Annotated in this window: 49 protein-coding genes and 14 pseudogenes (1 of these 63 running past the window's edge); 34 read left to right on the forward strand and 29 right to left on the reverse strand. The window is 66.8% G+C overall.

What is annotated here, in order from left to right:
• Positions 1 to 1,117: 1,117 nt before the first annotated feature.
• The 4 genes from KPF47_RS34125 to KPF47_RS34140 all read right to left on the reverse strand — a co-directional run bounded on the left by KPF47_RS34125 (position 1,118) and on the right by KPF47_RS34140 (position 3,967).
• The gene (locus KPF47_RS34125; protein WP_224389088.1) at positions 1,118 to 1,759 is read right to left on the reverse strand and encodes a plasmid pRiA4b ORF-3 family protein; all 642 of its coding nucleotides are present in this window, start codon (positions 1,757 to 1,759) and stop codon (positions 1,118 to 1,120) included.
• Between the two features lie 86 nt (positions 1,760 to 1,845).
• Entirely contained in the window at positions 1,846 to 2,838 is a 993-nt protein-coding gene (locus KPF47_RS34130; protein ID WP_224392784.1) for a hypothetical protein, read from the reverse strand.
• Positions 2,835 to 3,407, reverse strand: a complete 573-nt coding sequence (locus KPF47_RS34135) for a hypothetical protein (protein ID WP_224392785.1) — start codon at positions 3,405 to 3,407, stop codon at positions 2,835 to 2,837. Before KPF47_RS34135 ends, KPF47_RS34130 begins: the two co-directional genes overlap by 4 nt.
• A 5-nt stretch (positions 3,408 to 3,412) precedes the next feature.
• A complete protein-coding gene (locus tag KPF47_RS34140) occupies positions 3,413 to 3,967 on the reverse strand; it encodes a hypothetical protein (protein WP_224392786.1) in 555 nt (184 codons plus the stop codon).
• A 361-nt stretch (positions 3,968 to 4,328) separates the two neighbouring features.
• Here KPF47_RS34140 and KPF47_RS34145 point away from each other — a divergent pair, with 361 nt between their 5' ends.
• The 8 genes and pseudogenes from KPF47_RS34145 (at position 4,329) to KPF47_RS34180 (ending at position 9,106) form a co-directional block, all read left to right on the forward strand.
• Positions 4,329 to 4,622: a transposase gene (locus tag KPF47_RS34145; RefSeq protein ID WP_224392787.1), complete on the forward strand. Its 294-nt coding sequence runs from the start codon at positions 4,329 to 4,331 to the stop codon at positions 4,620 to 4,622.
• Between the two features lie 47 nt (positions 4,623 to 4,669).
• Positions 4,670 to 5,503 carry an IS3 family transposase gene (locus KPF47_RS34150; RefSeq protein ID WP_308015375.1) on the forward strand — a complete coding sequence of 278 codons (834 nt, stop codon included), beginning with the start codon at positions 4,670 to 4,672 and terminating at the stop codon, positions 5,501 to 5,503.
• A gap of 59 nt (positions 5,504 to 5,562) precedes the next feature.
• Positions 5,563 to 5,907: pseudogene (locus KPF47_RS34155) on the forward strand (transposase); the annotation flags it as partial.
• A gap of 91 nt (positions 5,908 to 5,998) precedes the next feature.
• Positions 5,999 to 6,733, forward strand: a pseudogene (locus tag KPF47_RS34160) (IS5 family transposase); the annotation flags it as partial.
• Positions 6,714 to 7,226 (forward strand): annotated as a pseudogene (locus tag KPF47_RS34165) (transposase); the annotation flags it as partial. The pseudogenes KPF47_RS34160 and KPF47_RS34165, both read left to right, overlap by 20 nt.
• Before the next feature lie 69 nt (positions 7,227 to 7,295).
• Positions 7,296 to 7,832: pseudogene (locus KPF47_RS34170) on the forward strand (IS1634 family transposase); the annotation flags it as partial.
• A 69-nt stretch (positions 7,833 to 7,901) separates the two neighbouring features.
• Positions 7,902 to 8,213 (forward strand): transposase, encoded by a 312-nt coding sequence (locus KPF47_RS34175; RefSeq protein WP_224388530.1) that lies wholly within the window; start codon positions 7,902 to 7,904, stop codon positions 8,211 to 8,213.
• Positions 8,210 to 9,106 carry an IS3 family transposase gene (locus tag KPF47_RS34180; protein ID WP_224388528.1) on the forward strand — a complete coding sequence of 299 codons (897 nt, stop codon included), beginning with the start codon at positions 8,210 to 8,212 and terminating at the stop codon, positions 9,104 to 9,106. Before KPF47_RS34175 ends, KPF47_RS34180 begins: the two co-directional genes overlap by 4 nt.
• 30 nt (positions 9,107 to 9,136) lie before the next feature.
• Here the strand turns inward: KPF47_RS34180 and KPF47_RS34185 are convergent.
• A pseudogene (locus tag KPF47_RS34185) lies at positions 9,137 to 9,721 on the reverse strand (IS5/IS1182 family transposase); the annotation flags it as partial.
• 170 nt (positions 9,722 to 9,891) lie between these two features.
• On the opposite strand from KPF47_RS34185, the pseudogene KPF47_RS34190 reads away from it, so the two are divergent.
• Positions 9,892 to 10,484: pseudogene (locus KPF47_RS34190) on the forward strand (plasmid pRiA4b ORF-3 family protein).
• Positions 10,485 to 10,515: 31 nt separating this feature from the next.
• Here KPF47_RS34190 and KPF47_RS34195 read toward each other — a convergent pair.
• From KPF47_RS34195 to KPF47_RS34205, 3 genes and pseudogenes are all read right to left on the reverse strand, one after another.
• A complete protein-coding gene (locus KPF47_RS34195; RefSeq protein WP_224386569.1) occupies positions 10,516 to 11,355 on the reverse strand; it encodes an IS5 family transposase in 840 nt (279 codons plus the stop codon).
• 12 nt (positions 11,356 to 11,367) lie between these two features.
• Positions 11,368 to 11,859 carry a hypothetical protein gene (locus tag KPF47_RS34200; protein WP_224392789.1) on the reverse strand — a complete coding sequence of 164 codons (492 nt, stop codon included), beginning with the start codon at positions 11,857 to 11,859 and terminating at the stop codon, positions 11,368 to 11,370.
• Positions 11,860 to 12,237: 378 nt separating this feature from the next.
• Positions 12,238 to 13,009: pseudogene (locus tag KPF47_RS34205) on the reverse strand (transposase family protein).
• A gap of 524 nt (positions 13,010 to 13,533) precedes the next feature.
• Here KPF47_RS34205 and KPF47_RS34210 point away from each other — a divergent pair.
• Genes KPF47_RS34210 through KPF47_RS34220 form a run of 3 tightly spaced genes read left to right on the forward strand, consistent with a single transcriptional unit; the run spans position 13,534 to position 17,342 of the window.
• The gene (locus KPF47_RS34210) at positions 13,534 to 14,256 is read left to right on the forward strand and encodes an MgtC/SapB family protein (RefSeq protein ID WP_224392790.1); all 723 of its coding nucleotides are present in this window, start codon (positions 13,534 to 13,536) and stop codon (positions 14,254 to 14,256) included.
• A 6-nt stretch (positions 14,257 to 14,262) separates the two neighbouring features.
• The gene (locus tag KPF47_RS34215) at positions 14,263 to 16,005 is read left to right on the forward strand and encodes an ABC transporter permease subunit (protein ID WP_224392791.1); all 1,743 of its coding nucleotides are present in this window, start codon (positions 14,263 to 14,265) and stop codon (positions 16,003 to 16,005) included.
• Between the two features lie 23 nt (positions 16,006 to 16,028).
• Positions 16,029 to 17,342, forward strand: coding sequence for a nitrate/sulfonate/bicarbonate ABC transporter ATP-binding protein (locus tag KPF47_RS34220; RefSeq protein ID WP_224392792.1), 1,314 nt, complete (start codon positions 16,029 to 16,031; stop codon positions 17,340 to 17,342).
• Positions 17,343 to 17,439: 97 nt separating this feature from the next.
• Here KPF47_RS34220 and KPF47_RS34225 read toward each other — a convergent pair whose 3' ends face one another.
• Positions 17,440 to 17,625 carry a hypothetical protein gene (locus tag KPF47_RS34225; protein ID WP_224392826.1) on the reverse strand — a complete coding sequence of 62 codons (186 nt, stop codon included), beginning with the start codon at positions 17,623 to 17,625 and terminating at the stop codon, positions 17,440 to 17,442.
• 41 nt (positions 17,626 to 17,666) lie between these two features.
• Between KPF47_RS34225 and KPF47_RS34230 the strand changes: the two genes are divergently transcribed.
• Complete coding sequence (locus KPF47_RS34230) at positions 17,667 to 17,849, forward strand: hypothetical protein (protein ID WP_224392827.1); 183 nt, start codon at positions 17,667 to 17,669, stop codon at positions 17,847 to 17,849.
• Between the two features lie 258 nt (positions 17,850 to 18,107).
• Here the strand turns inward: KPF47_RS34230 and KPF47_RS34235 are convergent, their stop codons facing one another.
• Positions 18,108 to 18,941 (reverse strand): IS3 family transposase, encoded by an 834-nt coding sequence (locus KPF47_RS34235; RefSeq protein ID WP_308015423.1) that lies wholly within the window; start codon positions 18,939 to 18,941, stop codon positions 18,108 to 18,110.
• Between the two features lie 47 nt (positions 18,942 to 18,988).
• The gene (locus KPF47_RS34240) at positions 18,989 to 19,282 is read right to left on the reverse strand and encodes a transposase (RefSeq protein ID WP_224388526.1); all 294 of its coding nucleotides are present in this window, start codon (positions 19,280 to 19,282) and stop codon (positions 18,989 to 18,991) included.
• Positions 19,283 to 19,659: 377 nt separating this feature from the next.
• Between KPF47_RS34240 and KPF47_RS34245 the strand changes: the two genes are divergently transcribed.
• From KPF47_RS34245 to KPF47_RS41190, 4 genes and pseudogenes are all read left to right on the forward strand, one after another.
• Positions 19,660 to 20,892, forward strand: a complete 1,233-nt coding sequence (locus tag KPF47_RS34245; protein WP_224386690.1) for an IS110 family transposase — start codon at positions 19,660 to 19,662, stop codon at positions 20,890 to 20,892.
• A 494-nt stretch (positions 20,893 to 21,386) separates the two neighbouring features.
• A complete protein-coding gene (locus tag KPF47_RS34250) occupies positions 21,387 to 21,677 on the forward strand; it encodes a transposase (RefSeq protein ID WP_178374588.1) in 291 nt (96 codons plus the stop codon).
• Between the two features lie 2 nt (positions 21,678 to 21,679).
• A pseudogene (locus tag KPF47_RS34255) lies at positions 21,680 to 22,354 on the forward strand (IS3 family transposase); the annotation flags it as partial.
• 64 nt (positions 22,355 to 22,418) lie between these two features.
• Positions 22,419 to 22,577: an IS3 family transposase gene (locus KPF47_RS41190; RefSeq protein WP_224392823.1), complete on the forward strand. Its 159-nt coding sequence runs from the start codon at positions 22,419 to 22,421 to the stop codon at positions 22,575 to 22,577.
• 887 nt (positions 22,578 to 23,464) lie between these two features.
• Here KPF47_RS41190 and KPF47_RS34265 read toward each other — a convergent pair.
• The 3 genes from KPF47_RS34265 to KPF47_RS34275 form a co-directional block, all read right to left on the reverse strand.
• Positions 23,465 to 24,676 carry a DUF3631 domain-containing protein gene (locus tag KPF47_RS34265; RefSeq protein WP_224392793.1) on the reverse strand — a complete coding sequence of 404 codons (1,212 nt, stop codon included), beginning with the start codon at positions 24,674 to 24,676 and terminating at the stop codon, positions 23,465 to 23,467.
• Complete coding sequence (locus tag KPF47_RS34270; RefSeq protein WP_224392794.1) at positions 24,673 to 24,945, reverse strand: hypothetical protein; 273 nt, start codon at positions 24,943 to 24,945, stop codon at positions 24,673 to 24,675. Before KPF47_RS34270 ends, KPF47_RS34265 begins: the two co-directional genes overlap by 4 nt.
• Positions 24,946 to 25,097: 152 nt before the next feature.
• On the reverse strand, positions 25,098 to 25,370 hold the full coding sequence (locus KPF47_RS34275; RefSeq protein ID WP_224392795.1) for a hypothetical protein: 273 nt from the start codon (positions 25,368 to 25,370) through the stop codon (positions 25,098 to 25,100).
• Between the two features lie 595 nt (positions 25,371 to 25,965).
• On the opposite strand from KPF47_RS34275, the gene KPF47_RS34280 reads away from it, so the two are divergent.
• Together KPF47_RS34280 and KPF47_RS34285 are read left to right on the forward strand one after the other, a co-directional pair.
• Complete coding sequence (locus KPF47_RS34280) at positions 25,966 to 28,968, forward strand: Tn3 family transposase (protein ID WP_224386186.1); 3,003 nt, start codon at positions 25,966 to 25,968, stop codon at positions 28,966 to 28,968.
• 309 nt (positions 28,969 to 29,277) lie between these two features.
• Positions 29,278 to 30,120: an IS5 family transposase gene (locus KPF47_RS34285; RefSeq protein WP_224386276.1), complete on the forward strand. Its 843-nt coding sequence runs from the start codon at positions 29,278 to 29,280 to the stop codon at positions 30,118 to 30,120.
• A 98-nt stretch (positions 30,121 to 30,218) separates the two neighbouring features.
• Here KPF47_RS34285 and KPF47_RS34290 read toward each other — a convergent pair whose 3' ends face one another.
• The 3 genes from KPF47_RS34290 to KPF47_RS34300 are packed head-to-tail and all read right to left on the reverse strand — an operon-like array spanning position 30,219 to position 32,985.
• Positions 30,219 to 31,781 carry an ATP-binding protein gene (locus tag KPF47_RS34290; RefSeq protein ID WP_224392796.1) on the reverse strand — a complete coding sequence of 521 codons (1,563 nt, stop codon included), beginning with the start codon at positions 31,779 to 31,781 and terminating at the stop codon, positions 30,219 to 30,221.
• On the reverse strand, positions 31,778 to 32,677 hold the full coding sequence (locus tag KPF47_RS34295; protein ID WP_224392797.1) for a hypothetical protein: 900 nt from the start codon (positions 32,675 to 32,677) through the stop codon (positions 31,778 to 31,780). The genes KPF47_RS34290 and KPF47_RS34295 overlap by 4 nt, the downstream gene beginning before the upstream one ends.
• Entirely contained in the window at positions 32,674 to 32,985 is a 312-nt protein-coding gene (locus tag KPF47_RS34300) for a hypothetical protein (protein WP_224392798.1), read from the reverse strand. The genes KPF47_RS34295 and KPF47_RS34300 overlap by 4 nt, the downstream gene beginning before the upstream one ends.
• 1,624 nt (positions 32,986 to 34,609) lie before the next feature.
• On the opposite strand from KPF47_RS34300, the gene KPF47_RS34305 reads away from it, so the two are divergent.
• Positions 34,610 to 35,182 carry a hypothetical protein gene (locus KPF47_RS34305; protein WP_224392799.1) on the forward strand — a complete coding sequence of 191 codons (573 nt, stop codon included), beginning with the start codon at positions 34,610 to 34,612 and terminating at the stop codon, positions 35,180 to 35,182.
• 1,361 nt (positions 35,183 to 36,543) lie between these two features.
• A complete protein-coding gene (locus KPF47_RS34310) occupies positions 36,544 to 37,383 on the forward strand; it encodes an IS5 family transposase (RefSeq protein ID WP_224386569.1) in 840 nt (279 codons plus the stop codon).
• 31 nt (positions 37,384 to 37,414) lie between these two features.
• On the opposite strand, the gene KPF47_RS34315 is transcribed toward KPF47_RS34310, so the two are convergent.
• The 6 genes and pseudogenes from KPF47_RS34315 to KPF47_RS34340 all read right to left on the reverse strand — a co-directional run.
• Positions 37,415 to 38,008 (reverse strand): plasmid pRiA4b ORF-3 family protein, encoded by a 594-nt coding sequence (locus KPF47_RS34315; RefSeq protein ID WP_224386178.1) that lies wholly within the window; start codon positions 38,006 to 38,008, stop codon positions 37,415 to 37,417.
• A 226-nt stretch (positions 38,009 to 38,234) separates the two neighbouring features.
• Positions 38,235 to 39,467: an IS110 family transposase gene (locus KPF47_RS34320; protein WP_224386690.1), complete on the reverse strand. Its 1,233-nt coding sequence runs from the start codon at positions 39,465 to 39,467 to the stop codon at positions 38,235 to 38,237.
• Between the two features lie 113 nt (positions 39,468 to 39,580).
• Entirely contained in the window at positions 39,581 to 39,739 is a 159-nt protein-coding gene (locus KPF47_RS41195) for an IS3 family transposase (protein ID WP_224392823.1), read from the reverse strand.
• Between the two features lie 64 nt (positions 39,740 to 39,803).
• Positions 39,804 to 40,505, reverse strand: a pseudogene (locus KPF47_RS34330) (IS3 family transposase); the annotation flags it as partial.
• The gene (locus KPF47_RS34335) at positions 40,481 to 40,771 is read right to left on the reverse strand and encodes a transposase (RefSeq protein ID WP_178374588.1); all 291 of its coding nucleotides are present in this window, start codon (positions 40,769 to 40,771) and stop codon (positions 40,481 to 40,483) included. The gene KPF47_RS34335 and the pseudogene KPF47_RS34330, both read right to left, overlap by 25 nt.
• A gap of 171 nt (positions 40,772 to 40,942) precedes the next feature.
• A pseudogene (locus tag KPF47_RS34340) lies at positions 40,943 to 41,950 on the reverse strand (IS110 family transposase); the annotation flags it as partial.
• A gap of 359 nt (positions 41,951 to 42,309) precedes the next feature.
• Here KPF47_RS34340 and KPF47_RS34345 point away from each other — a divergent pair.
• The 6 genes and pseudogenes from KPF47_RS34345 (at position 42,310) to KPF47_RS34365 (ending at position 45,563) form a co-directional block, all read left to right on the forward strand.
• Positions 42,310 to 42,648, forward strand: coding sequence for a DUF4258 domain-containing protein (locus KPF47_RS34345; RefSeq protein ID WP_224392800.1), 339 nt, complete (start codon positions 42,310 to 42,312; stop codon positions 42,646 to 42,648).
• Positions 42,649 to 42,679: 31 nt separating this feature from the next.
• Positions 42,680 to 42,910: a DUF2283 domain-containing protein gene (locus KPF47_RS34350; protein ID WP_224392801.1), complete on the forward strand. Its 231-nt coding sequence runs from the start codon at positions 42,680 to 42,682 to the stop codon at positions 42,908 to 42,910.
• A gap of 3 nt (positions 42,911 to 42,913) precedes the next feature.
• Positions 42,914 to 43,399, forward strand: a complete 486-nt coding sequence (locus KPF47_RS41200; RefSeq protein WP_224392802.1) for a peptidase inhibitor family I36 protein — start codon at positions 42,914 to 42,916, stop codon at positions 43,397 to 43,399.
• A gap of 368 nt (positions 43,400 to 43,767) precedes the next feature.
• Entirely contained in the window at positions 43,768 to 43,890 is a 123-nt protein-coding gene (locus tag KPF47_RS39420) for a hypothetical protein (RefSeq protein ID WP_255661514.1), read from the forward strand.
• A gap of 54 nt (positions 43,891 to 43,944) precedes the next feature.
• Positions 43,945 to 44,904 (forward strand): annotated as a pseudogene (locus KPF47_RS34360) (IS1634 family transposase); the annotation flags it as partial.
• A 66-nt stretch (positions 44,905 to 44,970) separates the two neighbouring features.
• Positions 44,971 to 45,563 (forward strand): annotated as a pseudogene (locus KPF47_RS34365) (plasmid pRiA4b ORF-3 family protein).
• Positions 45,564 to 45,594: 31 nt separating this feature from the next.
• Here the strand turns inward: KPF47_RS34365 and KPF47_RS34370 are convergent.
• On the reverse strand, positions 45,595 to 46,434 hold the full coding sequence (locus KPF47_RS34370; protein ID WP_224386569.1) for an IS5 family transposase: 840 nt from the start codon (positions 46,432 to 46,434) through the stop codon (positions 45,595 to 45,597).
• 80 nt (positions 46,435 to 46,514) lie between these two features.
• Positions 46,515 to 47,939, reverse strand: coding sequence for an NF041680 family putative transposase (locus tag KPF47_RS34375; protein WP_224386384.1), 1,425 nt, complete (start codon positions 47,937 to 47,939; stop codon positions 46,515 to 46,517).
• A 287-nt stretch (positions 47,940 to 48,226) separates the two neighbouring features.
• Between KPF47_RS34375 and KPF47_RS34380 the strand changes: the two genes are divergently transcribed.
• The 7 genes and pseudogenes from KPF47_RS34380 to istB all read left to right on the forward strand — a co-directional run bounded on the left by KPF47_RS34380 (position 48,227) and on the right by istB (position 54,000).
• A complete protein-coding gene (locus KPF47_RS34380; RefSeq protein WP_224386276.1) occupies positions 48,227 to 49,069 on the forward strand; it encodes an IS5 family transposase in 843 nt (280 codons plus the stop codon).
• 133 nt (positions 49,070 to 49,202) lie between these two features.
• A complete protein-coding gene (locus KPF47_RS34385; protein ID WP_224388607.1) occupies positions 49,203 to 50,087 on the forward strand; it encodes an IS5 family transposase in 885 nt (294 codons plus the stop codon).
• A gap of 503 nt (positions 50,088 to 50,590) precedes the next feature.
• Positions 50,591 to 51,028 (forward strand): annotated as a pseudogene (locus KPF47_RS34390) (helix-turn-helix domain-containing protein); the annotation flags it as partial.
• Positions 51,029 to 51,098: 70 nt separating this feature from the next.
• Positions 51,099 to 51,410 (forward strand): transposase, encoded by a 312-nt coding sequence (locus KPF47_RS34395; protein ID WP_224388530.1) that lies wholly within the window; start codon positions 51,099 to 51,101, stop codon positions 51,408 to 51,410.
• Complete coding sequence (locus tag KPF47_RS34400) at positions 51,407 to 52,303, forward strand: IS3 family transposase (RefSeq protein ID WP_224388541.1); 897 nt, start codon at positions 51,407 to 51,409, stop codon at positions 52,301 to 52,303. The genes KPF47_RS34395 and KPF47_RS34400 overlap by 4 nt, the downstream gene beginning before the upstream one ends.
• Positions 52,304 to 52,333: 30 nt before the next feature.
• A pseudogene (locus KPF47_RS34405) lies at positions 52,334 to 53,200 on the forward strand (IS21 family transposase); the annotation flags it as partial.
• Positions 53,197 to 54,000 (forward strand): IS21-like element helper ATPase IstB, encoded by an 804-nt coding sequence (gene istB, locus KPF47_RS34410; protein WP_224388405.1) that lies wholly within the window; start codon positions 53,197 to 53,199, stop codon positions 53,998 to 54,000. The pseudogene KPF47_RS34405 and the gene istB, both read left to right, overlap by 4 nt.
• Before the next feature lie 147 nt (positions 54,001 to 54,147).
• Here istB and KPF47_RS34415 read toward each other — a convergent pair whose 3' ends face one another.
• From KPF47_RS34415 to KPF47_RS34430, 4 genes are all read right to left on the reverse strand, one after another.
• Positions 54,148 to 54,504 carry a hypothetical protein gene (locus KPF47_RS34415; protein WP_224392803.1) on the reverse strand — a complete coding sequence of 119 codons (357 nt, stop codon included), beginning with the start codon at positions 54,502 to 54,504 and terminating at the stop codon, positions 54,148 to 54,150.
• Between the two features lie 855 nt (positions 54,505 to 55,359).
• Positions 55,360 to 56,262, reverse strand: coding sequence for an IS5 family transposase (locus KPF47_RS34420; RefSeq protein ID WP_308015566.1), 903 nt, complete (start codon positions 56,260 to 56,262; stop codon positions 55,360 to 55,362).
• 84 nt (positions 56,263 to 56,346) lie between these two features.
• Positions 56,347 to 56,988: a transposase family protein gene (locus KPF47_RS34425; RefSeq protein ID WP_224392805.1), complete on the reverse strand. Its 642-nt coding sequence runs from the start codon at positions 56,986 to 56,988 to the stop codon at positions 56,347 to 56,349.
• Between the two features lie 540 nt (positions 56,989 to 57,528).
• A protein-coding gene (locus tag KPF47_RS34430) for a methyltransferase domain-containing protein (RefSeq protein ID WP_224392806.1) crosses the window boundary here: on the reverse strand, positions 57,529 to 57,671 show its end. The gene runs 1,381 nt beyond the window's last position; only the last 143 of its 1,524 coding nucleotides appear in the window; the start codon falls outside the window, past its right edge; the stop codon is at positions 57,529 to 57,531.

Here is a 57,671-nt window from a genome sequence, read left to right on the forward strand (position 1 = left end):
GCGGGAGACATGTCAGGTGTGGGAGGAGCGCCTGGGTGTGGTGCGGACGGCGGGTGCGGATCGGTCGTCGGTGACGGGTCCGTCGCGGGCGGAGTTGGAGAAGGCCGCCCGCCTGGGGCTGGGAGAGATCTCGGAGTCGTCGTCGCGGGAGTGGTTGCGGCGTCAGGTGCGTGCGGTGGCGGTGCAGGCGCGGGATGCGGAGGGGTTCGTGGCGGTGTTGTCGCGTCGGGGGGTGTCGGTGCGGCCTCGTTATGCGGTGGTGGGGGACCGGGACAGTGGGATGGTCGGGTATGCGGTGTCGGTGCCGGGGGATAAGACCGCTGCGGGGCGGCCGGTGTGGTTCTCGGGTCGGCGGTTGGCGGCGGGATCTGTCGTTGCCGAATCTGAGAGCTCGGTGGGCATCCGCTGTTCCGGTTCCCGGGCAGCCGACCACGGAGGGGAGTCGGGCGGCGGCGGTGTGGGTGTCTTCGGAGTGTCGGGCGGGCGGCGGTGGAAGGTGCGGTGTCGGCGATGGAGCAGGCGACCGCAGCGCTGTCGTCGGGGAGTCTCTCTGATCTGGATGGGGACGGTGTCGCGCACGCGGCGGGGGACATGCTGGCCGCGGTCGGTGTCGTCACCGCGGTCCAGGATCCTGAGGGGCGGGTGTCGCGGGTGGCGGGGGATGTGTTCGACCGGGCGACTCGGGTCCCGGGGCGGGTGTTGCCGGTGCGGTGGCCTCTGGTGGCTGTGGGGTTGCGGTCGGCGGCGTGGGAGTTGGCGGCGGTCCGGCACCTGAGTGAGTCCGGTGAGGCGGATGCGGCCCGGTTGATCGTCGCGTTGGCGGCGGTGGTCGCGGAGGTGGCGGCGTTGCGGGAGGCACAGCGGCGTCCGGCGCAGGCCGCGGCGGCCCGGCGGAGCTATGACACGTTGGCTGCTGTCCCGGTTGCTGCAGCTGCTGTGGTGTCGGCGTGGTCGGTGTCTCGGTCGCCGAAGGTGGGGCACAGTCGTGGGCAGGAGCCGCCGCGGCCGGTGAGGCCGGTGGCGTCGCGGCGGGCCCCGTTCCGGGACCGTGGTCAGGGGCCGGAACGGAGCCCTGGGCTGTAGAGGGCTGCAACGTCCCCGGCTGAGCTTGTGGGTGTCACAGCATCAGGTGGAGGGCGGTGTTGGTGGCGTCGAGGTCGAAGTGGTGGGGGTCGTACTGGTCAGATCCCCACCAGTGGACTCGGTCGGCGTGTTCGGGGTGGTGGGGGTCGGCGAGTGCGTCGAGGAATTCGGCGTAGCCGAATGCTCCGCCGACGTCTTCGGGTGGGCAGGCGCCGTGGCCGTCGATACAGCGCGGGTAGCGCACTCCGGGCTCAGCGGTGATGAGTGCGGTGACGGTCAGGGTGTGGTGCCAGTTGTCGCCGAAGTCGTAGACGTAGTCGGCTTCCTGTCCGAGGGTGAGCACGCGGGCCAGTGTGGTGGCCCCTTCGTCGAGGGTGCGGTCGCCGAGGTCCCCGGCGGGGTCCCAGTCCGGGTCCGGGATGCTGTAGCAGTCCTGGTTGATGGTGAATTCGTGCAAGTGGGAGTTCTCCCAGCCCATCGCTTCCTGGATGACCTGGTGCAAGACCGCGAGGGTGGCATCGCCGGGGACCTCCACGACCCGGTAGACGGCTGGTTCGACCTCGACCAGTGTGATCTCGATCCGGAAGATCGCCGCGGGGCCGGCCCCCGCTGCCGGGTTCGGCGCAGCGCCGGTCGTGGGCGCTGCTGCTGGTGCTGCGGTGTCCGCTTGTGTCATGGCGGCGATGCTCCCACCATTGGCTAGGACATGGCCTCGGACACTGCCTCGCCCGGGGACGCTTCGGTCCCCGGGCCGCTCCATTTCTACAGTTCGGGGGCTGCGTCGCGGATGAGGTCGGTGGCGTAGTTCTCCCGTCGGATGCGCTGGTCCTGATACAGCAGGGCGGTCGCGCCGATGCCGTAGCTGGAGCCGAGGCCGAACACCACGGTCAGCACAGCGGCGGCGGTGCCGATCGCGACCCAGAGTGGGCCGGCGATCCCGATCACGGCGGCGAAAGCGATTGCAGGCAGGGTGATCAGGGTGGTCGGGATCAGGATGAGCACGCTGATCGCGGCCAGCACGGCGAAGCAGCGCCACCAGGACCGGTGGACCAGGTCGAAGGAGCGGCGTAGCGCGGCCCCGGCGGTGAGTCCTTCGACGATCACCGCGGCGGGGGCGAAGGCGATCAGGACCGAGACGTAGATCAGCAGCAGGACCGCTGCCACGGTCAGGATCCCGGCGACCGTGCTGATGGTGTCGCCGTTGCCGGCCGGGTCGGGGGTGCCCCAGGACGGGGCTGCTGCGGCGGTTTCGATGATGGTCGGGATCAGGCTGATCAGGGTGACGACCGCCCACACGGTGTAGAGGGCCCGCAGGTGGGGGCGGGCGGTGGCCCAGGCCTGGGACAGGGTGAGGCGGGGTCGGCCGAGGACGGCGGGGCGCAGGGTGGACAGCACGACCCCCAGGGCGGGTGGGGCCACGATGAAGCAGAGCGCGACCAGTGCGAGGGTGAACAACACCTCCTGCGGCGAAGTCCCCACGGGAGCGGCTTGCGCTGCGGTTTCTGCTGCGGCCGGGTCGGCTGCCGCGGCATCGGCGATGGCGGGGCCCGGGTCGAGGAGCCACCACCCGGCCAACACACCGCCCCCGACCAGCAGGAGTGCTTCCAGCAGTGCCGGGACCAGCACCGCTACCGGGTTCGCCCGGACGAACCGGACCGCCGTGGCGGCGATCTGATGCCACCGCAACGCCTGCAACGCTATGATCCCCGGACGCGGCACCGGCTCCCAGGATTCCGCGGGGCCCTCTGCGTTCATGGAGTACCTTCTTCGTCTGCGGGATTGTTTGCGAGGTCTGATGTGCGGCGGATGTCGTCCTCGGTGATTAGTGAGGGATCGTCACCGCGGCGTAGGGCGGCTCGGCGAGCTGCCAGGAGTTCGTCGCTCGGACCGGGTTGCCATGGTTTTAACCACACTATCTCGACGATTCCTCCGCAGAGCGCCACAGTTCCTGAATAGACGACAAGAAAGGCGGGATCGATCCTGAACATCCAGCCTGAAGCGATGGCGACACCAAATGTGAGGACAGCGTAGAATAGGTTCCAGTAGTACCAGGGGCATCCCCTTAGCCTTGCTAGGATAAAGCCCTTAAAGGCGGCGATTAAATTGGCAATCAGGTAGATCGATATGGCGGCGCCAGCTATCCGAAGTTCCTGATTTTCAGGTACTTGCAGTAGGCCCACCCAGAGGTACCCGAAGCCCGCTAGGAGTGCCGCGCCGAGGACTGGGAGCCATCCAATAAATCCGAGTATGAGGGTGACCCAAAAGCTGATCCATCGGACTTCGGCGAGGGAGCAACGTGACTGCTGCGGCGCGTCGTCTGACATGCCTGTCAGATGTTCCCACACTTGGCGATGACACCGTCGATCCCGATGATCTTCTGCAGGATCGCGATGGATTCCTTGCCCAGCTCTGACAGGCTCGGATTTGTCCGTACTGCCTTGAGCGCAGCCATCAAGGAGCCGTGAAGCTTCTTCGCGTCCCGGATAATCTTGAGGATTTTTGCTCCGGGGATCCCGGTGGTGATGATGAACTCGCCCAGCGCGGCGAGACAGGCTGCAACCCCGACCGGATTGAGTCGATCGTGAGATGCGCTCCGCAGGAGTGCATTGCGGACGGCGTGCGAATTGTCGCGCTGGTCAGCAGGCAGAGAGGCCAGAGCGCGTTCCAGCTCTGACGCGATCCGCTCCAGCGTTCGTGCGATCTCTTCATCGCTGTGATTGGAGGGGAGCGCCGCGCGAAGAGATGCGACTGGCGTACTGATGGAAGCGGGTGCCGGCGCGTGCTGCACGGGTGCAGTGGCGGTGAATCCGGTGGTCATGCTCATCGGGATCGCGGCCGCCAGGATCACGGTGACGGCGCGTTGTGTGTACGTCGTCGTGCTCACGCTCTGCAGTGCAGCACGCCGCAGATGAGTCAGTCAAGATCGGGTACGTATCGAGTGTATGCGTCCGCGAAACGTGTTATTTAGTGCAGATGCTGCCGGAAACCGCATACATGCGTGTTGTCGTCTGATTAGTGGTGTTGTCGTGGTGTGTAGGTGTTCTGTCGTTTCCGCGTGAATCGGGCCGGTCGCGTCGGTGCGGGCTGCGCCGGGGCAGCTCCTGCTGCGCTGTCGATGGTCTTGGTGATGGTGTCGGCGGCCGTGGGGTCGCGTCGGGGCTCTCGTCTGCTGCCATATGAGCTTGGCCCCTGGTACCGGACACCTGTCCTGAGGCGGACGCCGTCCGCCGGGAAGGATGTCGTTCGTGCCCGCTCCTCACCCGCCGGAGTTCCGGCAACGCGCTATCGACCTGGCCCGTTCGAAGGTCAAGCCGATCTCGGAAATCGCCAAGGACCTGTCGTTGTCGGAGTCGTGTCTGCGGAACTGGGTCTCCCAGGCCGACGCAGACGACGGTGACCTGCGCTCCACACGTCTGTCGAGCGCGGAGAAAAGTGAGATCGTCGAACTCCGAAAGAAGGCCCGCCGGATCGAGATCGAGAACGAGATCCTCAAGCGTGCTGCCGCGTACTTCGCCCGGGAGAACATCCTCCCAAAGTAGTTTTCCCGCTGGTCCGTGAACTCGCCGACGATGGATTCGACGTCGCGGTGACCTGCCGGGTCCTTGGCGTCCGCCGCCAGGGCTACTACGAATGGCACTCCGGGGCGACATCGCTACGGACGCAGGAGAACGAACTGCTCCTCAAACACATCGAGAAAATCCACGCAGAGTCCCGGGGCACCTACGGATGGCCACGTGTGCACGCCGAGCTCACCCTCGGACTCGGTATCACGGTGAACCACAAACGCGTCGCTCGGCTGATGCGCCAGGCCGGGATCCAGGGCCTCTACCGGCGACGCAACCACGGCTGCACCGTCCGGGACCAGCACGCCGACCCCTACACCGACCTGGTCGACCGCGACTTCACCGTCGACGGACCGGATGAGATCTGGTGCACCGACATCACCGAACACCCCACCCGAGAAGGGAAAGTCTACTGCGCGGCAGTCATCGATGTATTCTCCCGGAAAGCAGTCGGATGGTCCATCGCCGACAACATGCGCACCGAACTCGTCATCGACGCCCTCGGCATGGCCATACTCCGCCGACGCCCGCAATACCACGCCACGATCCTACATTCCGACCACGGCACCCAATTCACATCATGGGCATTCGGTCGACGTCTGGTCGCCGCTGGAATCGTCCCATCGATGGGCTCGATCGGAGATTGCTACGATAACTCTCTGGTCGAATCATTCTGGGGTACCATGCAACTCGAACTGCTCGATTCCAGAACCTGGAAAACCCGCGCAGAGCTTGCCACCGCCATCTTCGAATGGATAGAATGCTGGTACAATCCGTTACGGCGCCATTCCAGTATTGGGATGCTCTCCCCGAACGACTTCGAAGCAGCCCACACCCCGCCCGACCACACCCACTGACCCCACACCGTCGGTGTCCGGACTACGGGGCCAAGCTCAAACCGACCCTGATCGGGATCTACGACATGATCGGGCCGCTGCCCGAGCGACCGTGCCTGCACCTGGACCGGGGCTATGACTCAGGCAAGACCTGCGATCTGCTCGAACGACTCGGGTTCGACGCACAGATCGCCACCAAGGGCCGGCCCGCCCCGATCCAGGTCGGTAAGCGGTGGCCGGTCGAGCGCACCCATTCCTGGATGAACGGCTACGGCAAGCTCCGCCGCTTCACCGACCGGCGCACCGTCATCGCCGCGTTCTACCTCGACCTCGCCGCCGCACTCACCGTGATCCGCAGACTGATCAACGCGGCCCGCAACCGCTACCGCTGGCCGGATAGGCCCACCACCCGCCGGCTGCGGTAACGATCAATTGCCGGGCGTTCTAAGAGGTCGTTTCAGAAGTCGGCGTGTCGGTCCTGTGTGGATCGGCGCTGGTAGCTGATCATGTCCGGTCGTGGCGCGGCGATCTTGTGTCGAGCGATTGGTGAGCGACGAGCTGTGGGCGCTGGTGGAGCCGCTGCTGCCCAAGCCGCGCAAGCACAAGCGGGGACGGACAGGCCGTCCGCGGGTGCCGGATCGGGCCGCTCTGGCCGGGATCGTGTTCGTGCTCAAGACCGGGATCAGCTGGAACGCGCTGCCCGCCGAGCTCGGCTGTGGGTCCGGAGTGACCTGCTGGCGGCGGCTACGGCAGTGGCAGCAGGCCGGGGTCTGGGCCCAGCTGCACCGGGTGATGCTCGACCGCCTCGCCCAGCAGGGCCTGCTGGACTGGTCGCGGGCGGCGGTGGACAGCGTGAGCGTGCGGGCCAAGCGCCGCGGCGAGGCCACCGGGCCCTCGCCGACCGATCGCGGGAAGGCGGGCAGCAAGTACCACGTGCTCTGCGACCGAGGCGGGCTCCCGCTGCATGCGCTGGTCACCGGGGCGAACACCCACGACAGTCGGATGCTCGCCCCGCTGCTGGACACCAACCCCGGCGTCCGCGAACGGGCGGGACAGCCGGGGCGTCCGCGACGTCGGCCGGACAAGGTGCACGCCGACAAGGGCTACGACTATCCCCGCTGCCGCCGCTACCTGAGTGGGCGTGGGATCGGGGTGCGGATCGCCCGGCGCGGGATCGAGGACTCCACCCGGCTCGGGCGGGTCCGCTGGGTCGTCGAGCGCACCATGTCCTGGCTGCTGGACTTCCGCCGGCGGCGGCGAGGTCGCCGGTCCGTCGCCGGTGGACCGGCGCAAACAGGGTATGAAACGTTCGGTGCTCGTCGAGGGATACGGCATCCCGCTGGGCCGAGTCCTGGCCGGAGCCAACCGGCACGACTCCCCGCTACTGGGCCCCACCCTCGACCGCCTCGATGCTCTCGGCCCGCTGCCCGACGACATCACCGTGCACCTCGACGCCGGCTATGACTCCGGCAAGACCCGCGACACGCTGGCCGAACGAGGCCTGCACGGCGAGATCGCGCACAAGGGTGAGAAAGCGCCGATCCAGGCCACCCGCCGCTGGCACGTCGAGCGGACCAACGCTTGGCACAACAGCTTCAACCGGCTGCAGCGCTGCTACGAACGACGAGAAATCGTCGTCGACGCGTTCTTCGACCTCGCCGACACGATCGTCACACTCCGTAGCTTGATTCGGCAGGCCTGGACCACACACCGCTGGAACGCCCGACCTGCACGACGTCCATGATCACCAACCAATCCGCGCGACCTCTAAACGAGGGTTCGTAGGCTCGGGTCTGTGGCGTACGTGCGCACGGTGCGGACCGGGTCGGGAGCGACTGCGGTCCAGATCGTGCACGGCTCACGGGCTGGCTCCCGCGATATCGAGCACCTGGGCTCCGCCCACGACCCGGACGCGGTCGAAGCGCTCAAGGCTGCGGCCCGCCAGCGCCTGGCCGGTGGACAGGGCGAGCTGGAACTCGACCTGGGCGAGGCCGGTGCTGCTGTGGCGGCGGCGAGTGGATCGGGGCCGTTGCCGATCGCCTCCTCGCGGATGACTCCGCTGTGGGACGCGCTCAACGCGGCCTACGGCCAGCTCGGTTTTGACGTTGCGACCAGCGGCGATGAGGTGTTCTGTCACCTGGTGCTGGCGCGGATCATCGAGGCGACCAGCAAGCTCGACAGCCTGCGTGTCCTGGCCGAGGCGGGTGTCGAGACCGTCTCCTATGCCACGGTGAAACGCCGTTTGCAGCGCTATGCCGACGACAGCTGGCGGCGTGGGCTGGCCGCGGCCTGCGCCGCGCATGCGGCGCTGGGGCCGGCGTCGTTGGTGCTCTACGACGTCTCGACGCTTGAGGTTCCCCCGCTTTGCCGGAGTGTCTGAACACTGGTTCGATCTTGAGGGCCAGGAAGGAAGGCACTGGTGCCCGCACCGAAAAAGTACCCCGATGAGCTGCGCGAACGAGCGGTTCGGCTGTATCGGGAGTCCGACCCTCGCCCGACGTTCCGGGGGCTCGCCGAGCAGCTCGGGGTGCATCACGAGGCCCTGCGCAACTGGGTCCGTCAGGCCGAGGCAGACACCGGCGAGCGCCATGATCGGCCGTCGACCGACATGCTCGCCGAGAACCGCCGGCTCGCGCGGGAGAACGCTGAGCTGCGGCGGGTCAACGAGGTCCTGCGCGCGGCGAGCGCCTATTTCGCCAGCGAGATCGGCCCGACCCGGAGGAAATCATGAGCTTCGTCGATGCCCATGATTTCCCCGCCGGTCTCGTACTACGGGTCCTGAACATCGCGGCCCCGACCTACTACGACTGGCGCGCCCGCCGCGCGAACCCCTCTCAGCGGCAGCTCGACGACGCCGTCCTGCTTGAGCAGATCGTGAAGATCCGCTCGGTGAGCGAGTTCGCCACCACCTACGGATCCCCGCGGGTGTGGCTGGAGCTGCGCCGCCAGGGCGTGCACGTCGGGCGCAAGCGCGTCGCTCGGATCATGCGCGAGCACGGCCTTCAGGGCGCGCACCTGCGTCGCGGCTGGAAGGGCGGCTCGACCCGGCAGAATCCGGCCCACCGCCCGGCGCCGGACCTGCTCGAACGCGACTTCACCGCGACCGCGCCCAACCGGGTGTGGGTGGCGGACCTGACTCGCATCGTCACCGGTGAGGGCGTGTTGTGGCTGGCCTCGGTGCGGGACGCGTTCTCCAACCGGGTCGTCGGCTGGGCCACCGACCCGCGAGCCACGACGGTGCTGGTGCTGACCGCGCTCAACCACGCGCTGCGCTCCCGGAGCCTGCGTCCCGGTCAGTTGATCTTTCACAGCGACAAGGGGGCCCAATACACGGCACTGCGATTCACTCAGCGCCTGGTCGACGCGGGTGTCGCCCCGTCGACAGGGTCCACAGGGGACAGCTATGACAACGCCCTCGCCGAGAACCTGTGGTCCACGCTCAAGATCGAGCTGCTCTACTGGCCCGGGACGGGCTTCGCGACCCGCTGCGAGGCCGAGCATGCGCTGATCCGCTACCTCGACGGCTGGTACAACCCGCGCCGGATCCAGGCCCGCCTCGGAGGGCTCTCACCCGACGAGTACGAAGACGACTATCGTCGCGCCCAGCGCGACGCCGACAGGTAACCCGCACTCCGGCAAACCGGGGGAAGCTCAGGTCTTGCCTGAGTCATAGCCCCGGTCCAGGTGCAGGCACGGTCGCTCGGGCAGCGGCCCGATCATGTCGTAGATCCCGATCAGGGTCGGTTTCAGCAACGGCGAGTCGTGGTCATTGGCGCGGGCGCTGATCAGGTGCAGCGGGATCCCCGCACCGTCGCAGACCACGGAGCGTTTGGTGCCCTGTTTGCCCCGGTCGACCGGGTTACAGCCGGCGACCTCGCCACCGCAGGGAGCCTTGGTGATCGCTCCGTCGGCAGACAGATCGTCGAGGTCGAGACCGATCATCTAGTCATAGCCGGCCAGCGCGGCCCGAAGGACCTGCTCCCCGACGCCGGCGGCGGCCCACTGGGCGAGACGGCGGCGGATCGTGCGGTCCGAGCAGCCGGGGGTGGCAATGCGTTCGTAGCCGCTGCCGTGCACCAACGCCGCGAGCACGTGCTCGAACACCAGGCGGTCGGGGATACGGCGGCGGTGACATCCCCACGGATGGGCCGGGTCGAACTCCGGGCGCCGCTCTGCCTCGATCAGGGCAGCGAACTCGACCCAGAGGGGGTCGATCAGCGATTCTGGCAATAGAGGCACGGACCCTCCAGGCGACCATCAGGACATCAGCAATCCCATGATCACTTGCAGGTCCGTGTCTCTACCAACACCGACACACGGCCACCTCTACTGCCGGACGCTCTAAGACGTCGTTTCAGAAGTGGTGGGCCCGGTTCTGCCGGTGACGGCGGGGCTGGCAGCATCGGCTGATGGTCGCGCCTCGTGTGTCTGAGAAGACGAAGATTTTCGAGTTGGAGATCGTCCTGACCGAGGTGGTGCCGGCGGTCCGGCGTCGGGTGCAGGTGCCGGGCGAGGTCGACTTGGCGGTGTTGCACGAGGTGGTGCAGTCAGTGATGGGCTGGACGAACTCTCATCTGCACGAGTTCGAGATCGTCGGGCGCCGCTACGGGATCCCAGACCCGGACTGGCCCGGACAGGATGTCGCCGACGAGACGAAAGAGAAGCTGTTTCGGCTGGTCAAGGCTGGTGACCGGTTCGGTTACGTCTACGACTTCGGTGACAACTGGGCCCACGAGATCACCGTCGAGGCGGTCGCGGCCGTCGAGCCGGGAGTGTGCTATCCGCGATGCGTCGCCGGGCAGGGGGCGTGCCCGCCCGAGGACGTCGGCGGGATCGGGGGTATGAGGACTTCCAGGCCGTGCTCGCCGACCCTGACCATCCCGACCGCGCCGAGCGCCTGGAGTGGGCGGGCGGGCCGTTCGACCCGCACCGCTTCGACCCTGACGAGGCCGACCGGGCCTTGGAGTGGCTGGCCTGGCGGCCGCTGGCCCCGACCTCGTAGGCGAGTGCCTCAGCGAGGGCTGGGTCGACCATCACTTCGGCTTCGGCTTGGTGAGGCGGCGGTGGCAGATCAGGGCGCAGGCCAGCGATAACAGCGCGGTGATCGTGGATTCGGCGCGGTCGTAGCGCAGCGCGAGGCGGCGGAAGTCCAGCAGCCAGGACATGGTGCGCTCGACGACCCAGCGGACCCGCCCGAGCCGGGTGGAGTCCTCGATCCCGCGCCGGGCGATCCGCACCCCGATCCCACGCCCACTCAGGTAGCGGCGGCAGCGGGGATAGTCGTAGCCCTTGTCGGCGTGCACCTTGTCCGGCCGACGTCGCGGACGCCCCGGCTGTCCCGCCCGTTCGCGGACGCCGGGGTTGGTGTCCAGCAGCGGGGCGAGCATCCGACTGTCGTGGGTGTTCGCCCCGGTGACCAGCGCATGCAGCGGGAGCCCGCCTCGGTCGCAGAGCACGTGGTACTTGCTGCCCGCCTTCCCGCGATCGGTCGGCGAGGGCCCGGTGGCCTCGCCGCGGCGCTTGGCCCGCACGCTCACGCTGTCCACCGCCGCCCGCGACCAGTCCAGCAGGCCCTGCTGGGCGAGGCGGTCGAGCATCACCCGGTGCAGCTGGGCCCAGACCCCGGCCTGCTGCCACTGCCGTAGCCGCCGCCAGCAGGTCACTCCGGACCCACAGCCGAGCTCGGCGGGCAGCGCGTTCCAGCTGATCCCGGTCTTGAGCACGAACACGATCCCGGCCAGAGCGGCCCGATCCGGCACCCGCGGACGGCCTGTCCGTCCCCGCTTGTGCTTGCGCGGCTTGGGCAGCAGCGGCTCCACCAGCGCCCACAGCTCGTCGCTCACCAATCGCTCGACACAAGATCGCCGCGCCACGACCGGACATGATCAGCTACCAGCGCCGATCCACACAGGACCGACACGCCGACTTCTGAAACGACCTCTAATCTGAGCCAAGTCGGGTTTCAACGTGCGTTGGTGGCCGTGGGTGACTTCGTCGCGCAGGGCGGTGGCGAGGTCGCGGTCGGGCACGACGACGAACACCGAGAGCTCTTTCTCTCCGGAGCGGCCGTGGGCCCACAGTCCCCAGCAGCCCTGGCCGCCGGAGGGGGCGTGATCGGGTAGGGGGCCGATGGTGGTGTGGACGGTCCACCCGAACTGCGGGTCCAGGCTGGCCAGGCCCTCGAACCCGGCCGTGGCGGCGGTGTCGGTGGTGGCGGCGTGGCGGAAGGCGGTCTCGTCGTCGGCGGCCATCGCCGCGACCCGCGGGTCGAGATCGCGCGTGTACTGGGCGCCCCGGCGCAGCGCGGCCTGCTGGTCGCTGAACGCCGCCCGGCCCTGGTCGAGGCGGTGTTGACGCAGGGTGGTCGCGATGGTCAACGCGAGGCACCTGAACTCAAACGCTGACATGTCCTGTACCGGCTCCGCTGCTGCCCCCGCCGCGCAGACATCGTCATCGCCGCGACCACCGTCCTGAACCGGATCGAAACCCGCCGCTGACCAGCAGAATCACGATGGAAAAGGCTGGCTGATCTCGAGTTCCCGGCCCCGGGCCTCCAGACAGGGCCCCGGGGTCAAGCCCACCCGATAGCGGGATTTATGGCGCGGCACTCACTAAAGCATGGTTATTGTTAACGACAGTTGGCAGCATAGGTTCGTCCGCTCCTGACGCAGAGCAGCAGGACGGTCGCGGGTATGCGTGAGGAAGAGTTGTGATGGGGGACCGATAAAGGAGCCTTTTCATCGTGATTCTGCTGGTCAGCGGCGGGTTTCGATCCGGTTCAGGACGGTGGTCGCGGCGATGACGATGTCTGCGCGGCGGGGGCAGCAGCGGAGCCGGTACAGGACATGTCAGCGTTTGAGTTCAGGGACGACCTGCTCGACCCGGTACCGGATACGCCAGGTTCACTGTTTTCTGCCCGGCCGACGAGCGAGGGCGGGGGCGGACTCGGTGACGCTTGTACGGGGTCCGCACCGTTCCACCAGCGCCTTGGTAGGCCTTGTCTGCCCAGGTCTCGATGTTCCGACTGGTCACCATGGTGACCACGCCGGTTTGGCGGGCGGCGGTCACATCGTGGGTGGACCCGGGCAACGGTGGGGAAGCCCAGATCAGCCGGCCGAACGGGTCGGCGAGGACCTGCACGTTCACGCCGTGACGGCGATGCCGCCCGGAGTAGTAGCGACGCTGCCTAGCGACTCGGTCAATCGGGATCAGCGTTCTATCCAGGATCGCCCAGGCCAGAGCCCCGATTCGATGTCCGAGCCGGTCGATGTCCTCAGCCAGGGTGGCGAGCAGGGGCAGAGTGTCGCGGACGTAGCGCCAGGCGGTACTGGTCGCGACCCCGAACCCGGCGGCAAGCCGGGCGTAGGTGTCGCCGTTGCGCGGGTGAGCAAGCACGAGCAGGGCCTACTGACGGGCGGTGATCCGCCACCACCGTCCAGCACTGTCACGTCGCTGCCGGCGGATCATGGTGCCGAGCTGGGCAAGAGTGTGGGTCGACACCGCGACCGCAGCAGGATAGGACAACACGCCGCTCTCTCCGCCCCGCTGACCAGCGGATTCACGATTAAAAAGGCTCAAGGAAGTAGCCGCCAGACTACTAGCTCGTCGGATTTCGGGCGGGTGAGGTTGACATACCTCGGAGACCTGAGTGGCATCGTTGACCGACGACTTTGGCTGATCGTAGCGCTGTTCCTTGGTTTATGCCGTGACGGCCCCGTTGGGGTAAGACCGGGTACGTCCCAAGGGACTGTGAGCTGCACAGATGCCCCTTAGAGGTCATTTCAGAACGAGGTCGACGTGTCTGTTGTAGACGACAAGCGGCTATCTGACCTGCCGTTTGATCTGTCGTCGAGGGGTCAATGGAAACTCGACAAGTCGTTCTGAAACGACCTCTTAGAGGTTGTCGCAGAAGTCTCGCGAACAAGATCGCCGGTCGAGCGGCCGGTTTCACTGCCAGCCGATCCCTGTTTCAGCCGGCGCCCACGACACAGAGACCAAGGACTTCTGCAATAATCTCTTAGCTACTACCAGGTAGAAAGGAGCGGACGTAAATGGAGATTGCGGAGATGCTCCTCCGCCTGGGCGCTGGTGTCGGGCTGGGTACACTTATTGGGTTCGAGCGCCAGTACCGCGCCCGGATGGCTGGGTTGCGTACTAACGCCCTCGTGGCGGCAGGTGCGGCGTTGTTTGTGTTGTTATCTGCATACGGATTCGGCGGGAGCACCGCTGATCCGACCAGGGTTGCGGCGCAGATTGTGTCCGGCATTGGGTTTCTCGGAGCTGGGGTGATCCTGCGCGACGGTCTGACCGTGCGCGGGTTGAACACTGCTGCCACTCTGTGGTGCTCGGCTGCGGTGGGCTCGCTGGCTGGCGCCGGGCTCTACGAGATCGCGGTGGCTGGGACGGTGGTGGTGGTGGTGGTCAACGTGGTGCTGCGTCCGTTGGGTCGGGTGGTGGACCGCCGGCCGGACACTGGGCGGGAGGCACCGGCGAGGTACACGTTCCGCGCCGTTACCCAAGATAAGAGTGAAGCACACGTGCGGAACCTGTTGGTGCAGGACCTGTCCCGCACTGACTTTGCGTTGCAGTCGGTTGAGAGCAGGAACGCTGGCGCCGTCAACTTGGTGGAGGTATGTGCGGCGCTGACCGCCGAGCAACGCGATGACAAACAGATGGAGGCTGCTGTCAGCCGACTATCCCTTGAGCCATCGGTGACCAGCGTCCGCTGGCAGGTTGACGACCGCTGCTCCGGCCGCGACGAGGAAGACAGGTAGTCCGCGATGTCCTCACTACGCATATTCTTTCCCGCCCGCGGGGTTCTTACCCATCCCGGGCGCACCGCTGCCGACGTAATTGTGTTCCTCGGAGCTGCTGTCCTGTTATGGCTGATTGTGCGGCTTGCTTACGGCACAACAGCGCCTTGGGAAGCAGAAACCGCACCGTCCGCAGTGTCCACCGATCCGTCGAACCTTCCGTACTACGCGGGGCGTTCGCTGCTACGGATGTTCGCCGCGCTCGCGGTCTCGGTGATCTTCACCTTCGTTTACGCTACGGCTGCGGCGCGGCTGCGGCGTGCAGAGAAGGTGATGCTACCCATTCTAGACATTCTCCAGTCTGTTCCAGTCCTGGGCTTCCTCGCGGTTACGATCACCGGGTTCATCATGCTGTTCCCCGGGTCGGAGCTGGGGTTGGAGTTCGCGTCGATCTTCGCGATCTTCACCTCACAGGCGTGGAACATGACCTTCGCCTTCTATCACTCGCTATCCACTCAGCCCCGTGAACTCGACGAGGCGGCGCGGTTGCTGCGGTTGTCGCGGTGGCAGCGGTTCTGGCGGTTCGACGTCCCCAGCGGCATGATTCCGCTGGTCTGGAACGGAATGATGAGCTTCGGCGGGGGTTGGTTCTTCCTAACGGCCTCGGAAGCCCTCAGCGTCAACAACCAGAGCTACGCGTTACCCGGCATCGGCGCCTTTGTCGCGGCCGCAAGCGACCGCGGCGAACTCGACAAGGTCTTCCTCGCGATCGTGGTGATGATCGTCATGGTGATCGGAGTGAATGTACTGTTCTGGCGGCCGTTGACCGCTTGGGCCGAGCGCTTCCGCGTCGAGGAGTCCGAGGCGGCCGAGGGCCCCCGCAGCCTCACTCTCGACCTGCTCCGTCGCTCTCGCATCCCCACCATGCTGGGCGTGGTCTTCGCGCCGCTGGTGCACCCGATCGATCGAGGCATGGCCGTGTTCGGGCTCGCCGAGTACCCACTGCGCACTTCCTCGGTGCGCCGCCGCGCAGAGGATGCGATCTTCGCGGTAGTGGTATCGATAGCTATCGCCTACGCGCTATACCACATGGTCGTTTTCATCGCCGGCACCACCGGCTTCGCCGAGGTCGGGCACGCCCTGTTCCTCGGATTGATCACCTTCGCCCGCGTCATCGCGCTCATCGCCGTATCCACGCTCGTCTGGGTACCCATCGGGGTCTGGATCGGGCTCAACCCGCGCGTGTCCAGGCTTGCTCAACCCGTCGTCCAGGTGCTGGCCAGTTTCCCGGCGAACTTCCTGTTCCCACTCATCACCGCTGTGCTGGTGGCCACCGGTATCTCCTTGGACTGGGGCGGCATCTTACTCATGGCCCTCGGGGCGCAGTGGTACATTCTGTTCAACGTCATCGCGGGCGCCTCCGCCACACCGAACGACCTTCGCGAGGCAGCCAACAGCCTCCAACTCACAGGAGGCCTGCGGTGGCGCAAGCTGATCCTCCCAGCGATCTTTCCCAGCTACGTGACCGGTGGCATCACCGCTGCTGGCGGCGCCTGGAACGCGTCCATCGTTGCCGAAATCGTGTCGTACGACGGTCTCACTCTCACCGCCACCGGACTGGGTGCCTACATCAGCGAAGCTACCGGCACTGGAAACGCTGGCCAGATCCTCGTCGGCGTTGCCGTCATGAGCTTCTACGTCGTCGGCCTCAACCGCCTGGTATGGCGCCCTCTCTACGCCCTGTCTGAACGCCGCTTCTCTCTGTCCTGACCCTACGGGCCCTGGAGGTTTCCATGTCTAGCAACGAACTACTCGTCTCCGTCGAGAACATCGACAAGAGCTTCACCGGTTCCGCAGGCGACGAACTACCGGTTCTTGAAAACGTCACCCTCGAGCTACGCGCGGGGGAGATCGTAGCGCTGCTCGGTCGGTCCGGTTCGGGAAAATCCACTCTGCTCCGCATGATCGCCGGGTTGATCGCCCCCACCCGTGGTTCGGTGCGCTACTGCGGGATCGAACTCAACGGTGCCAATCCCAGCACCGCCATGGTCTTCCAGACCTTTGCCCTCATGCCATGGCTGACAGTTCAGGACAACGTCGAACTCGGCCTCGCCGCTCGCGGCGTCGCCCCCCGCCACCGGCGCGAACGTGCACTGAAGGCGATCGACATGATCGGCCTCGATGGGTTCGAGTCCGCCTATCCCAAAGAACTCTCCGGTGGAATGCGCCAGCGTGTCGGGTTCGCACGCGCCTTGGTGCTCGAGCCCGCCCTGCTGCTCATGGACGAGCCCTTCTCCGCGCTCGACGTACTCACCGCCGAGAACCTCCGCAATGAACTCATGAGCCTGTGGGCCACCGAACACTTCCCCACCAAGGGGATCTGCATCGTCACTCACAACATCGAAGAAGCCGTCCTGCTCGCCGACCGCATCCTCGTCCTGGGCGCCAACCCCGGTCACATCCGCGACGAAATTCACGTCGATCTCCCGCGATCCCGCGACCGCAAGTCCGCTCCATTCGATATAGCAGTGGACCGGCTCTACGAGCTGGTCACCGGCGGCGAACCCGGCACAGTCGAACTCGAACCCACCGAAGCCACCCCCACCGCTCGACCTCTCCCCACCGCATCCGTCGGCGGTATAGCCGGACTAACCGAAATTCTCTACGCCAAGGGCGGGCGTGCTGATCTGGCCGACATCGCTGCCGTCCTCACGTTCGAAATCGACGACCTGCTGCCGATCATCGACGCCGCTACCATGCTCGACTTCGTCCGCGTCGAAGGCGGCAACCTTATCGGCACACCCATCGGCAAGGAATTCGCCACCTCAGACATCCAGCGCAGCAAGCAGATCTTCGCCCGACAGGCCCACCACCGTGTACCCCTGGTCCGTACCATCTGCCAAGCCTTGGCCAGCAGCTCCACCGGTAAATTGCGCGCCGGTTTCTTTCGTGACCTGCTGCGCCGCGGCTTCGGTCTCGACGATGCCCGGCAGCAGCTCGACACCGCTATCGACTGGGGGCGCTACGCCGAACTGTACGACTACAACACCACCAGCGACACGATCACTACCGATCAGGAAGTCAATTTCCGCCCAACCACCAGCTGAGGGGCCTGTGCAAGGACCGGTGGTTCCGGCCCGACACGCCAGACCTCAGCGTCTGGCGGGATGGGCACTGTGAGTGATGACATCGGACCTTGTGGGTTCAGCCAAGGATGAGACGGGGTCGGGTCGGCAGCTCTCGCCCGAGCAGGCGGCTGCGGCGGCGATGGTGGCCGACGGGCGGGCGCGCGGTCTGGAGTTGACCGGCCCGGACGGGTTGTTGAAACTGTTCACCAAGAACGTGCTCGAAACCGCGCTTGGTGAGGAGATGACCGAGCACCTCGGCCATGAGAAGAACCGGGTCGAAGTTGGCCGCGAGTCGACCGCTTCGTGCGCCTCGACGCCGGTGACGCCGAGGTCGACTGGGGCCTGGTCGAGCGGGCACGGCAGCTCGCCGGGCTCAAGGGGTATGTCACCAACCTGGCCGAGTCCACCATGGACGGCGCGGCGGTGGTCGCCGCCTATCAGGGGTGGGAACCGAATACGTCAGAAACGGGCTGCGACTTGATGTAGCCGCTGGTCCGGGTAGGGCCGTGTAGCGAGGTGCGGTCGCTGGTTATGGTGTGCGGGTCCGGTTGGTGATCTTGCTGGGATGTCGGGTTGGCGTCGATTGATCGCACGGCGTACCCGCGGTTCAAGCGTGCGGTGTCGGTGCGGGAGTTGGCCGAGGCGTTCACGCCCACGCCGGACGAGGTCTCGTGGGCACGGGGCAAGACGCAGTCGGAGTCGCATTGAGCTTGGCCCCGTAGTCCGGACACCGACGGTGTGGGGTCAGTGGGTGTGGTTGGGCGGGGTGTGGGCTGCTTCGAAGTCGTTCGGGGAGAGCATCCCAATACTGGAATGGCGCCGTAACGGATTGTACCAGCATTCTATCCATTCGAAGATGGCGGTGGCAAGCTCTGCGCGGGTTTTCCAGGTTCTGGAATCGAGCAGTTCGAGTTGCATGGTACCCCAGAATGATTCGACCAGAGAGTTATCGTAGCAATCTCCGATCGAGCCCATCGATGGGACGATTCCAGCGGCGACCAGACGTCGACCGAATGCCCATGATGTGAATTGGGTGCCGTGGTTGGAATGTAGGATCGTGGCGTGGTATTGCGGGCGTCGGCGGAGTATGGCCATGCCGAGGGCGTCGATGACGAGTTCGGTGCGCATGTTGTCGGCGATGGACCATCCGACTGCTTTCCGGGAGAATACATCGATGACTGCCGCGCAGTAGACTTTCCCTTCTCGGGTGGGGTGTTCGGTGATGTCGGTGCACCAGATCTCATCCGGTCCGTCGACGGTGAAGTCGCGGTCGACCAGGTCGGTGTAGGGGTCGGCGTGCTGGTCCCGGACGGTGCAGCCGTGGTTGCGTCGCCGGTAGAGGCCCTGGATCCCGGCCTGGCGCATCAGCCGAGCGACGCGTTTGTGGTTCACCGTGATACCGAGTCCGAGGGTGAGCTCGGCGTGCACACGTGGCCATCCGTAGGTGCCCCGGGACTCTGCGTGGATTTTCTCGATGTGTTTGAGGAGCAGTTCGTTCTCCTGCGTCCGTAGCGATGTCGCCCCGGAGTGCCATTCGTAGTAGCCCTGGCGGCGGACGCCAAGGACCCGGCAGGTCACCGCGACGTCGAATCCATCGTCGGCGAGTTCACGGACCAGCGGGAAAACTACTTTGGGAGGATGTTCTCCCGGGCGAAGTACGCGGCAGCACGCTTGAGGATCTCGTTCTCGATCTCGATCCGGCGGGCCTTCTTTCGGAGTTCGACGATCTCACTTTTCTCCGCGCTCGACAGACGTGTGGAGCGCGGGTCACCGTCGTCTGCGTCGGCCTGGGAGACCCAGTTCCGCAGACACGACTCCGACAACGACAGGTCCTTGGCGATTTCCGAGATCGGCTTGACCTTCGAACGGGCCAGGTCGATAGCGCGTTGCCGGAACTCCGGCGGGTGAGGAGCGGGCACGAACGACATCCTTCCCGGCGGACGGCGTCCGCCTCAGGACAGGTGTCCGGTACCAGGGGCCAAGCTCACTCCCACCGCGACACATCCAGACCCGCCCGGTCCAGACGCACCGCACCCACCGCACGCACATGCGCCACCACCGACGGCCGCGGCGCCCACCCCGTTACCTTCTTGATCAAGCCCGCTGAGGGCTTGCAGGCCGCCGGCCGCGGTATGACTGACTGCCCCTGTCGCCCGATGATCTGGGGGGTGTTGTCGCCGTGGCCGGAGGGCGCCAACGACCGCTGATAGAGACCTGACCCGTGTGGTCTGCTCGTAACGTGGCTGCCGGCGCGGGTGCTCGTGGTCGGCCTGCCGCGACGAGAAGGGAGCGGCGGTTGCCCGATCCTGACCAGCACCCGACCGGGTTCGCGGTGTTCTGCGGCCTGGACGTGGGCAAGTCCGAACACCACGCCTGCGCGGTCGACACCAACGGGAAGCGGGTGCACGACAAGGCCCTGCCCAACGACGAATCGGCGCTGCGCACCGTGCTGTCCGGGCTGGCCGAGCACGGCGCGGTGCTGATGGTCATCGACCAGCCCGCCTCGATCGGAGCGCTGGCCATCGCCGTCGCTCGTGATCTGGGGATCACGGTGGCCTACCTGCCCGGGCTGGCGATGCGCCGCATCGCCGACCTGCATCCCGGGCAGGCCAAGACCGACGCCCGCGACGCCCACGTGATCGCCGAGGCCGCCCGGACGATGCCGCACACCCTGCGCCGGGTCGGCACCGACGACGAGACCCTCGCCGAACTCACTGTGCTCGCCGGTTACGACGATGACCTGGCTGGGCAGAGCACCCGGCTGACGAACCGGCTGCGCGACGCCCTGCTGCATGTTCATCCCGCCCTGGAACGCCTGCTCGGGCCACGCCTGGACCGCGGTGGCGTGCTCGACCTGCTCGCGGCCGCGCCCACCCCGCAAGCCCTGCGAGAGCTCGGCGCTGACGGGATCGCCGAGACGATGCGGGCCCGGTCGCCTCGACTGGCCCGCACCCTTCCCGCCCAGATCCTGACCTCGCTCGACGCCCAGAGCCTGACCGTTCCCGGCACGGCCGCGTTCGCCCGTGTCATCACCGGCGTCGCCGGGCAGCTGCGCCAGGTCCACACCGAACGCGACCAGCTCGCCGACGAGCTCGAAGCCCGCCTGGAGGCCCACCCTCTTGGACCGGTCCTGACCTCGATGCCCGGACTCGGGGTCAGGACCGCCATCAAGATCCTCACCATCGTCGGCGACGGCTCCGGGTTCCCCACCGCCGGGCACCTCGCCGCTTACGCCGGCCTCGCCCCAGTCACCCGCCGCTCCGGCACCTCGATCAAAGGCGAAACCCGATCCCAGCGCGGCAACCACGCCCTGAAATCCGCGCTGTTCCTGTCCGCATTCGCCGCCCTGGCCGACCCCGCCAGCCGCGCCTACTACGACCGCAAACGAGCCGCCGGCAAACGACACAACGCCGCCCTGATCTGCCTCGCCCGACGCCGCACCGACGTCATCTACGCCATGCTCCGCGACCGCCGCCCCTACAACCCGCCCACGGTCAACAACCCCGATCCAGAACTCGCCGCCGCTTGACGAACCCATAGAGACACCCCCCGGATCCCAGCCCAGCGACTCCCGCGCCTGCGCCCGCCTCGGCCACACCCGCGTCGCACCGCCATCGATCCGCCCCGTCCGCACCCACCCCGCCCGCTTCCACCGCGACGCCAACCCCGACATCCGCCCCGGCGAAATCCCCAACGCCGCACCCAACACATCCAGCGGCAACCCGTACTGATGCGCCAACACCTCCAACGCCAACGCATCCCGCGCCGTCAACTGCACCCCACGCCGCCGCCCACTACCCACCACCACAATCCCCTCTCACCCATCCAGCAGAAAAACTACAACAACCCCAGTCGATACGGGTGGAAAGCAGATAGCCCATCTACGCCACAGATACACCCAGCACGATCCATTCACCTCCTCTAATCGCAGTCTGTTGACTTTGACCTCAGTCTTTCAAAAGCATTGAACTTCGCACTGCGGTTCCCCCATGATCGGGGAGGCATCAGCTATAAGGGGTGGCGATGCCAGAGGTACGGAAGCGATACGACCGGGAGTTCCGTGACGGTGCGGTCCGGATCGTCGAGGAGACCGGCAAGCCGATCGCCCAGATCGCCCGCGACCTGGGGGTCAACGAGGGCACACTGGGCAACTGGGTGGCCCGAGCGCGGGAGGCCCGCGAGGACACCGAAGGCCTCTCCCGGGGTGACATCGCCGAGCTCAAGCGGCTGCGGGCGGAGAACGCCGAGCTGCGGATGGAGCGTGATGTCCTCAAACGATCCGTGGTCCTGTGGGTCAAGGAGGCGACGAAGTGAGCGTGGCACGTTTCATCGCCGACCAGAGGACCTTCCACCGGGTGCCGCACACGCTGGCCTGCGCGCTGCTCGGCGTGTCGATCTCCTGGCTGTACAAGTGGCTGAGTCGCGCCACCAGTCCCGGTGGCGGCCTGACTGCGACTGAGGAGCGCCGACGCGCGCTCGACGCCGCCGTGAGGGCCGGGTTCGACGCCGCCGAGCGTCTGCACGGCTCGCCGCGGTTGCACGCGGACCTACGTGAGGCGGGGTGGAAGGTGTCGGAGAAGACCGTGGCGGACTCGATGCGCCGACAGAGCCTGGTCGCCCGCCGCATCCGGAGGCGCAACGGGCTGACCCGCCAGGACAAGGCGGCGCCGAAGTTCCCGGACCTGCTGAACCGCGACTTCACCGCCGCCGAGCCGAACCGCCGCTGGGTCGGGGACATGACCGAGATCCCCACCGCGGCCGGGAAGCTGTATCTGGCCACGGTGATCGACCTGTACTCGCGCAGGTTGCTCGGCGCGGCCACCGGGCTGCACCCCAACGCCGAGCTGGCGTGTGAGGCCATCCGGATGGCCGTCGCGGCCCGCGGCGGCGCGGACGGGATCGCAGGGGTGATCTTTCACACCGACCGCGGCTCGACCTACACCGCCGGCGCGTTCGCCACGTTGTGTCGCCGCCTGGACATCCGCCAGTCCATGGGTCGGGTCGTGTTTCGACAACGCCGCGGCGGAGGCGTTCTTCTCCAGCCTGGAGTGGGAAGTGCTGTCCCGCAACGACTTCGACACCACTGCGAAGGCTCGGGCGGTGGTTATCGACTGGTGCTACGGCTTCTACAACCACCGGCGACGACACAGCGCCGCCGCCGGGCTCGCACCGATCGTCTACGAGAACGCCGCCCTCACTCGAGACGCGGCATAGGGAACCCTCCACGATCTCGGGGGAACCACACACTGATGATCTTGAGGTCGCTACCGCCAGCCCGAAAACCGCCGAACAGCATGTCACACTACACATAGCCCCGAGAGCTAGGCCTCTACTACCCTCGATATCAACCCGAACAAGATCTAGGGCTCTCTCGGAGAAACTCGGCTCTACTTGACTCTGATCGTGGTCACAGGAGGCTGCAGGACGGGCACAGCACGTAGCGGCGAGCCGCAGCGGAGTCGGTAGTCACGCCAGTCATCGACGACGTCGAAACCAAAGGATGAGACGCGTATAACGACACCCGAAATAAACCCCCCACTCATCCGGGATCATATCCCGCGCGTTGTCGCCTACACCGCAACCAGGCTCGCCCGCCAGCAAAAATAACTGAAGGTCAGAAAAATGGGATTCAGGTGGAAGATCGCCAACCCCGCACTACAGTGTCATGCCTGACGCGCACACCGTCTACCTGCACACTAAAATCGAGAAATAAACGTCCTGGAAGCCGCCGCGGATTAACGCCAGGAAACCGTCGCGAAGAAAGTTCAGACACACCCGGCGTGGGCTCGCTACGCCGAAGCCCGGCAGTGGGCCTACCGGGAGGTCCACCACCGCTTCCCAGCAGGCGGGCGATCCGCCGGAGGAACTCCGGGACTGCACTTCACTACTACCGCAGCACTGTCACGCACGGTGAGATTTCGGGGGATGTCCCGAAACGGCCCCCAATCCGAGCAATCCGAGCAGGTTCTGTCGTTCCCGCAGGTCAGAGCCGGATTTTCTCCTGCTCGGATTGAGGGGTCTGCTCGGATCAATCCGAGCAGACCCCTCAAGGACTGCTGCTCTCAAGCAAGCCGAAGATCACCCCACGGCACTCTGACCAGCTATGACATCGGCGGAGAGCTACCTTGGGACCTGTCGTCACTGTTGGTGACGAGATCGGGTGTGTAGCGTCGCCAGGCGTCGGCGAATGCCGCGCGGTGGTAGCCCCTGATCCGCCCCAGCCCGGGGAACTGGGTCTGGACGGATTGGATGTCGTACTCGCCGAGCAAGGCGCCGAGTCGTCGAGCGGTGAGTCCTTCGCTGCGTGGTCCGTAGTCGGCCCACGGCGCTTCCGGATCGGCGCGGAGCAGCTGGAGGAGCCGCATCGTGGGCAGCGCGGTCTCGGTGCCGAACGCTTGGTGGCAGTCGGCGAGCAGGCGGATGCGTTCGGAGCGGTCGTCCCCGGTGTCCTCGCTCTGGAGGTCGAGGATCGCGATGCGGGCGCGGTCGGGCCAGTCTCCTCCGGCGTGGTCGGCGACCGCGATCAACGGTTCCCAGGTGTCGGCGGCGCGGTCTTCGACCGGCATCGAAGGTTCGGCCGCTTCGAGTGCGGTGAGGTCGTTGCGGAGCCATGCGTTCAGGCGCTCAGCGAGGCGCTGAAGGCGCGGCCGGTCGCGTCGGAGCCGATACGGCGCCACGTGTTCTCCGGGGGCTCTGCGGCGCATCTGGACCACGACGGCGCGGTCTTCGATGGTGTCGGGCATCCGTCCGATCCCGGCCAGCGCGGCCATCGCGAACGTCGAGATCGACTGAACCTTGTTCTTGTTGAGGTCGTAGCGCTTCGCGGGCCGGTTGCGTTGGTGTCCGGCGTTCAACAGGCCGCGCAGGTCTTCGTGGCCGGTGGCGGCGGGTCCGAAGATCGTGTCGGCCTCATCGACCAGCATCGTGGGCGGGTCAGCGGTGATCGACCGGTAGACCGCCGCGGGGGTGGCGTTGACGGTGATGAACGGGTCATGACACGCGCCCTCGACGACATCCAGGAGCCTCGATTTCCCGCAGCGCTTCTCCGGTGCCCGCACCACCAGGCGCGGGGCGTGCGCCCACGCAGGCTGGGCATGCGTGGCGGCGATCCAGAGTGTCACCGCGACCACGGCCGCATCCGACGGCAGGAACACGTAGCGGCGCAGCGCGGCCTCCAGGTCGTCGAGGATCACCGCCCCGTCCGGGCCGGGAACAGCGCTGCCGGTCGGGCTCTGCGGCGGGGTCGGGGTCTTGGTGCCCATTTCGGCACCTAGACCCTGACCTGCAGGTTCGTGGCGGTCGGGGGTGCTCACGTGCTCCTCCTAGTGATCGTTGCGGCGGGTGCGGGTGGGTGGTGTCGCCAGACGCGTCCGGTCACGCCGGGCTCGACCGGGTGCTCGGTCCAGGTCTCGGTCGGGGTGTAGGTGCGGAGTTCGGCTGCGGGATGGCCGTCCGGGTAGCGGGCGGCGGCGTGCTGCATGGCGGCCAGCTGGTCGGCCCAGTACCAGCGCCCGCGCCACGGCCCGTCGACCAGCACGGCGAGTTCACGTCCGTCGTCGGCCCGGACCGCCAGCCGCGACAACCGGTGCCCGGGTGAAGGGCGGTGCTGCCGCGTCGCTTCCGGTCCTCGCCCGCCCGGGGGGCGGGCTGCGGTCCGGGTCGACTTGCCCCCGACCGTCGGGGTGACCCCGGTGTCGGGTGTCAGTGCTGACCAGCCGAAATGCTGTTGGGTGGTCATGCCACGGCCCGGTCGTGGATCCATTCGTCGATGTCGCCGTTCGGCGGGTAGCGGCGCCGCAGCAACTCGGCGAGGGACGGCCGCCGGGCCAGTCCCGCTTCTGCGTAGGCGACGGAGATGTCCTTGCTGGCGTCGCGGAGGGCGGTCCAGTGCGCGTGCCGCAGGTCGGCGACCTCCACCCCGACCCTCGCAGCAACCAGCAGCGGCGCCGACGGCTGCGCCCGCCCGAGCACCGCCGCAAGGACGACCGGGTCGACGAACCCGATCACCTCCAAGGCCTCGGCCCGGTCGCTATCGGTGAAGCGCGGGGCCGGGTGTGGCAGCCCGCGGGAGACGCGCCGGTCACGTGGTGTGGGTGGTTCCGGTCGTTCAAGGGCGGGCATGACTCCTCCAACCATCGGTAACTGTGAGTAACTGACTGTGGGTGTGCGAAGGCGGCGGGGTGAGGCGCCGCGGGGCGGGCCTGTCCCGTGTTTGTGCTGGATTACGGGTGTTGCGGGGGGTTGCTTCACCCCGCCTCACCCCTCACCCCGAGACCGATTACCGCTGGTGATTAGGGGTGAGGGTCAGGGTGAGGGTGGGGTGAGGGTCGGGGTGGACGTCCACCCCGACTGGCGCTACCTCACCCCGCGCCTCACCCCATGTGACCTACTCCGGGTTGTGACTGTCGGTGACAGGGTCGGTGGAGTTCTCGTCGTCTTCCGGGCTGTCGTCGGTGTCGAGGAGTCGGTCGGCCTGGACCTGGAGGAGGTCGGTGAGGGGTCGCCGTAGTATCCGGGAATAATCGGGCGGATATGGCTGGGTAGGCTCCTGACCAGGGGGTTTCTGGGGTTCTGGTCGGGAGGTTGTCGGGTGGTCGCTCCGGTGTTCACAGACGTCGAGCTGGAGAGGCTGCGGCGGTTCCCGGAGATCGGCCGGGAGGAGTTGTTCCGGTTCTTCACGCTGGCCCCGGCGGACGTTGCGTTTGTTGATCCCGGTCGGGGCCGGGGCGCGGCGGATCGGCTGGGTCTGGCGGTCGCGGTGTGCTCGTTGTCGTGGTTGGGGTTCGTGCCGGATGAGGTGGCGTCGGCGCCGCAGGCGGCGGTGGTGCGCCTGGCTGAGCAGTTGCGCGTGGATCCGGCCGTGATCGGTTCGTATGGGCGCCGGGCGAAGACCCGCACCGAGCATCTTCGGCTGGCGGCGCAGTATCTGGGGTGGCGGCCGCCGACGACGCTGGAGATCAAGGAGCTCGACGAGTTCCTGCTGGCGCGGGCGATGGAGCATGATTCGCCGACGCTGCTGTTCCGGCTGGCGTGCGAGTTCCTGATCTCGGCGCGGGTGATCCGGCCGGGACCGGTGACGGTGGTCAAGCGGGTCGCCCACGCCCGCGAGGTGGCCCGGCAGGAGACGTTCGACCGGTTGGCGCACGAGTTCACCGACGCCCGCCGCGTCGGGCTGGACGGGCTGCTGGTGGTGGATTCGGAGATCGGGATGACCCGGCTGCGGTGGCTGGGGAAGGGGCCGGTGGAGGCCTCGCCCGCGGCGGTGAAGGCCGAGATCGCGAAGCTGGAGTTCCTGCGCGGAATGGACGCCCACGCGTTGGACCTGTCGGTGCTGCCGGCCGAACGCCGCCGGTTCCTGGCCACGGTCGGTCGCCGCCTCACCGCCCAAGCGCTGGAACGGCGGGAGCCGGAACGCCGGTACCCGATCTTGCTGACGTTGCTGGCCCAGTCGGCGACCGAGGTGCTCGACGAGGTGGTGGCGCTGTTCGACCAGGCGCTCTCGGCGCGGGAGAGCAAGGCCGCGCACAGGATGCGGGACTATCTGGCCGAACGCGCCAAGTCCGGGGAGGACCGCCAGGAGCTTTTGGACGCGATCTTGGCCATCGTGGCCGACCCGGCGGTGCCGGACGGCGATGTCGGCGGTCTGATCCGGGGCGAGCGGGTCGGCTGGGACCGGCTGCGTTCGGCGCAGTCGAGCGCGTTGCCGCCGCTGCCGCGCGATCACGGGCACCTCGCCGCGCTGGACGGCTCGTACGGGTACCTGCGCCAGTTCACCCCGAACGTCCTCGACGCCGTGACCTTCGCCGGCGGCACCGCCGCGGCCGAGCTGCTGGAGGCGGTGGCGATCCTGCGGGAGCTCAACGCCACCGGCGCCCGCAAGGTCCCCGACGACGCGCCGAGCGGGTTCGTCCCGGCCCGCTTCCGCGGCTACCTGGACACCGCCGCGGCGAACCGCAGCGCGACGGCGTATCGGCATTACTGGGAGCTGTGCGTGCTGCTGGCCCTGCGGGACGGGCTGCGCACCGGGGACGTGTTCGTGCCGGGCAGCCGCCGTTACTCCGACCCGGCCGCCTACCTGCTCACCGAGGACAAGTGGGCGGATCAGCGGGCGGAGTTCTGCCGACTGGTCGGCAAACCCTCCGACGCCGCCACCGGCCTGGCCGAGGCCGAAGACGAGCTGCACACCGCGCTGGGCAAGCTGGAAACGACGCTCGCCCACGGCGACGGCCCGGTCCGCCTGGACGACGACGGCGATCTGGTGATCTCCCCGCTGACCGCGGAGGACATCCCGGCCGAGGCGAGAGCGTTGAAGGCGGAGCTGACCGAGATGCTGCCGTTCGCGCCGATCGTGTCGCTGCTGATCGAGATGGACAAGCGCACCGGGTTCCTGGACTGCTTCACCCACGCCGGCGGCAAGCAGGCCCGCACGCGCGAGCTGAAGCGGAACCTGATCGCGGTGTTGCTCGCCCAGTCCACCAACCTCGGGCTCACACGGATGGCGGACGCGTGCGGGATCTCCTACGACATCCTGGCCTGGACCGCCGAGTGGTACGTACGGGAGGAAACGCTGCGGGCGGCGAACCTGGCGCTGATCGGCTACCACCAGCGCCTGCCGCTGACCCCGGTGTTCGGCACCGGCACGCTGTCCTCTTCGGACGGTCAGCGGTTCCCGACGCGAGGTAAGTCGGTCACCGCCAGGGCTCTGAGCAGGTATTTTGCGCACGAGGGCCTGTCGACCTACACGCACGTGACCGATCAGCATACCACCTACGGCACGAAGATCATCGTCGCCACGAAACGCGAGGCGCACTACGTCCTGGACGAGATCCTCGGCAACGCGACCGACATCCCGATCACCGAGCACGCCACCGACACGCACGGCGTCACCCTGGTCAACTTCGGGCTGTTCGACCTGCTCGGGTTGCAGCTCTCACCGCGGATCCGGGACCTGGGCAAGATCACTCTCTACCGGACGGGTGCGAAGGCGGCGGCCGAGACGGCGTTCCCCCTGACGGGGCCGCTGTTGGCTCGCAAGCTCAACACCGACCTGATCGCCGAGCACTGGGACGACCTGCTGCGCCTGGCCGGGTCGCTGAAGTTCGGGCACGCCACCGCATCGCTACTGGTCGGGAAACTCTCGGCGTCCGGGCGGCAGAACGCGCTCGCCGCGGCGCTCAAGGAGTACGGCGCGCTGCGCAGAACCGTCTACACCGCCCGGTACCTGTCCGATCCGGCCTACCGGCGCAAGATCTCCCGGCAGCTGAACAAGGGCGAGTCGCTGCACGCGCTCAAGCGGGACCTGCTCTACGCCCACGAGGGCATGATCCGCGCCCGACACCTGGAGGGACAGACCGAGCAGGCGTGGTGCCTCACCCTCGTCACCAACGCCGTGGTCACCTGGACGACCGAGTACTACGGCCTGGCCGTCGAGCAGATGCGCGCCGCCGGTCGCCGCATCGACGACGAGGTCCTGGCCCACATCTCCCCGGCCCACTCGGAGAACATCAACTTCTTCGGCGCCATCGAGGTCGACATCGACGGCGAACTCGCCCAACTCAGCCCGACCGGCTACCGACCACTACGTGTCCGCGACACCCTGTTCTGATCAGGTTCGCCGTCCTCACGACGCGACGCCCCCGTCATCGGGCAAGTTTCACTCACTGGCCAGCCACCACAGCACCCATCGTCGCTGCTCAGACCCACTGTCGTCTCTGGCAGCGCACTCCGTGGCCACTGCTGTCGAGACGAGTCCATGGTCGCTTCCGCCTCGATAGATTGAGACACGCGATAATCGCGGCTTAGAGGTCGCGCGGATTGGTCACAGCTTGGCCGCGGTCGAGTGTCTGGGGGCGAGGGCGGGTACGGGCCTGCCGATCATGAAGTTATCTACGCTTCGTGATCGTCTGGAGGCCGCGTGCCCACCCTGCCATCATGGCTGACCGAGCCGTTGTGGGACCAGTTCACCGCGCTGCTGCCTCATCGAGACGAGTTCGATCCCACCCATCCGCTGGGCTGCCATCGCCGCCGGATCGCGGATCGGATCGTGTTCGACAAGCTCCTGCAGGTACTGCGGTTCGGCTGCTCGTATGAGGGCATCGCTGACAGCACCTGCTCGGCGACCACCATCCGCGATCGTCGTGACGAGTGGATCAGGCTCGGGGTCTTCGCCCAGCTGCGTCGGATCGTCCTGGACGCCTACGACCGCATCGTCGGTCTGCTGCTGCACGACATCGCCGTCGATGGCGCCATCACCAAGGCCCCCGGCGGCGGCGAGGTCGCCGGTCCGTCGCCGGTGGACCGGCGCAAACAGGGTATGAAACGTTCGGTGCTCGTCGAGGGATACGGCATCCCGCTGGGCCGAGTCCTGGCCGGAGCCAACCGGCACGACTCCCCGCTACTGGGCCCCACCCTCGACCGCCTCGATGCTCTCGGCCCGCTGCCCGACGACATCACCGTGCACCTCGACGCCGGCTATGACTCCGGCAAGACCCGCGACACGCTGGCCGAACGAGGCCTGCACGGCGAGATCGCGCACAAGGGTGAGAAAGCGCCGATCCAGGCCACCCGCCGCTGGCACGTCGAGCGGACCAACGCTTGGCACAACAGCTTCAACCGGCTGCAGCGCTGCTACGAACGACGAGAAATCGTCGTCGACGCGTTCTTCGACCTCGCCGACACGATCGTCACACTCCGTAGCTTGATTCGGCAGGCCTGGACCACACACCGCTGGAACGCCCGACCTGCACGACGTCCATGATCACCAACCAATCCGCGCGACCTCTTATCTGACCTATCCCCACGAACCACGAGGTCACAGCCCTGCATCCTCCATATCCGCCCGAAAAATTCCGGATACTACGGCGCCCCCTCATCGACGACGACGAACAGCGGGTGGAACCCGGACCCGGGCGCTCGGGCCAGATCGCGGGTGACGCCGTCGGGAAACGCGTTGCGGTCGAGGCTGGTGAGGCGGCGTTGCATCTCGGCCACAGCCGCTTCGAGCAGGACGGTCGCGGCGATGACGTGCTCATCCGCCGGGCCCTCGACCAGCTCGGTGGCCAGGCCGGTGAACATGTGCCAGTCCCCGATGCCTTTGAGATCGGCGATCCAGAACTCTGCGCTGGGGTCGAAGGCCGCCCAGAGCGCGAGGGCGCGCAGCGCGGCGGTCTTACCCTGGTTGGACAACCCGGTGATCAACAGGTGGAACTGCTTGAGCGAGATCGAACACCGGTCCCCGCGCAGGTCCTGACCCCACGGGGCCCGGCCGGTGTAGACGTCGGAGCGTGGCCGGTCGGGGTCGGTGACCAGCGGGGACGGCCCGATCGGCTGGTCGAGTGCACCCGGGTCGGCGATCCAGACCCGCACCGTGCGCGGCGCGGGAATGGAGAGGAACACCTCGTGCTCATGGCGATCCAGGTTCTCCGCGAGCGCACGCCGCCGGGACTGGATATCCGAGGTCACGACGCCGGAGGGGAGCCGGACGTCGACCTCGACACCGCACCCAGCGATCCGGATCGGGGACAGCATCGCCCCGCCCGCGTCCTCGCAGCGTTTGATCGCCCTGGTCAACGCGGTGATACCGAGGTCGCGCAGCGCGATGACCGTCTTCGACGGTGTCACTGCCTCGTCGACCGGGCGCTGCCCGACGGGTGCGACCCAGGCTGGGGCGTCGGTGCGGGCCTTCCCGAGCGCCCACAGGCCCACGACGGCGCCGGTCAGGGCGAGGGTGGTGAGCAGGGAGGCATAGATGGTCACGAAGGTGACGGTCCAGGCGATCGTGTCGATCACGGCGACGATCGGGGCGATGACCTGGGAGATGTCCTGGGAGGCGATGGCGAGGATGGTCCCGAGCCCGAGCAGCAGGCCGAGGGCGCCGAGGACAGCGGTCCCGGCGTCGCGCAGCCACGCGAGTGGCGCGGTGATCCAGTCCATGACCCGGCCGTGGCGCCGCTGCTTCTCGGCGGTGTCGCGGGCCTCCCACTCCAACAGGCGGTCGTGGTCGCAGGCGGCCTCAGCGGCGCGCATCTGACGCTCGTAGCGGGTGGTGCCGTGGGTGTCCCGCCAGCGCTGAACGAGCACCCCAGCCCCGGAGAACACGTAGAAGGCGTTCCTGACCAGCGCTTTCGACGTCGACACTGTTGTCGTCGAGGTGGCGACAGTGACGGCATGCCGTCGTACCGTCACAACGTCATGACGGTAGAAGTCCCGCCGCGACACCAGCTCAGTCCCGGCCGCCGGGGCTTCTACCGGCGGGCCGCAGGCCACGATCTCGCCCTCGACCACCACCGGCTGGTCGGTGTTGTCGGTGCGGTGGTGTAGAGAGATGACCGGCGCCAGCTCGTCCCCTGATGACGCGTGGTGGGCTGGGCTGGCGCCGCCACACTCTTCCCGGCCGTTGTGGTCGTCGTGGCGGCTCATCGCAGACCACCGCCGTCCCGCTGCGCGTCGCGGTAGGTGTCGCGGAGGTGGCGGGCCCGAGCGGCGGAGCAGCGCAGGGCGCGGCGGATCGACTCGGCCGAGCCCGGGTCGACCCGGCCGTCGTCGATGGCGGCGTGGAGCAGGCCGCGAAGATCATCCAGGGTGCGCCCGGTCAAGGCGTTTTCATGATCGTGGTCGGGGTCGACTCCCCGGTTCGACGATGATCGAGGTGGCCTCGACTCCCCCGCCGACTCCTCGGCGGAGGCCCGGTCTGTCTTCGGGTGGTAGGTGTGTGAGCGGGATGTTCCGGCGAGAGTGAGCTGGTGGGCGGCGACCCCAGAGATGGACACGCCGGCCATCACGACACCGGCGGTGAGGCTCTGTTCGAGGCCGTGGAGCAGGTTCATCCCGGCGGCGACCAGGGAGAAGAGCACGACCCCGGCTTGCAGGCCGAGGACGGGACGCTCGGGAGTCTGGCGGCGGGCGGCGAGGACGGCGAGGGCGAAGGCCCACATGCCGAATTCGGTGATCCCGGACAGGAGCACGCCGAGTGGGCCGTAGAGGTGGGTGCCGTAGGCGGCCATCGCTGGTGCGGCGAGGGCGAAGGACAGGACCGCGATCGGGTAGATCAGCAGTTCGACGATGTGGGTGGATGCCCAGGTCAGCGCCCTATTCCGTGCGGCTGCACGGGCTTGCCGCTGCTCGGCCCGTCGCCGTTCAGCGCTCTCGCGGTCGGCTCGTGCCCGCTCTTGGCGGGCGTTCTGCTCGTCGATCCGCCGCCGGACGGCAGCGTCAGCGTCTTCGCGAGCAAGACGAGCTTCCAGAGCGCGGGTCTCGCGGCGATCCGCCGCCCGCGACGACACCCACGAGTGCGGAGAAGAGGCCGTGGTGGTCATGCCCCGGCCCTCCCGTCCACCTGCTGACCAGCCGAAACCGACTCAGAAGGCAGCTCAGCGGCCGGTGAGGCGACGCCTGCGGCAGGCGCCTGAGCCTCGGCGGTCGACGCCTGCGCGGAGCGGCGGGCGTGCCACAGGCGCACCTCGACCGCGATCCACCACCCGGCGGCGAGCACGGTCGGCGCGGCGAACCACCAGGTCACGACCACCGTTGCGGCGGTCAAGACGGTGACGGCGCTGACCTCGATCGCCCGGTCAGCGATCGCGGAGCCGATCGTCCGGGCCGTGGCGCGTAGCGGGGCGTTCATGCCGCCTCACCACCCCGACCAGCCGCCTGACCAGCACACACCCGCCGGACGGGGAGCGTGAGCAGCCGAGACGAGCCCGAAGCGCCGTCCGGGGTGCCCGGCGCCGCGTCGGCGCCCTCTGGAGGCCCACTGGGCCCGTCGGACTCGTCCGGGCTGGCGAGGAGGTCGCCGTAGAGGCGGTCGATGACCCGCTCGGTCAAACCATCCGGACACCACCCGAACCCACGAATCCCCAGGTCAGAGCCGGGATCAGAGCTACTCGCGTGTGGAGCGGAGGAAGAAACCCCGTGCCGGGGTGGAGACGTGCAGACGCCAAGGGCAGCATGGCCCATAGCCGACCACCTAACTTGATAGGTCGTTCGGTTAGGTCACCGCCCCGGACGGGTATCCGGGTCGGCGACCGCAGCCCGCCGGGCGGCGAGGTCGCCTATCCAGGAGGCCACGCCCCCGGCGGGCCTGTCAACCTCGCACCTCGAACCGGTCCGCGGCGGTCTTCCCTGGGCCTCCTCGCCTCGGATTCAGTCACGGAACGTGACGAACCTCTTGCGACCACTACTTGCGAATCATCAGCGCTGGTCAAGGCCAATAAAGGGCGATCTTCGGCTCGCGTGAGTGGGCAGTTCAGGGTAGGGGTGAGGCGGGTTGACCCGCCTCACCCCTACAACCCGCCTCACCCAAAATCGGGTCCTGACCTGCTGAAACACTGACGGTGAGGCGGGTGAGGCGGGTTGTGACGGGTTGGGGGTCGTTTCGGGACATCCCCCGAAATATTACTCTGCGTGACAGCGTTGGTGGTGCTCCATGGCGGGGACGCGCCTGCTGCTGCGGCGCGGTTTTTTCGCGGCGCCAGGAATCGCCTTCGTCGTGGCTACGGACGGCCCGGCGGACGTTTTTCTAGCGTGCTTTTCTTTGGGGTAGTGGATTGTCGTTAAGGGCGGCTGATCGGCCCGGGTTGAGCCTCGCTATGGGCTTCCGTCTGGGTAGGGTCGTCTGGTCTCTTTCGTGGCGTTGTAGGCGGTTCTTGCAGGGGCGGTGTCGATGAATTTGTGGAGCGCTTTTCGGTGTTGCGTCCCAGTGTCTCGCGGCGGTGCTTGGAGGCGAGGAGGGTCCTGGATTGGCTTACTAGTGGCTCGGGTTTCCCTGGATTTGCATAGATCGTCCCCGGGAGTTCGATCGGGGATTCTCGGGCTGTCGATGCGGCGACGAGGGGCGCCGGGGTGGCGGCGGCGCGGGGTACTGGGGCCCGAGAGCGGCTTTGAAGTGGCTGGAAGCGCCTGTGAAGCGGCGTTGATGTGGTGCTGGGGTGTTGCTCGGCCGGGATGGGGTGTGACCTGCGGGTTGGGTGGGTTGGGTGGTGCTGGGCCCGCCGAACAGCTCAACCGCCCTGCTTCGCTGACGGCCGGTCGAGGTGTCCGGCGGGCCCAGCACCACCCAACGTGGGGCACGGAGTGCCCCAGGAGTGGGAGTACGAAGTTCAATGCCTTTTCAAGCAAGGTGAAGAGGCTTGAGGCGTGGGTGGTGATTTGCGTGGTGTGTGTCTGTTTGTGACGTACTGAGTGTGTTCGTGTAGTTGCGTCTGGTGATGTTCTTGACCAACGGGGAGGGGCGTGTTCGCATGCGAGTCATGAGAACAAAGAAGTTCGTGACCCGTGTTGTCGGGACTGTGGTGGTCGTGGCTGTTGGGATGGGGTCGGCTACGGGGATTGCTGCCGCTGGAGCCCCGTCGATGACGACTGTCTCGACTACGGGTATGGCGTCGGCGGAAGGATTGAAGTTAGTGGCGGCTTCAGCCGGGGAAGACGTGGCCGCAGTTGAGAATGCACTCAGAGTGCTTGAATCTATTCCTGAGGACGTTCTGCTCCAGGGAGATCAGGCTACTGTTGCCTGGCTGGAGAGTAACTATAATGCGTCGCCTGAAGCGGCGCCCTATGCCTTCAATCTCGCACAGTGCTCGTACGGGATTCTTATTGCAATTGGCTCTAATGCGGTAGCGGCCGCGAAGATTATTAAGATCAAGCGGATCGTGGATAAGTTTGGCGGTGTCGGTAAGGTCATCGATAAGCTGCAGGCGAAGAAAAAGCAGGGGAAGAAGTTCAAGACTGCTCTAGTGGAAGTTTTCGAAGAGGGCGGAATTGGCGGGGGCGCGCTTGCCGCTGAAATCCTCGGAGTCGACAAGGTCATCCAGAATTGCTGGTAGACCCAACGCTCATTCGTAGGCGGAAGTTCTGACTCGGAGCGGCGAATCGCTGATCGATGGGAATCTATGAATCTCTCCGCAATCTACACTGTACTGGAATGGGTCATCATTGCGTCGGCCTTCCTTGTACTAGCTTGGGACGCGGTAAGAGTGTCGCGATTGCTTCGCTCGGGGGCGGGCCTTGACGGTGTAGTGGATGCGTCATGGTGGGCAGATGACAGCTTCTTTGCTGGTTTCGGAGCTGCTATGCTGGGGTGGCTTCCGGGTGCTTGGCTGTTTGCTGGCGGGCGGGTCGATGGGGCAGAGGCAATAGTGCACTGTGGGCCTTTAGCGATATGTTCTGCCGCGGCGCTTTTTCATCTACCTAAGAAATTCGAAACGGGCTGTGTTCGGTTGATGTGCATGGCAGTGACGGCGGCCGCTGGAGTGATCTTGGGTGCGGGTCGGTAGCGACCGGCCCGCCTGTCGTGGGCAAGTCGATCCGGACCGGAGCCCGCCCCCGGGGCGGGTGAGGACCGGAAGCGGCGCGGCAGCCCGTCTTTTCGGCTCAGCGCAGCGACCCGCCATGCGGGACCGGCTCTTTGCGACACCCACTTAGAGGTCATTTCAGAACGAGGTCGACGTGTCTGTTGTAGACGACAAGCGGCTATCTGACCTGCCGTTTGATCTGTCGTCGAGGGGTCAATGGAAACTCGACAAGTCGTTCTGAAACGACCTCTTAGCCGGGCTAAGGCTATAGCTTGCTCCGCCGGAGGCGGGGCCGTGGCGGTTCTCCCGGTGCGGTGCGGTGCGGTGCGGTCGGGAGTGAAGCGTTCGTGCGGCACCGGCACCGGCACCGGCACCGGCGCCGGGTCCGGGATCACAACGCTGTGCATAGGTGAGGTGACTGTTGATCTTGGGGCGCGTACGTCTAGCGCTGTCTAGTGCGAGCGGCGACGGCCCGTGTTGATCTTCGGTGGTGTCCCGCCGCTGAAGATCAACCGCCACCGGACCTATGCATCTACTGATGATCTTCGCCGGTCCGCTCCACCCCACCCCACCCCGCCCAGCCCAGCCCCGGTCCGGTCCGGTCCGGGGCGGGGCGGGGCTGGGCGGACCGCGGTCGCCGGGCTGCCGCCTGCGGCTGAGCGAGTTAGAGCGCCCGGCAAATGAGGTCGTGGGGGTGTCGTTGCAGGTAGAGGCACGGACTCTCCAGGCGACCATCAGGACATCAGCAATCCCATGATCACTTGCAGGTCCGTGTCTCTACCAACACCGACACACGGCCACCTCTACTGCCGGACGCTCTAATAAGAGGTCGTTTCAGAAGTCGGCGTGTCGGTCCTGTGTGGATCGGCGCTGGTAGCTGATCATGTCCGGTCGTGGCGCGGCGATCTTGTGTCGAGCGATTGGTGAGCGACGAGCTGTGGGCGCTGGTGGAGCCGCTGCTGCCCAAGCCGCGCAAGCACAAGCGGGGACGGACAGGCCGTCCGCGGGTGCCGGATCGGGCCGCTCTGGCCGGGATCGTGTTCGTGCTCAAGACCGGGATCAGCTGGAACGCGCTGCCCGCCGAGCTCGGCTGTGGGTCCGGAGTGACCTGCTGGCGGCGGCTACGGCAGTGGCAGCAGGCCGGGGTCTGGGCCCAGCTGCACCGGGTGATGCTCGACCGCCTCGCCCAGCAGGGCCTGCTGGACTGGTCGCGGGCGGCGGTGGACAGCGTGAGCGTGCGGGCCAAGCGCCGCGGCGAGGCCACCGGGCCCTCGCCGACCGATCGCGGGAAGGCGGGCAGCAAGTACCACGTGCTCTGCGACCGAGGCGGGCTCCCGCTGCATGCGCTGGTCACCGGGGCGAACACCCACGACAGTCGGATGCTCGCCCCGCTGCTGGACACCAACCCCGGCGTCCGCGAACGGGCGGGACAGCCGGGGCGTCCGCGACGTCGGCCGGACAAGGTGCACGCCGACAAGGGCTACGACTATCCCCGCTGCCGCCGCTACCTGAGTGGGCGTGGGATCGGGGTGCGGATCGCCCGGCGCGGGATCGAGGACTCCACCCGGCTCGGGCGGGTCCGCTGGGTCGTCGAGCGCACCATGTCCTGGCTGCTGGACTTCCGCCGCCTCGCGCTGCGCTACGACCGCGCCGAATCCACGATCACCGCGCTGTTATCGCTGGCCTGCGCCCTGATCTGCCACCGCCGCCTCACCAAGCCGAAGCCGAAGTGATGGTCGACCCAGCCCTCGCTGAGGCACTCGCCTACGAGGTCGGGGCCAGCGGCCGCCAGGCCAGCCACTCCAAGGCCCGGTCGGCCTCGTCAGGGTCGAAGCGGTGCGGGTCGAACGGCCCGCCCGCCCACTCCAGGCGCTCGGCGCGGTCGGGATGGTCAGGGTCGGCGAGCACGGCCTGGAAGTCCTCATACCCCCCGATCCCGCCGACGTCCTCGGGCGGGCACGCCCCCTGCCCGGCGACGCATCGCGGATAGCACACTCCCGGCTCGACGGCCGCGACCGCCTCGACGGTGATCTCGTGGGCCCAGTTGTCACCGAAGTCGTAGACGTAACCGAACCGGTCACCAGCCTTGACCAGCCGAAACAGCTTCTCTTTCGTCTCGTCGGCGACATCCTGTCCGGGCCAGTCCGGGTCTGGGATCCCGTAGCGGCGCCCGACGATCTCGAACTCGTGCAGATGAGAGTTCGTCCAGCCCATCACTGACTGCACCACCTCGTGCAACACCGCCAAGTCGACCTCGCCCGGCACCTGCACCCGACGCCGGACCGCCGGCACCACCTCGGTCAGGACGATCTCCAACTCGAAAATCTTCGTCTTCTCAGACACACGAGGCGCGACCATCAGCCGATGCTGCCAGCCCCGCCGTCACCGGCAGAACCGGGCCCACCACTTCTGAAACGACGTCTAAGAGGTCATTTCAGAACGAGGTCGACGTGTCTGTTGTAGACGACAAGCGGCTATCTGACCTGCCGTTTGATCTGTCGTCGAGGGGTCAATGGAAACTCGACAAGTCGTTCTGAAACGACCTCTAAGGAAAACGCTCGGGGGGGGTGTCTCTATGGGTTCGTCAAGCGGCGGCGAGTTCTGGATCGGGGTTGTTGACCGTGGGCGGGTTGTAGGGGCGGCGGTCGCGGAGCATGGCGTAGATGACGTCGGTGCGGCGTCGGGCGAGGCAGATCAGGGCGGCGTTGTGTCGTTTGCCGGCGGCTCGTTTGCGGTCGTAGTAGGCGCGGCTGGCGGGGTCGGCCAGGGCGGCGAATGCGGACAGGAACAGCGCGGATTTCAGGGCGTGGTTGCCGCGCTGGGATCGGGTTTCGCCTTTGATCGAGGTGCCGGAGCGGCGGGTGACTGGGGCGAGGCCGGCGTAAGCGGCGAGGTGCCCGGCGGTGGGGAACCCGGAGCCGTCGCCGACGATGGTGAGGATCTTGATGGCGGTCCTGACCCCGAGTCCGGGCATCGAGGTCAGGACCGGTCCAAGAGGGTGGGCCTCCAGGCGGGCTTCGAGCTCGTCGGCGAGCTGGTCGCGTTCGGTGTGGACCTGGCGCAGCTGCCCGGCGACGCCGGTGATGACACGGGCGAACGCGGCCGTGCCGGGAACGGTCAGGCTCTGGGCGTCGAGCGAGGTCAGGATCTGGGCGGGAAGGGTGCGGGCCAGTCGAGGCGACCGGGCCCGCATCGTCTCGGCGATCCCGTCAGCGCCGAGCTCTCGCAGGGCTTGCGGGGTGGGCGCGGCCGCGAGCAGGTCGAGCACGCCACCGCGGTCCAGGCGTGGCCCGAGCAGGCGTTCCAGGGCGGGATGAACATGCAGCAGGGCGTCGCGCAGCCGGTTCGTCAGCCGGGTGCTCTGCCCAGCCAGGTCATCGTCGTAACCGGCGAGCACAGTGAGTTCGGCGAGGGTCTCGTCGTCGGTGCCGACCCGGCGCAGGGTGTGCGGCATCGTCCGGGCGGCCTCGGCGATCACGTGGGCGTCGCGGGCGTCGGTCTTGGCCTGCCCGGGATGCAGGTCGGCGATGCGGCGCATCGCCAGCCCGGGCAGGTAGGCCACCGTGATCCCCAGATCACGAGCGACGGCGATGGCCAGCGCTCCGATCGAGGCGGGCTGGTCGATGACCATCAGCACCGCGCCGTGCTCGGCCAGCCCGGACAGCACGGTGCGCAGCGCCGATTCGTCGTTGGGCAGGGCCTTGTCGTGCACCCGCTTCCCGTTGGTGTCGACCGCGCAGGCGTGGTGTTCGGACTTGCCCACGTCCAGGCCGCAGAACACCGCGAACCCGGTCGGGTGCTGGTCAGGATCGGGCAACCGCCGCTCCCTTCTCGTCGCGGCAGGCCGACCACGAGCACCCGCGCCGGCAGCCACGTTACGAGCAGACCACACGGGTCAGGTGTGGTTCCCCCGAGATCGTGGAGGGTTCCCTATGCCGCGTCTCGAGTGAGGGCGGCGTTCTCGTAGACGATCGGTGCGAGCCCGGCGGCGGCGCTGTGTCGTCGCCGGTGGTTGTAGAAGCCGTAGCACCAGTCGATAACCACCGCCCGAGCCTTCGCAGTGGTGTCGAAGTCGTTGCGGGACAGCACTTCCCACTCCAGGCTGGAGAAGAACGCCTCCGCCGCGGCGTTGTCGAAACACGACCCGACCCATGGACTGGCGGATGTCCAGGCGGCGACACAACGTGGCGAACGCGCCGGCGGTGTAGGTCGAGCCGCGGTCGGTGTGAAAGATCACCCCTGCGATCCCGTCCGCGCCGCCGCGGGCCGCGACGGCCATCCGGATGGCCTCACACGCCAGCTCGGCGTTGGGGTGCAGCCCGGTGGCCGCGCCGAGCAACCTGCGCGAGTACAGGTCGATCACCGTGGCCAGATACAGCTTCCCGGCCGCGGTGGGGATCTCGGTCATGTCCCCGACCCAGCGGCGGTTCGGCTCGGCGGCGGTGAAGTCGCGGTTCAGCAGGTCCGGGAACTTCGGCGCCGCCTTGTCCTGGCGGGTCAGCCCGTTGCGCCTCCGGATGCGGCGGGCGACCAGGCTCTGTCGGCGCATCGAGTCCGCCACGGTCTTCTCCGACACCTTCCACCCCGCCTCACGTAGGTCCGCGTGCAACCGCGGCGAGCCGTGCAGACGCTCGGCGGCGTCGAACCCGGCCCTCACGGCGGCGTCGAGCGCGCGTCGGCGCTCCTCAGTCGCAGTCAGGCCGCCACCGGGACTGGTGGCGCGACTCAGCCACTTGTACAGCCAGGAGATCGACACGCCGAGCAGCGCGCAGGCCAGCGTGTGCGGCACCCGGTGGAAGGTCCTCTGGTCGGCGATGAAACGTGCCACGCTCACTTCGTCGCCTCCTTGACCCACAGGACCACGGATCGTTTGAGGACATCACGCTCCATCCGCAGCTCGGCGTTCTCCGCCCGCAGCCGCTTGAGCTCGGCGATGTCACCCCGGGAGAGGCCTTCGGTGTCCTCGCGGGCCTCCCGCGCTCGGGCCACCCAGTTGCCCAGTGTGCCCTCGTTGACCCCCAGGTCGCGGGCGATCTGGGCGATCGGCTTGCCGGTCTCCTCGACGATCCGGACCGCACCGTCACGGAACTCCCGGTCGTATCGCTTCCGTACCTCTGGCATCGCCACCCCTTAGAGGTCGTTTCAGAACGACTTGTCGAGTTTCCATTGACCCCTCGACGACAGATCAAACGGCAGGTCAGATAGCCGCTTGTCGTCTACAACAGACACGTCGACCTCGTTCTGAAATGACCTCTTATAGCTGATGCCTCCCCGATCATGGGGGAACCGCACGAATGCCGACAAGAACAGCGCCGATTTCAGGGCGTGGTTCCCGCGCTGGGAGCGGGTCTCGCCCTTGATCGAGCTGCCCGAGCGGCGTGTCACGGGGGCCAGGCCTGCGTAAGCGGCGAGGTGACCGGCGGTGGGGAACGCAGCGCCGTTTCCGACGATCGTGAGGATCTTCAAGGCGGTCCTGAACCCGAGACCGGGCATCGAGGTCAGGACCCCGGCAAGAGGGTGGGTCTCCAGCAGGTCCTCGAGCTCGGCGGCGAGGGTGTCTCGCTCGATGCGGACCTCGCGCAGCTGCGTGGCGACCCCGGCGATCACTCTCCCGAACGCGGCGGTGCCTGGGACGACGACGGTCTGGGTGTCGAGCGCGGCCGGGATCGTGGCGGGCAGTGTTTTGGCCAGCCGCGGGGAACGCGGTCGCATGGCGGCGGCGATCACGGCCTCGCCGAGGTCGCGCAGGGCCTGCGGTGTCGGGGCGGTGGCGAGCAGATCGAGCACTCCGCCGCGGTCGAGCCGGGGGCCGAGCAGGCGTTCCAGGGCTGGGTGGACGTGGAGCAGGGCGTCGCGCAGCCGGTTGGTCAGCCGGGTCGACTGGGCGGTGAGGTCGTCGTCGTAGCCGGCGAGGACGGTGAGCTCGGCGAGGGTCTCGTCGTCGGTGCCGACCCGGCGCAGCGTGTGCGGCACGGTGCGGGCGGCGTCGGCGATGACGTGGGCGTCGCGGGCGTCGGTCTTGCCCTGGCCGGGGTGCAGGTCGGCGATGCGGCGCATCGCCAGCCCGGGCAGGTAGGCCACCTCGATGCCCAGCGAGCGGGCCGCCGCGACGGCCAGCGCACCGATCGAGGCAGGCTGGTCGACCACGACCAGCGTCCGGCCGTGCTCGGTGAGGCGTGTGAAGACCTCGGTCAGCGCGGCCTCGTCGTTGGGCAACGGCTTGTCGTGCAGCCGCTTCCCAGCCCGGTCCAACGCGCAGGCGTGGTGCACCGACTTTCCCACGTCCAGGCCGCAGAACACCTCGAAGCCGGTGTTGTCGGATTCCGACAAGAAGGTCTCCTCGCTCGTCGCCGCAGGCCGACCTGGACACCCGCGCCGGCCGCCACGTTACGAGCAGACCGCGCGAGCGGGTCAGGTCTCTATCAGCGGTCGTTGGCGCCCGCCGACCACGGTGACAACACCCCCCCAGATCATCAACGACAGGGGCGATAAGTCATGCCGTGGCCGGTGGCCTACAAGCCCTCACCGGGCTTGATCAAGAAGGTAACGGGGCTCCCTTCGGCAGGCAGGAAAGCTGCCCTCCCTCCGGCAGGAGCCTTGTGAGTGTCCGTTCTCCATGATCTACTTCGTTAATGACACGATTTCTTCAAGTAACTCTTGTGGCAGTACTGTTGTTTATGGCAGGACTAGGGACAAGTTCGTCGCCTGCGATAGCTTCAGACCTGAAATCTTCCGTTCAAGGAAACTTGCTTTCTTGGGGATTTGCAGCAGAGAAGTTTGCCAACCGGCCACGCCACATTTCGGGGTACGCCATCCATGCGAAGCTACGTATGAGCGAACGCGATATTGGAGAAAAAGAGGTCACTGCGCTGGTTCGTTTCGGCCCAGAAGGGGTTGATCAAGGAGACGGAACCTGGAAGATTATGGAAGCAGATACTCCATTTGCTGTGGTGATCAACCAGAATGCCTGGATCGTCACAGTCCATCCGGTGATCTGAGCCTGAAGTGATTATTAGGAGAGAAGTGTCGGTGATGCTGGAACTGGATGAGGTTGGCGACGTGGCCTACCTTCGTTTTAAAAGTCTTTCCACTGATGATGCGCGTCGAGTTCGAACAGCTTTAGTGGAGGATCGACAAGGCGTCATGTATGGGGCACTGGATTTGGGGGACGAAGGGAAAGGTTATGCGATAGGACTGGAGATTCTGAATGCGTCAAAGCGTTTGCCGAGCGAATGGCTCAAGGAAGGAGAGTGGGCGTAGATCATGAAGAGACAGGTGCTAGGTGGACTATTGGTGGCTGTGGGAGTCCTGCTAGCTGTTGCTGGACCGGCAGCTGCGGCGGATAGTGGGAAAGAAGAGGGTGGGCAGTCTTGCGTAGTGTACGCGCCAAAGAATTTCGAGTGTTTCTCCAGCAATGCTGAGGCAAACGCAGCAGCGGATGCGCATAGCGGGCAACGAACGCCTCAGGAGTACCAAGGAGGAGCATTCGATTGCGCATGGGGCTGGTTGTGTTTGTACGGGTCGACCGGCGGTAATGGCCGTCGTTTGATATTCAGTGACGAACGGTGGCACAGGTTGGACGATTATGGTTTCGGTGGAAAAGTGAAGTCGTGGAGAAACAATCAGCTTTGCCCAGATGATGGGATGCTCGGTGATGGAGTAGGTGGTGCATTGGTCCTAGAGGGGTGCGGCAGGGCTGCGGTAATGGACCAGTATTGGTCAAACGCTGCGATCCATGTGCATGGATGAACTGATGGCTGGGCGGGTGGAGAGTTTCGAGCGAGACAGCTACTAGTCGTTCTCTCGGTGAGACAGGGCGGACCCCCGGTGGGGGTCCGCCCTGTTTGTGTGTAGCGGTCCTGTGTTAGAGGTTCTTTCGGCCCTGTCCGTCATCTGGGCGTAGCCAGACCTGGCGGCCCAGGAATAGCAAGGGTGGGGTGTCCCTTGCTATTCCTGGGGGGTCAGGTATCCCTTGTGGCAGATGATGGACAGGGCCGAAAGAACCGGATCCCTGTCCGGAGTCTGCCGGGGTTCGGGGCCCGACTTGGCTCACGGTTCGGCCTCTGAGCTGTGGGTGACGCTGTGACCTGCGGGTCCTGCTGCGGTAGCGGCGGGAAGTGCGCACTAAGAGGTCATTTCAGAACGAGGTCGACGTGTCTGTTGTAGACGACAAGCGGCTATCTGACCTGCCGTTTGATCTGTCGTCGAGGGGTCAATGGAAACTCGACAAGTCGTTCTGAAACGACCTCTAAACGAGGGTTCGTAGGCTCGGGTCTGTGGCGTACGTGCGCACGGTGCGGACCGGGTCGGGAGCGACTGCGGTCCAGATCGTGCACGGCTCACGGGCTGGCTCCCGCGATATCGAGCACCTGGGCTCCGCCCACGACCCGGACGCGGTCGAAGCGCTCAAGGCTGCGGCCCGCCAGCGCCTGGCCGGTGGACAGGGCGAGCTGGAACTCGACCTGGGCGAGGCCGGTGCTGCTGTGGCGGCGGCGAGTGGATCGGGGCCGTTGCCGATCGCCTCCTCGCGGATGACTCCGCTGTGGGACGCGCTCAACGCGGCCTACGGCCAGCTCGGTTTTGACGTTGCGACCAGCGGCGATGAGGTGTTCTGTCACCTGGTGCTGGCGCGGATCATCGAGGCGACCAGCAAGCTCGACAGCCTGCGTGTCCTGGCCGAGGCGGGTGTCGAGACCGTCTCCTATGCCACGGTGAAACGCCGTTTGCAGCGCTATGCCGACGACAGCTGGCGGCGTGGGCTGGCCGCGGCCTGCGCCGCGCATGCGGCGCTGGGGCCGGCGTCGTTGGTGCTCTACGACGTCTCGACGCTCTACTTCGAGGCCGACCCCGGTGATGGGTTCCGCGAACCCGGCTTCTCCAAGGAACGCCGCCTCCAGCCGCAGATCACCATCGGGCTGCTGACCGATGCCTCCGGGTTCCCGCTGATGATCGAGGCGTTCGAGGGCAACCGCGCCGAGACCGCGACCATGCTGCCCACGTTGCGGGCGTTCATGACCGCCCACCAGCTCGACGACGTCACCGTGGTCGCCGACGCCGGCATGGTCTCCGAGGGCAACCGGCGCGCGATCGAGGCCGCAGGCCTGTCGTTCGTCCTGGGCGCGAAAATCTCGCAGGTCCCCTACGTGATCGCCGACTGGCATCGCCGACATCCCGACCAGGCGGTTCCTGACAAGCTGTTGCTGACCCAGCCCTGGCCCGCCGGGCACACCGACAAGCGTCGTGACCAGGTCATTTAGACGTCGTTTCAGAAGTGGTGGGCCCGGTTCTGCCGGTGACGGCGGGGCTGGCAGCATCGGCTGATGGTCGCGCCTCGTGTGTCTGAGAAGACGAAGATTTTCGAGTTGGAGATCGTCCTGACCGAGGTGGTGCCGGCGGTCCGGCGTCGGGTGCAGGTGCCGGGCGAGGTCGACTTGGCGGTGTTGCACGAGGTGGTGCAGTCAGTGATGGGCTGGACGAACTCTCATCTGCACGAGTTCGAGATCGTCGGGCGCCGCTACGGGATCCCAGACCCGGACTGGCCCGGACAGGATGTCGCCGACGAGACGAAAGAGAAGCTGTTTCGGCTGGTCAAGGCTGGTGACCGGTTCGGTTACGTCTACGACTTCGGTGACAACTGGGCCCACGAGATCACCGTCGAGGCGGTCGCGGCCGTCGAGCCGGGAGTGTGCTATCCGCGATGCGTCGCCGGGCAGGGGGCGTGCCCGCCCGAGGACGTCGGCGGGATCGGGGGTATGAGGACTTCCAGGCCGTGCTCGCCGACCCTGACCATCCCGACCGCGCCGAGCGCCTGGAGTGGGCGGGCGGGCCGTTCGACCCGCACCGCTTCGACCCTGACGAGGCCGACCGGGCCTTGGAGTGGCTGGCCTGGCGGCCGCTGGCCCCGACCTCGTAGGCGAGTGCCTCAGCGAGGGCTGGGTCGACCATCACTTCGGCTTCGGCTTGGTGAGGCGGCGGTGGCAGATCAGGGCGCAGGCCAGCGATAACAGCGCGGTGATCGTGGATTCGGCGCGGTCGTAGCGCAGCGCGAGGCGGCGGAAGTCCAGCAGCCAGGACATGGTGCGCTCGACGACCCAGCGGACCCGCCCGAGCCGGGTGGAGTCCTCGATCCCGCGCCGGGCGATCCGCACCCCGATCCCACGCCCACTCAGGTAGCGGCGGCAGCGGGGATAGTCGTAGCCCTTGTCGGCGTGCACCTTGTCCGGCCGACGTCGCGGACGCCCCGGCTGTCCCGCCCGTTCGCGGACGCCGGGGTTGGTGTCCAGCAGCGGGGCGAGCATCCGACTGTCGTGGGTGTTCGCCCCGGTGACCAGCGCATGCAGCGGGAGCCCGCCTCGGTCGCAGAGCACGTGGTACTTGCTGCCCGCCTTCCCGCGATCGGTCGGCGAGGGCCCGGTGGCCTCGCCGCGGCGCTTGGCCCGCACGCTCACGCTGTCCACCGCCGCCCGCGACCAGTCCAGCAGGCCCTGCTGGGCGAGGCGGTCGAGCATCACCCGGTGCAGCTGGGCCCAGACCCCGGCCTGCTGCCACTGCCGTAGCCGCCGCCAGCAGGTCACTCCGGACCCACAGCCGAGCTCGGCGGGCAGCGCGTTCCAGCTGATCCCGGTCTTGAGCACGAACACGATCCCGGCCAGAGCGGCCCGATCCGGCACCCGCGGACGGCCTGTCCGTCCCCGCTTGTGCTTGCGCGGCTTGGGCAGCAGCGGCTCCACCAGCGCCCACAGCTCGTCGCTCACCAATCGCTCGACACAAGATCGCCGCGCCACGACCGGACATGATCAGCTACCAGCGCCGATCCACACAGGACCGACACGCCGACTTCTGAAACGACCTCTTAGCTTGGTTTTTAACCTGTGTGTTGTCGTCGCGCGGTGATGGTGCGGTCGCGTTTGACCGTTTTCCCGACGTCGTGGCTGGTCGGGGTGTGCCGGTTGCGGGAGCCGGGTGGGCGGCCGGGACCGGGTCGGCTGGGTTTCGGTGCACTGGCCGGGAGGACGGTCCGCGCGCGGATGTTCCGAAAGGCGCGGCGAACCCGGGCCGGGGTGAGCCGGGTGGGGGCGGCGGGTCGTTCCCAGGGGCGGCGTAGGTCGGCGGCCAGTGGTCGGGCCAGGCGGAGTTGGGTGTGGGAGGCGATGATCAGCCAGGTCCAGCGGTCGGCGGCTTCGGGGGTGCGCAGCTTCGGGGTTGTCCAGCCGAGGGTCTGCTTGAGCAGGCGGAATGTGTGCTCGAGATCGAATCTGCGGAGGAACGCCTGCCACCAGCGGTCCACGTCGGCGGCGCTCGCGTCGGTGGCGGAGCTCCATAGCCACACGGGCTTCGGGTCGCGGTCGCCGGGTAGGTGGTCGACCTGCAGCCGGAGCAGGGTGCCCTCGATGATCGGCAGTTCGCCGGCGTGGTCGATCCAGCACGTGCGCCGGGTCAGCCGGGGGTGGACCCGGTCCCAGCTGGTCGCGACGGCAGTGCCGTAGCGGGTGGTCTTGGTCGTCGTGGTGTGCACCGGTTCGATCCAGGTGGCGGGCCGGTTCAAGGCGATCTCCGGGCCGTGCTTGGGTGGGCGCCCGGTCGTGCCGGGCAGCCGTGGCGGCTTGGGCAGGCGCAGGACCCGGTCCGAGCGCAGTCGTCCGACCAGCTCGACGGGCAGATCGGCCAGTACGTAGGCGAGGCGGGTGATGTCGTATCCGGTGTCGGTGACGATCACGATGTCCGGGTCCCCGGGGCGCCAGTGCCCGGCGCTGGTCAGTCGCTCGATGACCGCGCGTAGCTGGGTGGCGGTCACCGCGGTGGCGTCGTCGGCCGGGCCGAGTCGAACCGCGTCCAGGACCGCCGTCCACGACGTCCGGCCCGTCTCCAGGGCGGCGACGAACGAGTATGGCCAGCCCGGGATCAGCTGCGCGTTGCCCTTTCCGCGTCCGTAGACATGGCAGAACAGCCGCTGATCGCTGGTCGTAGCGTCCGGGCGCAGCCACGGGCTGACATCCACGGCGAGCACGATCCGACCGTCGACGGCACGGGGCAACGGGAGACCGGCCAGCACCCGGCGCAGCCTCCGGGCGGAGATCCTGCCACAGGCCAACGCGTCGTACATCGCGCCGTGCCCGCGACGGTGCTCAGCCACCAAGGTCAGCTCCGGTAGCGAGCGAACCGGGCCGTCCGCGCACAACACGGCGTCGGTGAGCTCGAACAGCGCATCCGCTCGCGCAGTCAACGACGCGTAGAACTCCTGCCGAAACCCGGCAAGATCACCCCGCCCGACCGGAGTGTCACCGAGCACCACTGGCCCGGCAGAAGCCACACTGACCACCACGGCCACCGCTTTCGTCTTCGATGTTCTGTGGAAGGAACCCGAAGATGATCAAGCGGTGGCCGTACCCATGTCCCGCCGACACGCCGCCCGAACTACATCAACCTCCCAGCAGCAGCTCCGGAAGGTTAAAGATCAAGCTTAGAGGTCGCGCGGATTGGTCACAGCTTGGCCGCGGTCGAGTGTCTGGGGGCGAGGGCGGGTACGGGCCTGCCGATCATGAAGTTATCTACGCTTCGTGATCGTCTGGAGGCCGCGTGCCCACCCTGCCATCATGGCTGACCGAGCCGTTGTGGGACCAGTTCACCGCGCTGCTGCCTCATCGAGACGAGTTCGATCCCACCCATCCGCTGGGCTGCCATCGCCGCCGGATCGCGGATCGGATCGTGTTCGACAAGCTCCTGCAGGTACTGCGGTTCGGCTGCTCGTATGAGGGCATCGCTGACAGCACCTGCTCGGCGACCACCATCCGCGATCGTCGTGACGAGTGGATCAGGCTCGGGGTCTTCGCCCAGCTGCGTCGGATCGTCCTGGACGCCTACGACCGCATCGTCGGTCTGCTGCTGCACGACATCGCCGTCGATGGCGCCATCACCAAGGCCCCCGGCGGCGGCGAGGTCGCCGGTCCGTCGCCGGTGGACCGGCGCAAACAGGGTATGAAACGTTCGGTGCTCGTCGAGGGATACGGCATCCCGCTGGGCCGAGTCCTGGCCGGAGCCAACCGGCACGACTCCCCGCTACTGGGCCCCACCCTCGACCGCCTCGATGCTCTCGGCCCGCTGCCCGACGACATCACCGTGCACCTCGACGCCGGCTATGACTCCGGCAAGACCCGCGACACGCTGGCCGAACGAGGCCTGCACGGCGAGATCGCGCACAAGGGTGAGAAAGCGCCGATCCAGGCCACCCGCCGCTGGCACGTCGAGCGGACCAACGCTTGGCACAACAGCTTCAACCGGCTGCAGCGCTGCTACGAACGACGAGAAATCGTCGTCGACGCGTTCTTCGACCTCGCCGACACGATCGTCACACTCCGTAGCTTGATTCGGCAGGCCTGGACCACACACCGCTGGAACGCCCGACCTGCACGACGTCCATGATCACCAACCAATCCGCGCGACCTCTTATTAGAGCGTCCGGCAGTAGAGGTGGCCGTGTGTCGGTGTTGGTAGAGACACGGACCTGCAAGTGATCATGGGATTGCTGATGTCCTGATGGTCGCCTGGAGGGTCCGTGCCTCTATTGCCAGAATCGCTGATCGACCCCCTCTGGGTCGAGTTCGCTGCCCTGATCGAGGCAGAGCGGCGCCCGGAGTTCGACCCGGCCCATCCGTGGGGCTGTCACCGTCGCCGGATCTCTGATCGGGTCGTGTTCGACCACGTCGTTGCCGCTCTGGTGCACGGTAGTGGCTACGAACGCATCGCCACGCCGGGTTGCTCGGACCGCACCATCCGCCGCCGTCTCGATGACTGGGCCACCGCGGGAGTCAGCGAGGAACTGCTCCGCACCGCGCTGGCCGGTTACGACCAGATACTCGGCCTGGATCTTGACGATCTGGCGGTCGACGGATCGATCACCAAGGCACCAGGCGGAGGCGAGGTGGCCGGCCGCAGCCCTGTCGGCCGCGGCAAGCAGGGCACGAAACGGTCCGTGGCCTGCGATGACCAGGGCATCCCGCTGCACCTGGTCGCGGCGCGAGCCAACGACCATGACTCGCCCCTGCTGGAACCGACCTTGACCGGCATCGTGACGATGATCGGCCCGCTGCCCCGCCACCGCGACGCCCACGGTGGTGATCTGTTCCCGACCGTGCACCTGGACCGCGGCTATGACTCCGGCAAGACCCGTACTCTGCTGCACACCCTGGGCTTCACCGGCGAGATCGCGACCACGGGGGTCCCGGCTCCGATCCAGGCAGGACGACGGTGGCCCATCGAGCGCACGCACTCCTGGATGAACGGCTACGGCAAGCTGCGCCGGTTCACCGATCGCCGGAAGATCATCGTCGAGTTCTACCTCGACCTCGCCGCCGCGCTCACCGTGATCCGCCGGCTGATCAACCGTGCCCGCAGCCGCTACCGCTGGACAACCCGACCCACGACCCGTCGACTCCGATAACCATCAATCGCCGGACGCTCTAAGAGGTCATTTCAGAACGAGGTCGACGTGTCTGTTGTAGACGACAAGCGGCTATCTGACCTGCCGTTTGATCTGTCGTCGAGGGGTCAATGGAAACTCGACAAGTCGTTCTGAAACGACCTCTAATCTGAGCCAAGTCGGGCCCGAGACGCGCAGCCCGGACACGAGACCCGCACCGGACCGAAGATCATCAGATGATGCATGGATCTGCTCGGTTGTCGAGAAGACCGCCCATGGACGCAGGCAACCCAAGATCAACAGCCAAAGGACCCACGCATCCACCGATGACCTCCGGCAGCCAGCGACATCCGCACCAACCGAACCGGCACCCCGAGGACGAGGAGCTGCCGCGCCGCTTCCGGTCCTCACCCGCCAAAGCCGGGCTGTCGTCCGGATCGACTTGCATACCGCTGGTGTCGACGGATCCTGAAATCTGACCCCCTGGCGTTCCGGGAATCGTGACCCCTCCCAACGCTGGGGAGGTGCTGCACGTGGAGGACTGGGCGGAGATCCGTCGTCTGCATCGGGCCGAGGGTGTCCCGATCAAGGAAATCGCCCGCCGGCTCGGGGTAGCCCGGAACACGGTGCGGGCGGCGCTGCGCTCGGAGGGGCCACCGAAGTACGAGCGCGTGTCGCGGGGCTCGGTCGCTGATGCCTACGAGCCGCAGGTACGGGCGCTGCTGGTGCAGTGGCCGAGGATGCCGGGGCCGGTGATCGCGCAGAAGATCGGCTGGCCTTACTCCGAGGGGCCGCTGAAGAAGCTGTTGGCCCGGATCCGGCCCGAGTACGTCGGGATCGATCCGTCGGACCGGACCGTCTACGAGCCGGGCGAGATCGCCCAGTGCGACCTGTGGTTCCCCGAGACCCTGATCCCGGTCGCGGCAAGGCAGGCGCGGATCCTGCCGGTGCTGGTGCTGACCTGAGGTTCCCCCGCTTTGCCGGAGTGTCTGAACACTGGTTCGATCTTGAGGGCCAGGAAGGAAGGCACTGGTGCCCGCACCGAAAAAGTACCCCGATGAGCTGCGCGAACGAGCGGTTCGGCTGTATCGGGAGTCCGACCCTCGCCCGACGTTCCGGGGGCTCGCCGAGCAGCTCGGGGTGCATCACGAGGCCCTGCGCAACTGGGTCCGTCAGGCCGAGGCAGACACCGGCGAGCGCCATGATCGGCCGTCGACCGACATGCTCGCCGAGAACCGCCGGCTCGCGCGGGAGAACGCTGAGCTGCGGCGGGTCAACGAGGTCCTGCGCGCGGCGAGCGCCTATTTCGCCAGCGAGATCGGCCCGACCCGGAGGAAATCATGAGCTTCGTCGATGCCCATGATTTCCCCGCCGGTCTCGTACTACGGGTCCTGAACATCGCGGCCTCGACCTACTACGACTGGCGCGCCCGCCGCGCGAACCCCTCTCAGCGGCAGCTCGACGACGCCGTCCTGCTTGAGCAGATCGTGAAGATCCGCTCGGTGAGCGAGTTCGCCACCACCTACGGATCCCCGCGGGTGTGGCTGGAGCTGCGCCGCCAGGGCGTGCACGTCGGGCGCAAGCGCGTCGCTCGGATCATGCGCGAGCACGGCCTTCAGGGCGCGCACCTGCGTCGCGGCTGGAAGGGCGGCTCGACCCGGCAGAATCCGGCCCACCGCCCGGCGCCGGACCTGCTCGAACGCGACTTCACCGCGACCGCGCCCAACCGGGTGTGGGTGGCGGACCTGACTCGCATCGTCACCGGTGAGGGCGTGTTGTGGCTGGCCTCGGTGCGGGACGCGTTCTCCAACCGGGTCGTCGGCTGGGCCACCGACCCGCGAGCCACGACGGTGCTGGTGCTGACCGCGCTCAACCACGCGCTGCGCTCCCGGAGCCTGCGTCCCGGTCAGTTGATCTTTCACAGCGACAAGGGGGCCCAATACACGGCACTGCGATTCACTCAGCGCCTGGTCGACGCGGGTGTCGCCCCGTCGACAGGGTCCACAGGGGACAGCTATGACAACGCCCTCGCCGAGAACCTGTGGTCCACGCTCAAGATCGAGCTGCTCTACTGGCCCGGGACGGGCTTCGCGACCCGCTGCGAGGCCGAGCATGCGCTGATCCGCTACCTCGACGGCTGGTACAACCCGCGCCGGATCCAGGCCCGCCTCGGAGGGCTCTCACCCGACGAGTACGAAGACGACTATCGTCGCGCCCAGCGCGACGCCGACAGGTAACCCGCACTCCGGCAAACCGGGGGAAGCTCAACCTTGGCGTTCTCCCGGTTTCTGTCGGCGACGATGATCCCGTCGCGCCAGGGCGGTGACATCCTGTCCGGGATGTGGCAGCTGATCGCTGCCCTGGGCCGTGTCCCGAAGACGCTGGTCTGGGACCGGGAATCGGCGATCGGCGGCACCGGGAAGGTCTCGGCCCCGGCCGCCGGGTTCGCCGGAACTCTGGCCACGAGGATCCGGTTGGCTCCGCCGAAGGACCCCGAGTTCAAGGGCATGGTGGAGCGCAACAACGGGTTCTTCGAGACCTCGTTCCTGCCCGGACGCGAGTTCGCCTCCCCAGCCGACTTCAACGACCAGCTCGCCGAGTGGCTGGTGACCAGGGCGAACACGCGCACCGTCCGCGCCATCCATGGCCGGCCGGTGGACCTGCTCGAGGTCGACCGCCAGGCGATGATCGTCCTGCCGCCGGTGGCTCCACAGGTCGGTCTGACCCACCGGATCCGGCTGGCCCGTGACTACTACGTGCGCGTCGACGCCAACGACTACTCCGTCGATCCGCGGATGATCGGCCGCTTCGTCGAGGTCGCCGCATCACCCACTGCGGTCGAGGTGTTCTGCGGCAACGAGCGAGTCGCCAGCCACGACCGCAGCTGGGGCCGCCACCTGGTGATCACCGACCCGGCCCACGTCGCCACCGCCGCCGACATGCGCCACGCACTGGCTGAACAACGCCGCGCCCAGCAGCGGTCCCAGCAGTCCGGGACGCGCCGCCACAACGATGGCCACGCCGTCGCGATCCGGGCCCTGCCCGACTACGACGCCCTGTTCGGCGTCGACTTCACCCCCACCAGCCCGGCCGACCCCACGGCCGCGCCCGCAGCGGAAGCGAGCAACCCATGACCGCCACCACGACCGGGACTGCGCCGAGCGAGGGGTTGCCCTCGATGCTGGCCTACCTGACCCGGGTGCTGAAGACCCCGACGATCGGGCGCTGCTGGGCTGAGCTCGCTGAGCAGGCCCGCGACGAGACCTGGTCGCACGAGGAGTATCTGGCTGCGGTCCTGCAACGCCAGGTCGCCGAACGCGAGTCCGCCGGCACCACGATGCGGATCCGGACCGCGCATTTCCCAGCCGTGAAGACTCTCGAGGATTTCAACCTCGACCACCTGCCCTCGCTGCGTCGAGATGTGCTGGCGCACTTGGCGACCGGGACGTTCGTGGCCAAGGCTGAGAACGTGATCCTGCTCGGCCCACCCGGGCTCGGGAAGACCCATCTCGCGATCGGGCTCGGGGTCAAAGCCGCCCACGCCGGCTACTCGGTGCTCTTCGACACCGCGAACAACTGGATCACCCGCCTCACCGACGCCCACCAGGCCGGACGGCTGGAGGCCGAGCTGAAGAAGATCCGCCGCTACAAGCTGATCATCATCGACGAGGTCGGCTACATCCCCTTCGACCAGGACGCGGCGAACCTGTTCTTCCAGCTCATTGCCTCCCGCTACGAGCAGGGCTCTGTGATGGTCACCTCGAACCTGCCCTTCGGACGCTGGGGCGAGACCTTCTCCGACGATGTCGTCGCCGCAGCCATGATCGACCGTCTGGTTCACCACGCCGAGGTTCTGACCTTGACCGGAGACTCCTACCGGACCCGCCAGCGCCGCGAGCTGCTGGCCAAACAGAACCGCGCCGACCGGGACTGACAGACCAACCGAGGGGTCAAACTTGCCGATCCCCAGGGGGGTCAATCTTCAGGATCCGTTGACAGCTGGGCCCGCCGGACACCTCAACCAGCCGACTGCGAAGCAGGCGGTTGAGGTGATCCAGCGCAGGTGAACCGGGCCAACTGCCTACAACAGCCGCGACTCCAACCGCCTGACGTTCCGCAACATGATGAGGAGATGAGCAAACAGCAGCACAGCTATGAACGGCGTGACACCGTCCTCAGAGAGACCAGTCAGCAAGATTCCGACACCGCCCGCCGTGCACATGCCACCCGACACTAGAATCCACCACGCAATCAACTTCTTCTTCTCAGACGCTAGAAGAAAGCAGATCGCCAACCACACCAGCAGGCCAAGCGGAAGCGCACTGAAGACCGGAATCGGGCGATTCTGCGCCACATGCTCCGCGCCAGCACACCACGTGTAACTCAGCCCGCCGAGCGCTGCAGCAGCTAACCCACCGATCTTCCGAAACTGATTCATTTACACTTCTCGGGCGGTGCGGGGCGCCATCCGATGTTGAGCGTCTGACTCAGATCCCAACACCGACCATCATTAAGAGGTCGTTTCAGAACGACTTGTCGAGTTTCCATTGACCCCTCGACGACAGATCAAACGGCAGGTCAGATAGCCGCTTGTCGTCTACAACAGACACGTCGACCTCGTTCTGAAATGACCTCTAAGAATGCGGCCCGGCCCAGTGAGATTGTCATTCAAGATACGCTCTACCGCATTCCCACACGTCCTCGATCCCCACGGAAGTTTCCCACACAGTTCCTGAAGGCCAGCCTTGCCGAGGTTCCAGAAATCAGTTCCTGTCATGTACAAGCGCGGGCCATTATCCCATCCGACGTTCACCTTCCGGTCTCCCACGCTCTCTTCCGGATCCAGGACGATCTTTCCTAGATCCGCTGGGACGAGATACAAAATCGTGTACGAAGAACTCTTAAGCGTGTACTCGTGCGCCGTTCCCTGGGTCGTCCGAACTTCAGCACCCTTGACATATCCTGCCTGCTCCAAGCGGCGCGCTAACTCGCCTCCGATAATACTATCACGTCCCGCACGAGAAATCGCCGCCGGCGAACCTTTAGACGTGTCAACTGACTGTTCTGCAAAAGCGAGTCCACCAATCGAACCCATCGAAACAACCACGACCAACACAGTTCCGATAACACGCCACCCGAACTCTTTCGTTCTCACGGTCGCATACAAACACCCCCCCAATCAGTCAAGACCAACTACGAAAAACGGCCGCCGAGATAATCCCGACACACCCAGAAAAACACCACAAAAGAACCGAACTGCGGGCCGAACCTCCTCAGAGCGTGTTTGGAAATTCTAGTGGGTTGAGGGTGGCGTGTACTTCTGTTGGCGGGTGGCGGGGTGTCCGCGGGCGATGCGGCGGGTGATCGTGGTGATCGCTGCCCAGCGGATCATCGCTTCGGAGGTGGTGCGGTGGCGTTCGTAGTCGCGGGCGAGGCGGCGGTGGGCGGTGAGCCAGGCGAAGGTGCGTTCGACCGCCCAGCGTCGGGGGATGACGACGAAGCCGCGTTGGCCTGCCGTTTTGCGGACGATCTCGAGACGGGTACGCAGCAGGGTGTGCGCCCAGCTGATCAGGCGGCCGGTGAACCCGGCGTCGGCGAAGACGTGCCGGACCCGGGTTTGTAGGTAGAGAGCGAGCAGGACCGAGGTGGCGCCGTCGCGGTCCTGCGTGCTGGCAGGGAACACCATGGTGACCAGCAGTAGCCCGAGGGTGTCGGTGATGATGAACCGTTTCCGGCCGTTGATTTTCTTCCCGGCGTCATAGCCGCGGGAATCGTCGCCGACGGTGTCGGCGGTGTCGGCGCCACGCACGGACTGGGAGTCGATGATCCCGGCGCTCGGCTCCGGATCCCGACCCTCGGCGATGCGTAGCTGACTGCGCACGATCGGGAGGATCTTCTCGGTGACCTTCTGCTGTTCCCACTGGTTGAAGTACCAGTAGACGGTCTGCCAGGGCGGGAAGTCCACCGGTAACGCCCGCCAGGCACACCCGGTACGCACCACATACAAGATCGCGTCCAGCACGTCCCGACGCGCATGAGCGATCCGACGACCCCGACGGGCGATCGGCGGCAACAACGGCTCGATCACCACCCACTGGGCATCACTGGTGTCCGAGGGGTACCGACGCGGTCGTTCCTGCACGACAGACACGATGGACCACCCCCGCAGGGCCAGGCATCCCGACATGCCCACCATTTCCAAACACGCTCTCAGCGATAGCGTCCGTGTCCCGCCGACCAGCCGCGGTGGGTGTGAGCCAGTGAGCCTTTGCCAACCTGGTCAGGTGTTGGCGATCATGAGGGTCTGAACTGCGGCGATGAGCTGTCCGGCCCGGTTCGGGCTGGAGCGGATCTTGCGGAGGGTCTTCCAGTTCTTCAGCTCGGCGTTGACCCGCTCGCCCGGTCCGCGGCGACGGGCATGGGCGGCGTTGACGTCCTTCTGCGCTTGCGATAGCGGGCGCATCCGCCCGCTATCAGGATCGAGGCGCCGACGCCGTTGTGGGACCGCCACCGTGGGCCCGGATCCCTGGTAGGCGGTGTCTGCCGCTGCCGGGATCCGGTGCTCGGTCAGGGCGTCGATGATGCCGTGCTCACGGGACGCGCCCATGTCGTGGCGGGCTCCGGGAAGCGGCGGGGAGATCCACACCAGCCGGCCGGCGGGGTCGGCGATGACCGGGACGTTCAGCCCGTGGCACTTGTGCTTGCCGGAGTAGAACCCGCGGTCATAGCCCGAGGCCATCCATTGAAGAGTGTCCCGCCCCGCATACCTACACAACTCGGCCGCCGACTCAGTCTCCTTATGCGACCAATCCGAATAACACAACTCGCGTGATGCAGATTGCACTTCCGAGAGAATGCCCTCAACGAGGCCCCACAAGTTCTTCTGATGATCCTGTGAAATACCCCCGACGGTAGCCACCACCTCCCAGCAGCCCGAACAATTCAGAGGTACGACGAGTATAGCTACAAGTCGCTGAACCACGACCTACAGGAGCTGGAGACACTCGAGAGTAGTGCACGAATCTGCACTCGAATCCCCTGCCGCAGCCCGACCCGCACCACGAATCATGCGCCGCCACCAATAGCTCTACATTCGTTCCAGCCCCACTCAGCTCTTGCCACACGTACGCTGCCGAGTCGATATCGGTACGCACTAATCGCATACATCCATGACACCAGGCGCTCTTTGGACGGACCGATCTTCCCTACCTACCGAGGTCCTGCACCCACCCGTGGGCCTGCCACTACGTCACGTCTCTGATCAGCACCGACACCACTACTGAGAACACCTCATTCCGCCACCCCAAAGACAAATGCGGAGCCGGCACCTATCGTGCACAGGGCGGAAGAAAAAGCGCCCACGCCCTGTCGAGGCAGGATTAGACAAGGTGGCACGATCGAAGATCGTCAGCGGCGGGCGGCGTGCCGCCCGCCGCTGACACCGCTACTGCGCATCAGATCGTTATAAGAATACCTCGTTGCGGGCGGGTCGTGCTATTAGCATGACGCCGGTGTCGTTGATATGAGTGGTTTCTGCGCTGAGATGCTGTTGCAATACAGGTTGTAGGGTTTCGCGTAGTTCGCCTTGCTGAGGATGATCGGTGT

This window comes from Pseudonocardia sp. ICBG1293 (genome assembly GCF_020131355.1).
Classification (GTDB): domain Bacteria; phylum Actinomycetota; class Actinomycetes; order Mycobacteriales; family Pseudonocardiaceae; genus Pseudonocardia.

Coding starts and splice junctions, on each gene's coding strand:
- KPF47_RS34125 (WP_224389088.1), bottom strand. CDS start 1,759: ATGACACAAGCGGACACCGCAGCACCAGCAGCAGCGCCCACGACCGGC.
- KPF47_RS34130 (WP_224392784.1), bottom strand. CDS start 2,838: ATGAACGCAGAGGGCCCCGCGGAATCCTGGGAGCCGGTGCCGCGTCCG.
- KPF47_RS34135 (WP_224392785.1), bottom strand. CDS start 3,407: ATGTCAGACGACGCGCCGCAGCAGTCACGTTGCTCCCTCGCCGAAGTC.
- KPF47_RS34180 (WP_224388528.1), top strand. CDS start 8,210: ATGAGCTTCGTCGATGCCCATGATTTCCCCGCCGGTCTCGTACTACGG.
- KPF47_RS34210 (WP_224392790.1), top strand. CDS start 13,534: ATGGAGATTGCGGAGATGCTCCTCCGCCTGGGCGCTGGTGTCGGGCTG.
- KPF47_RS34215 (WP_224392791.1), top strand. CDS start 14,263: ATGTCCTCACTACGCATATTCTTTCCCGCCCGCGGGGTTCTTACCCAT.
- KPF47_RS34220 (WP_224392792.1), top strand. CDS start 16,029: ATGTCTAGCAACGAACTACTCGTCTCCGTCGAGAACATCGACAAGAGC.
- KPF47_RS34225 (WP_224392826.1), bottom strand. CDS start 17,625: ATGGCCGAGGTGCTCGGTCATCTCCTCACCAAGCGCGGTTTCGAGCAC.
- KPF47_RS34250 (WP_178374588.1), top strand. CDS start 21,387: ATGCCAGAGGTACGGAAGCGATACGACCGGGAGTTCCGTGACGGTGCG.
- KPF47_RS34290 (WP_224392796.1), bottom strand. CDS start 31,781: ATGAGCCGCCACGACGACCACAACGGCCGGGAAGAGTGTGGCGGCGCC.
- KPF47_RS34295 (WP_224392797.1), bottom strand. CDS start 32,677: ATGACCACCACGGCCTCTTCTCCGCACTCGTGGGTGTCGTCGCGGGCG.
- KPF47_RS34300 (WP_224392798.1), bottom strand. CDS start 32,985: ATGAACGCCCCGCTACGCGCCACGGCCCGGACGATCGGCTCCGCGATC.
- KPF47_RS34305 (WP_224392799.1), top strand. CDS start 34,610: ATGAGAACAAAGAAGTTCGTGACCCGTGTTGTCGGGACTGTGGTGGTC.
- KPF47_RS34315 (WP_224386178.1), bottom strand. CDS start 38,008: ATGGTCGCGCCTCGTGTGTCTGAGAAGACGAAGATTTTCGAGTTGGAG.
- KPF47_RS34335 (WP_178374588.1), bottom strand. CDS start 40,771: ATGCCAGAGGTACGGAAGCGATACGACCGGGAGTTCCGTGACGGTGCG.
- KPF47_RS41200 (WP_224392802.1), top strand. CDS start 42,914: ATGAAGAGACAGGTGCTAGGTGGACTATTGGTGGCTGTGGGAGTCCTG.
- KPF47_RS34400 (WP_224388541.1), top strand. CDS start 51,407: ATGAGCTTCGTCGATGCCCATGATTTCCCCGCCGGTCTCGTACTACGG.
- istB (WP_224388405.1), top strand. CDS start 53,197: ATGACCGCCACCACGACCGGGACTGCGCCGAGCGAGGGGTTGCCCTCG.
- KPF47_RS34415 (WP_224392803.1), bottom strand. CDS start 54,504: ATGAATCAGTTTCGGAAGATCGGTGGGTTAGCTGCTGCAGCGCTCGGC.
- KPF47_RS34420 (WP_308015566.1), bottom strand. CDS start 56,262: ATGGTGGGCATGTCGGGATGCCTGGCCCTGCGGGGGTGGTCCATCGTG.